Annotated in this window: 63 protein-coding genes, 1 tRNA gene, 3 pseudogenes and 1 riboswitch (1 of these 68 running past the window's edge); of the genes and pseudogenes, 19 read left to right on the top strand and 48 right to left on the bottom strand. The window is 46.7% G+C overall.

Going from position 1 to position 57,671, the window contains the following annotated elements:
- The 9 genes and pseudogenes from H583_RS0111935 to H583_RS0111895 all read right to left on the bottom strand — a co-directional run.
- Positions 1-27: the 5' end (the start) of a putative metallopeptidase gene (locus tag H583_RS0111935; protein ID WP_028560668.1), read on the bottom strand. The gene continues 537 nt to the left of window position 1, outside the view; 27 of the gene's 564 nt are visible here — the first part of the coding sequence; it begins with the start codon at positions 25-27; its stop codon lies beyond the left edge, outside the window.
- A gap of 40 nt (positions 28-67) precedes the next feature.
- Positions 68-577: a hypothetical protein gene (locus tag H583_RS0111930; protein ID WP_028560667.1), complete on the bottom strand. Its 510-nt coding sequence runs from the start codon at positions 575-577 to the stop codon at positions 68-70.
- Between the two features lie 237 nt (positions 578-814).
- Positions 815-896: transfer RNA gene (locus tag H583_RS36630), tRNA-OTHER, on the bottom strand.
- A gap of 119 nt (positions 897-1,015) precedes the next feature.
- A complete protein-coding gene (locus tag H583_RS0111925; RefSeq protein ID WP_028560666.1) occupies positions 1,016-1,621 on the bottom strand; it encodes a sigma factor-like helix-turn-helix DNA-binding protein in 606 nt (201 codons plus the stop codon).
- Between the two features lie 4 nt (positions 1,622-1,625).
- Entirely contained in the window at positions 1,626-1,832 is a 207-nt protein-coding gene (locus tag H583_RS0111920) for a hypothetical protein (protein ID WP_028560665.1), read from the bottom strand.
- Positions 1,829-3,200, bottom strand: a pseudogene (locus H583_RS0111915) (SNF2-related protein). The gene H583_RS0111920 and the pseudogene H583_RS0111915 overlap by 4 nt, the downstream one beginning before the upstream one ends.
- Positions 3,197-3,478 (bottom strand): VRR-NUC domain-containing protein, encoded by a 282-nt coding sequence (locus H583_RS0111905; RefSeq protein WP_028560663.1) that lies wholly within the window; start codon positions 3,476-3,478, stop codon positions 3,197-3,199. Before H583_RS0111905 ends, H583_RS0111915 begins: the two are co-directional and overlap by 4 nt.
- A complete protein-coding gene (locus H583_RS0111900) occupies positions 3,471-3,707 on the bottom strand; it encodes a hypothetical protein (RefSeq protein ID WP_028560662.1) in 237 nt (78 codons plus the stop codon). Before H583_RS0111900 ends, H583_RS0111905 begins: the two co-directional genes overlap by 8 nt.
- 283 nt (positions 3,708-3,990) lie before the next feature.
- Positions 3,991-6,345 carry a virulence-associated E family protein gene (locus H583_RS0111895; RefSeq protein WP_028560661.1) on the bottom strand — a complete coding sequence of 785 codons (2,355 nt, stop codon included), beginning with the start codon at positions 6,343-6,345 and terminating at the stop codon, positions 3,991-3,993.
- Positions 6,346-6,492: 147 nt separating this feature from the next.
- On the opposite strand from H583_RS0111895, the gene H583_RS32700 reads away from it, so the two are divergent.
- On the top strand, positions 6,493-7,326 hold the full coding sequence (locus H583_RS32700) for a hypothetical protein (RefSeq protein ID WP_051236354.1): 834 nt from the start codon (positions 6,493-6,495) through the stop codon (positions 7,324-7,326).
- A gap of 325 nt (positions 7,327-7,651) precedes the next feature.
- On the opposite strand, the gene H583_RS37330 is transcribed toward H583_RS32700, so the two are convergent.
- The 11 genes and pseudogenes from H583_RS37330 to H583_RS0111820 all read right to left on the bottom strand — a co-directional run bounded on the left by H583_RS37330 (position 7,652) and on the right by H583_RS0111820 (position 15,609).
- Positions 7,652-8,455, bottom strand: a complete 804-nt coding sequence (locus H583_RS37330) for a hypothetical protein (RefSeq protein ID WP_028560660.1) — start codon at positions 8,453-8,455, stop codon at positions 7,652-7,654.
- A gap of 15 nt (positions 8,456-8,470) precedes the next feature.
- Positions 8,471-10,426 carry a DNA polymerase gene (locus H583_RS0111875; RefSeq protein WP_028560659.1) on the bottom strand — a complete coding sequence of 652 codons (1,956 nt, stop codon included), beginning with the start codon at positions 10,424-10,426 and terminating at the stop codon, positions 8,471-8,473.
- A gap of 179 nt (positions 10,427-10,605) precedes the next feature.
- A pseudogene (locus H583_RS32695) lies at positions 10,606-11,136 on the bottom strand (DUF2815 family protein); the annotation flags it as partial.
- A 15-nt stretch (positions 11,137-11,151) separates the two neighbouring features.
- Complete coding sequence (locus H583_RS37575; RefSeq protein ID WP_245585901.1) at positions 11,152-11,433, bottom strand: hypothetical protein; 282 nt, start codon at positions 11,431-11,433, stop codon at positions 11,152-11,154.
- The gene (locus H583_RS0111855) at positions 11,430-12,623 is read right to left on the bottom strand and encodes a DUF2800 domain-containing protein (protein ID WP_028560658.1); all 1,194 of its coding nucleotides are present in this window, start codon (positions 12,621-12,623) and stop codon (positions 11,430-11,432) included. Before H583_RS0111855 ends, H583_RS37575 begins: the two co-directional genes overlap by 4 nt.
- Positions 12,620-13,066, bottom strand: a complete 447-nt coding sequence (locus tag H583_RS0111850) for a hypothetical protein (protein ID WP_028560657.1) — start codon at positions 13,064-13,066, stop codon at positions 12,620-12,622. The genes H583_RS0111855 and H583_RS0111850 overlap by 4 nt, the downstream gene beginning before the upstream one ends.
- Positions 13,038-13,211: a hypothetical protein gene (locus H583_RS36615; protein WP_154665872.1), complete on the bottom strand. Its 174-nt coding sequence runs from the start codon at positions 13,209-13,211 to the stop codon at positions 13,038-13,040. The genes H583_RS0111850 and H583_RS36615 overlap by 29 nt, the downstream gene beginning before the upstream one ends.
- 12 nt (positions 13,212-13,223) lie before the next feature.
- Complete coding sequence (locus tag H583_RS0111840; RefSeq protein WP_036709357.1) at positions 13,224-14,114, bottom strand: hypothetical protein; 891 nt, start codon at positions 14,112-14,114, stop codon at positions 13,224-13,226.
- Positions 14,115-14,315: 201 nt separating this feature from the next.
- Positions 14,316-14,585, bottom strand: a complete 270-nt coding sequence (locus tag H583_RS0111830) for a hypothetical protein (protein WP_028560655.1) — start codon at positions 14,583-14,585, stop codon at positions 14,316-14,318.
- 29 nt (positions 14,586-14,614) lie between these two features.
- The gene (locus tag H583_RS35305) at positions 14,615-15,415 is read right to left on the bottom strand and encodes a BRO-N domain-containing protein (protein ID WP_051236352.1); all 801 of its coding nucleotides are present in this window, start codon (positions 15,413-15,415) and stop codon (positions 14,615-14,617) included.
- Positions 15,412-15,609 carry a helix-turn-helix domain-containing protein gene (locus H583_RS0111820; RefSeq protein WP_028560654.1) on the bottom strand — a complete coding sequence of 66 codons (198 nt, stop codon included), beginning with the start codon at positions 15,607-15,609 and terminating at the stop codon, positions 15,412-15,414. The genes H583_RS35305 and H583_RS0111820 overlap by 4 nt, the downstream gene beginning before the upstream one ends.
- 872 nt (positions 15,610-16,481) lie before the next feature.
- Here H583_RS0111820 and H583_RS36100 point away from each other — a divergent pair.
- From H583_RS36100 to H583_RS0111785, 6 genes and pseudogenes are all read left to right on the top strand, one after another.
- Positions 16,482-16,586: pseudogene (locus tag H583_RS36100) on the top strand (helix-turn-helix domain-containing protein); the annotation flags it as partial.
- Between the two features lies 1 nt (position 16,587).
- Positions 16,588-17,052: an ImmA/IrrE family metallo-endopeptidase gene (locus H583_RS0111805; RefSeq protein WP_028560653.1), complete on the top strand. Its 465-nt coding sequence runs from the start codon at positions 16,588-16,590 to the stop codon at positions 17,050-17,052.
- A gap of 97 nt (positions 17,053-17,149) precedes the next feature.
- Positions 17,150-18,322: a tyrosine-type recombinase/integrase gene (locus tag H583_RS0111800; protein ID WP_051236348.1), complete on the top strand. Its 1,173-nt coding sequence runs from the start codon at positions 17,150-17,152 to the stop codon at positions 18,320-18,322.
- A gap of 99 nt (positions 18,323-18,421) precedes the next feature.
- Complete coding sequence (locus H583_RS0111795; protein ID WP_028560651.1) at positions 18,422-18,856, top strand: DUF2621 domain-containing protein; 435 nt, start codon at positions 18,422-18,424, stop codon at positions 18,854-18,856.
- 230 nt (positions 18,857-19,086) lie between these two features.
- Positions 19,087-19,560 (top strand): hypothetical protein, encoded by a 474-nt coding sequence (locus H583_RS35295; RefSeq protein WP_051236346.1) that lies wholly within the window; start codon positions 19,087-19,089, stop codon positions 19,558-19,560.
- 18 nt (positions 19,561-19,578) lie between these two features.
- The gene (locus tag H583_RS0111785) at positions 19,579-20,481 is read left to right on the top strand and encodes a TIGR01777 family oxidoreductase (protein WP_028560650.1); all 903 of its coding nucleotides are present in this window, start codon (positions 19,579-19,581) and stop codon (positions 20,479-20,481) included.
- Positions 20,482-20,653: 172 nt separating this feature from the next.
- Here the strand turns inward: H583_RS0111785 and H583_RS0111780 are convergent, their stop codons facing one another.
- The 12 genes from H583_RS0111780 to H583_RS0111725 form a co-directional block, all read right to left on the bottom strand.
- Entirely contained in the window at positions 20,654-22,420 is a 1,767-nt protein-coding gene (locus H583_RS0111780; protein ID WP_028560649.1) for a DUF6382 domain-containing protein, read from the bottom strand.
- Positions 22,421-22,434: 14 nt separating this feature from the next.
- Entirely contained in the window at positions 22,435-22,938 is a 504-nt protein-coding gene (locus H583_RS0111775; protein WP_028560648.1) for an A24 family peptidase, read from the bottom strand.
- Positions 22,939-22,955: 17 nt separating this feature from the next.
- A complete protein-coding gene (locus H583_RS0111770) occupies positions 22,956-23,894 on the bottom strand; it encodes a TadE/TadG family type IV pilus assembly protein (RefSeq protein ID WP_081667156.1) in 939 nt (312 codons plus the stop codon).
- Complete coding sequence (locus H583_RS0111765; protein WP_028560646.1) at positions 23,857-26,049, bottom strand: hypothetical protein; 2,193 nt, start codon at positions 26,047-26,049, stop codon at positions 23,857-23,859. Before H583_RS0111765 ends, H583_RS0111770 begins: the two co-directional genes overlap by 38 nt.
- A 3-nt stretch (positions 26,050-26,052) precedes the next feature.
- Positions 26,053-26,688: a pilus assembly protein gene (locus tag H583_RS32675; protein ID WP_154665871.1), complete on the bottom strand. Its 636-nt coding sequence runs from the start codon at positions 26,686-26,688 to the stop codon at positions 26,053-26,055.
- A gap of 54 nt (positions 26,689-26,742) precedes the next feature.
- Positions 26,743-26,940: a Flp1 family type IVb pilin gene (locus tag H583_RS0111755; RefSeq protein ID WP_154665870.1), complete on the bottom strand. Its 198-nt coding sequence runs from the start codon at positions 26,938-26,940 to the stop codon at positions 26,743-26,745.
- An 80-nt stretch (positions 26,941-27,020) separates the two neighbouring features.
- On the bottom strand, positions 27,021-27,896 hold the full coding sequence (locus tag H583_RS0111750) for a type II secretion system F family protein (protein ID WP_036709352.1): 876 nt from the start codon (positions 27,894-27,896) through the stop codon (positions 27,021-27,023).
- 10 nt (positions 27,897-27,906) lie between these two features.
- Positions 27,907-28,689, bottom strand: a complete 783-nt coding sequence (locus H583_RS0111745; RefSeq protein ID WP_081667169.1) for a type II secretion system F family protein — start codon at positions 28,687-28,689, stop codon at positions 27,907-27,909.
- A 5-nt stretch (positions 28,690-28,694) separates the two neighbouring features.
- Entirely contained in the window at positions 28,695-29,936 is a 1,242-nt protein-coding gene (locus tag H583_RS0111740; protein WP_028560642.1) for a TadA family conjugal transfer-associated ATPase, read from the bottom strand.
- Positions 29,884-31,062, bottom strand: a complete 1,179-nt coding sequence (locus H583_RS0111735) for a P-loop NTPase family protein (protein WP_028560641.1) — start codon at positions 31,060-31,062, stop codon at positions 29,884-29,886. Before H583_RS0111735 ends, H583_RS0111740 begins: the two co-directional genes overlap by 53 nt.
- A 161-nt stretch (positions 31,063-31,223) precedes the next feature.
- Positions 31,224-31,628, bottom strand: coding sequence for a nucleoside-diphosphate kinase (gene ndk / locus H583_RS0111730; protein WP_028560640.1), 405 nt, complete (start codon positions 31,626-31,628; stop codon positions 31,224-31,226).
- Positions 31,629-32,050: 422 nt separating this feature from the next.
- Positions 32,051-33,835, bottom strand: coding sequence for a M3 family oligoendopeptidase (locus tag H583_RS0111725; RefSeq protein ID WP_028560639.1), 1,785 nt, complete (start codon positions 33,833-33,835; stop codon positions 32,051-32,053).
- A 163-nt stretch (positions 33,836-33,998) separates the two neighbouring features.
- Between H583_RS0111725 and H583_RS0111720 the strand changes: the two genes are divergently transcribed.
- Together H583_RS0111720 and H583_RS0111715 are read left to right on the top strand one after the other, a co-directional pair.
- The gene (locus H583_RS0111720; protein ID WP_028560638.1) at positions 33,999-34,187 is read left to right on the top strand and encodes a YycC family protein; all 189 of its coding nucleotides are present in this window, start codon (positions 33,999-34,001) and stop codon (positions 34,185-34,187) included.
- Positions 34,184-34,420: a hypothetical protein gene (locus H583_RS0111715; protein WP_028560637.1), complete on the top strand. Its 237-nt coding sequence runs from the start codon at positions 34,184-34,186 to the stop codon at positions 34,418-34,420. Before H583_RS0111720 ends, H583_RS0111715 begins: the two co-directional genes overlap by 4 nt.
- 9 nt (positions 34,421-34,429) lie before the next feature.
- Here H583_RS0111715 and H583_RS0111710 read toward each other — a convergent pair whose 3' ends face one another.
- Positions 34,430-35,143 (bottom strand): DUF2225 domain-containing protein, encoded by a 714-nt coding sequence (locus tag H583_RS0111710; protein ID WP_425414515.1) that lies wholly within the window; start codon positions 35,141-35,143, stop codon positions 34,430-34,432.
- A gap of 1 nt (position 35,144) precedes the next feature.
- The gene (locus H583_RS0111705) at positions 35,145-35,537 is read right to left on the bottom strand and encodes a globin domain-containing protein (RefSeq protein WP_028560635.1); all 393 of its coding nucleotides are present in this window, start codon (positions 35,535-35,537) and stop codon (positions 35,145-35,147) included.
- Between the two features lie 675 nt (positions 35,538-36,212).
- Between H583_RS0111705 and ylbJ the strand changes: the two genes are divergently transcribed.
- From ylbJ to queF, 6 genes are all read left to right on the top strand, one after another.
- Positions 36,213-37,283, top strand: a complete 1,071-nt coding sequence (gene ylbJ / locus H583_RS0111700; protein ID WP_028560634.1) for a sporulation integral membrane protein YlbJ — start codon at positions 36,213-36,215, stop codon at positions 37,281-37,283.
- Between the two features lie 74 nt (positions 37,284-37,357).
- Positions 37,358-38,182 carry an NAD kinase gene (locus H583_RS0111695; RefSeq protein WP_028560633.1) on the top strand — a complete coding sequence of 275 codons (825 nt, stop codon included), beginning with the start codon at positions 37,358-37,360 and terminating at the stop codon, positions 38,180-38,182.
- Positions 38,183-38,309: 127 nt separating this feature from the next.
- Positions 38,310-38,354: riboswitch (PreQ1 riboswitch) on the top strand.
- 63 nt (positions 38,355-38,417) lie between these two features.
- On the top strand, positions 38,418-39,080 hold the full coding sequence (queC, locus tag H583_RS0111690; protein WP_425414517.1) for a 7-cyano-7-deazaguanine synthase QueC: 663 nt from the start codon (positions 38,418-38,420) through the stop codon (positions 39,078-39,080).
- The gene (locus H583_RS0111685; RefSeq protein WP_028560631.1) at positions 39,077-39,517 is read left to right on the top strand and encodes a 6-carboxytetrahydropterin synthase; all 441 of its coding nucleotides are present in this window, start codon (positions 39,077-39,079) and stop codon (positions 39,515-39,517) included. Before queC ends, H583_RS0111685 begins: the two co-directional genes overlap by 4 nt.
- A 1-nt stretch (position 39,518) precedes the next feature.
- On the top strand, positions 39,519-40,262 hold the full coding sequence (gene queE / locus H583_RS0111680; RefSeq protein ID WP_028560630.1) for a 7-carboxy-7-deazaguanine synthase QueE: 744 nt from the start codon (positions 39,519-39,521) through the stop codon (positions 40,260-40,262).
- 59 nt (positions 40,263-40,321) lie between these two features.
- Positions 40,322-40,819 carry a preQ(1) synthase gene (queF, locus tag H583_RS0111675; protein WP_028560629.1) on the top strand — a complete coding sequence of 166 codons (498 nt, stop codon included), beginning with the start codon at positions 40,322-40,324 and terminating at the stop codon, positions 40,817-40,819.
- Positions 40,820-40,877: 58 nt separating this feature from the next.
- Here queF and H583_RS36095 read toward each other — a convergent pair whose 3' ends face one another.
- Together H583_RS36095 and lipA are read right to left on the bottom strand one after the other, a co-directional pair.
- Complete coding sequence (locus H583_RS36095; RefSeq protein WP_081667154.1) at positions 40,878-41,594, bottom strand: YutD family protein; 717 nt, start codon at positions 41,592-41,594, stop codon at positions 40,878-40,880.
- A gap of 16 nt (positions 41,595-41,610) precedes the next feature.
- A complete protein-coding gene (gene lipA, locus H583_RS0111665) occupies positions 41,611-42,507 on the bottom strand; it encodes a lipoyl synthase (protein WP_028560628.1) in 897 nt (298 codons plus the stop codon).
- A gap of 237 nt (positions 42,508-42,744) precedes the next feature.
- Here lipA and H583_RS0111660 point away from each other — a divergent pair, with 237 nt between their 5' ends.
- Positions 42,745-43,773 carry a M23 family metallopeptidase gene (locus tag H583_RS0111660; RefSeq protein WP_028560627.1) on the top strand — a complete coding sequence of 343 codons (1,029 nt, stop codon included), beginning with the start codon at positions 42,745-42,747 and terminating at the stop codon, positions 43,771-43,773.
- An 88-nt stretch (positions 43,774-43,861) separates the two neighbouring features.
- On the opposite strand, the gene H583_RS0111655 is transcribed toward H583_RS0111660, so the two are convergent.
- From H583_RS0111655 to H583_RS0111645, 3 genes are all read right to left on the bottom strand, one after another.
- Complete coding sequence (locus tag H583_RS0111655) at positions 43,862-44,743, bottom strand: IS3 family transposase (RefSeq protein ID WP_028560626.1); 882 nt, start codon at positions 44,741-44,743, stop codon at positions 43,862-43,864.
- A gap of 8 nt (positions 44,744-44,751) precedes the next feature.
- Entirely contained in the window at positions 44,752-45,048 is a 297-nt protein-coding gene (locus tag H583_RS0111650; RefSeq protein WP_028560625.1) for a transposase, read from the bottom strand.
- A 175-nt stretch (positions 45,049-45,223) separates the two neighbouring features.
- Positions 45,224-45,883, bottom strand: coding sequence for a DUF5986 family protein (locus H583_RS0111645; RefSeq protein WP_036709347.1), 660 nt, complete (start codon positions 45,881-45,883; stop codon positions 45,224-45,226).
- A 181-nt stretch (positions 45,884-46,064) separates the two neighbouring features.
- Between H583_RS0111645 and hmpA the strand changes: the two genes are divergently transcribed.
- Positions 46,065-47,291, top strand: a complete 1,227-nt coding sequence (hmpA, locus tag H583_RS0111640) for an NO-inducible flavohemoprotein (RefSeq protein ID WP_028560623.1) — start codon at positions 46,065-46,067, stop codon at positions 47,289-47,291.
- A gap of 28 nt (positions 47,292-47,319) precedes the next feature.
- Here hmpA and H583_RS0111635 read toward each other — a convergent pair whose 3' ends face one another.
- From H583_RS0111635 to H583_RS0111600, 8 genes are all read right to left on the bottom strand, one after another.
- Positions 47,320-47,829: a Crp/Fnr family transcriptional regulator gene (locus H583_RS0111635; RefSeq protein WP_028560622.1), complete on the bottom strand. Its 510-nt coding sequence runs from the start codon at positions 47,827-47,829 to the stop codon at positions 47,320-47,322.
- Between the two features lie 693 nt (positions 47,830-48,522).
- Complete coding sequence (locus H583_RS0111625) at positions 48,523-49,329, bottom strand: hypothetical protein (RefSeq protein WP_028560620.1); 807 nt, start codon at positions 49,327-49,329, stop codon at positions 48,523-48,525.
- A 5-nt stretch (positions 49,330-49,334) separates the two neighbouring features.
- The gene (locus H583_RS0111620) at positions 49,335-49,994 is read right to left on the bottom strand and encodes a hypothetical protein (RefSeq protein WP_028560619.1); all 660 of its coding nucleotides are present in this window, start codon (positions 49,992-49,994) and stop codon (positions 49,335-49,337) included.
- Positions 49,995-50,036: 42 nt separating this feature from the next.
- Positions 50,037-50,339 (bottom strand): GIY-YIG nuclease family protein, encoded by a 303-nt coding sequence (locus H583_RS38135; RefSeq protein WP_161631198.1) that lies wholly within the window; start codon positions 50,337-50,339, stop codon positions 50,037-50,039.
- A gap of 59 nt (positions 50,340-50,398) precedes the next feature.
- Complete coding sequence (locus H583_RS0111615; protein WP_028560618.1) at positions 50,399-50,887, bottom strand: hypothetical protein; 489 nt, start codon at positions 50,885-50,887, stop codon at positions 50,399-50,401.
- Positions 50,888-50,979: 92 nt separating this feature from the next.
- Positions 50,980-52,329 (bottom strand): hypothetical protein, encoded by a 1,350-nt coding sequence (locus tag H583_RS0111610; RefSeq protein WP_028560617.1) that lies wholly within the window; start codon positions 52,327-52,329, stop codon positions 50,980-50,982.
- Positions 52,330-52,506: 177 nt separating this feature from the next.
- Complete coding sequence (locus H583_RS0111605; protein WP_028560616.1) at positions 52,507-54,909, bottom strand: DciA family protein; 2,403 nt, start codon at positions 54,907-54,909, stop codon at positions 52,507-52,509.
- A 279-nt stretch (positions 54,910-55,188) separates the two neighbouring features.
- Positions 55,189-55,404, bottom strand: coding sequence for a hypothetical protein (locus tag H583_RS0111600; RefSeq protein ID WP_028560615.1), 216 nt, complete (start codon positions 55,402-55,404; stop codon positions 55,189-55,191).
- Positions 55,405-55,574: 170 nt separating this feature from the next.
- On the opposite strand from H583_RS0111600, the gene H583_RS0111590 reads away from it, so the two are divergent.
- Positions 55,575-56,695 (top strand): IS3 family transposase gene (locus H583_RS0111590; protein WP_154665868.1). Its coding sequence is split into 2 segments (ribosomal slippage): positions 55,575-55,824 and positions 55,824-56,695, totalling 1,122 coding nucleotides; the frame shifts between segments, so codons are not numbered across the junction.
- Positions 56,696-56,946: 251 nt separating this feature from the next.
- Positions 56,947-57,171: a hypothetical protein gene (locus H583_RS32665; RefSeq protein WP_051236342.1), complete on the top strand. Its 225-nt coding sequence runs from the start codon at positions 56,947-56,949 to the stop codon at positions 57,169-57,171.
- A gap of 11 nt (positions 57,172-57,182) precedes the next feature.
- Here H583_RS32665 and H583_RS0111580 read toward each other — a convergent pair.
- Positions 57,183-57,671, bottom strand: a 489-nt coding sequence (locus tag H583_RS0111580; RefSeq protein ID WP_028560612.1) for an IS3 family transposase, incomplete at its 5' end; no start/stop codon positions are given.

The raw sequence follows: 57,671 nt of genomic DNA, 5'->3' as shown, positions 1-57,671 counted from the left end.
GCAAGTATGACATAGCTTGTTTTTCATGACGCCTTGGCTCCTTTCGAGGAAATAGAAAAAGCACCGGTTAGGGTGCTTTTGTATTATTTAAAATTGAGTTGTATAACACAGTCAGCTCTTCTTTTCGTTTATCAACTAATTCTGAACAATTCTTAATTCGTTTTTTAATGCCACTGTCTTCACTTTCACAATTATAATAACCATTACGTACTTCTGTTATTATTTCTTTTTCTAATTTAATCACTTCTTTAAAAATCTCACTGTGTGAATTCATTGCTAGAAGATATATCTTTCGTGCCCTATCCCTGATACTATTCTCAACTATTCTTCGCTTCTCGTGTTGGTCGGGTGCTAGGTTCCCTAATTCCGAAAATTCGTTAATAAAGTCTGACAATAACGTACTCATTTCTGACAGATTGACAATCTGGATCTGAGAGGTATCTAGAAATCTATCCCACTTTTGCTTATCTATTGTCCATTTCACGCCGAATAAGGTTAACGCTCCGCCAACCACACCACCGGTAGCTCCGATAACTCCGGCGGCTACAGTCTCATTCCATAAAGCTATCGTTATCAAGTAAATTACTGCCACTCCAAAAAACCAGGCTACTGTCAACAAAAGTAATATTATCGAATTTTCGGGTTTAATTTTAATGTTTTCTAACTTAATAATACCTACTAATTTAATTTTAAGACGTTCTAATTTAATTCTATTCTCCCCCCACTTACTCCTTTATCATATTATCGGCTGTAATCCAATAAAAGTAAATACCGCCTCCGAAGAAGCGGTAAAGGAAAAAGGTCATGAAATTAATACCAGTGCCAGGAATCGAACCTGTACCTAAGAGTCATGTTATTGCGGCCGCCTCTTCGCTCTACCGTTAAGCTACACCGGTGAAGTACGGCGACCGACCTCCGTACAGCCGAAGCCATAGCCAGTCGCCGTTGATTAAATTTACTTCGATGTTACAAGATTATCACGATTAAACTGTGTATTGGTGCCACTTATGGGACATTAATAGGACACGTTTTCAAATTCACTGAGTGCTTTCTCCAACCAGCGATTATATGTCCTTCGAGTAATGTGCATTCTGGCAGCCACACTTTCCACCGGCAACTGCTCAACATATCTCAGTCTCAACAGCTCTGCATACTCAGGTTTGCAGTTCTCAAGAACCGTATCTATTTGCTTTACTTCACCCTGTAGATCCTGTAAAGCAGCCATCCGGTTCAATACTCCGGTAACACCTTCAACAGATCCTTGACGGGCTTCTATGACTTTCTGAATTTTCTTACGAAGCTCCTGCAGCAACTCATCCTCCTCCGGATCAATGCCCAATTCTGGAACAGCAGCAAGCTGCGCCCTTGTGCCCGATGGGTATTCTGTCAAATGGGTGTGTGCTGCTGTCTCCAGCTTCTGTTCCCGTTTTGACAGGTACATATAGCTCGGACGCCCTCTCAATTTGCGATGTAATTCCTGTAGGTGATCATCTTCGTTCAGCCGACTGATCGTAATCCCGGCACCGACACTGTAGGAAGACAACACTTTGATACGGGCCAGGGATTGCCTATACTCACTCAATTGATCGATAACTCGATGCTTAATTCGCTGCTTTATCATCGTCTCAGCTCCCCCATGTTGTATTAAGCAATTCACTCACTTTGATCTGACGCTGCTTGCCGTTCTGCAGCATCCGGACAAATCCGTTCGAATCTGTGGTCAACGGCTTCGCTTCACCGTTCTTGCTATTCCGCCGACTGTACACCTGACCCTCACGGCTGATGTAATAGCCATAATAACCGGGAATCGGTTTAGGTTTATCGATGCTCATGCGTTCACCCTCTCAATTCGTGCTTTGACGGCTTGCATCAGCGCTTCCTGGCTATCCGCCTTCCGCTCCAGTGCCATTACCGCCTCTTCATCCATGGTGCCTTCCGCTACCAGCCGCAGGATGACAATGTTGTGCCGGACACCCTGCCGGTACACGCGGGCATTAGCCTGCTGGTCCTCCTCCAGGCTCCAGATCTGGTCGAACCAGACAACCGTCCGGCAGCTCGACTCCTGCAGGTTCAGACCATGGCCGGCAGACTTCGGATGTAACAGAAGCAGCGGAATCTCGTCATTGTTCCAGGCTCGTATGTCCTCGACCCCATCTTTGCCTTTTCGAAGAATCCGGGCTTGCGGGAACCGCTCTTGGATCCTGCTTAAGCTGTGCTTGAAGTTGTAGAACACCATAACCGGCTTACCGTTGGCTGCTTCGATGATGTCCTCCAGCGCATCCAGTTTGGCATCATGGATCAACTTCACACCTCTCTCCTCGTCGTATACGGCCCCGGATGCCATCTGCAGCAGCTTATTACTCAGAACTGCTGCTGTTTGGGCAACCACATCCGCATCCGAATATTCCAGCAACAGCTCTTTCTCCAGCTTCTTGTACAGCTCAGCTGCTTTGCCTGTCATTCGGACCGTCACTGTTCTGTCAATCCGTTCGGGAAGCTCCAGCCAGTCCTCAGCCTTCATGCTCACAGCGATATCGGATATGGCCTCGTAAATCCGTTTCTCTGACTCCTCTTTCTGCTTGAACTCCGTATATACGCCCCGACTGTATGAATTAAAATACCGGTCACGGAAGCCCGTGATTGTCTTACCTAGTCGATCACCCTGGTCCAGCAGGTAAACTGGCGCCCACAGATCCATCAGACTGTTCGGGGCTGGTGTACCGGTTAATCCGATCAGGCGCTTTATCATCGGCCGGACACGCCGCAGGGCCTTGAATCGCTTGGACTGATGGTTCTTGAAGCTGCTGACCTCGTCGATCACAACCGTATCGAACGGCCACTTGCTGCCATACTCACCGACAAGCCACTCCACATTCTCCCGGTTGATTACCCAGATGTCAGCATCGGCCTTTAGAGCCTTTCGACGGGTATCGACGCTCCCCAGAACTTTGCTGATTCGCAGGTGCTGCAGGTGATCCCACTTGCTGACCTCGCGGGCCCAAGTGTCGTCAGCTACCCGCAGCGGGGCGATAACTAATACCCGGCCAGCCTCAAAGTAGTCGTTCAGCAGCTTGTCAACGGCGGTCAGCGTTGATACAGTTTTGCTAACCTAAGCCCATCTCCAAGAACAGGCCAATGTATGGCGTGTCCAGAATCCTTTGTGTTGCATACTCCTGATACTGGTGTGGGATGAACTTCATTTTGGCATCACCTCCTGAATGAAGCGCTCAATGTCGGCCTCTGAATCTATTTTGTAATGCGTATGCCCCATGCTTGTCAGGGTCTTCGCCCACTTACGCTGCAGGGGGTCCAACGGTTTGCCTGGTGCCTTCATCTCGACATACACTGTTCGGCCACCTGGCAAAATGGCAATTCGATCAGGAACGCCTCGATTACCCGGACTGACCCATTTCGGCATTTTCCCGCCGATCCGCTCCACGGCCAGACGCACCTTTCGTTCCAAAGCTGATTCACGCATACGCTTCATCCTCGGTGACTGGGACTTCCCATAGCCATGTCTTTCCAGTGTTGATAGTCCTCACTTGCAATTCCTTTCTTGCGGCTTTGAGGTCAAAGCGGCTAACGCCTAAGCGCTCAAAATGCGTCTTAACATCGTCGTATGGTTTTGGGCCATCAGCAAGATAACAGGCCAAGATAGACGCTGTGTATTTAACACGATCTTCTTTGGATAATTTTGGTTCGCTCAAGATAAGCCCTCCTTGTGAACAGCTGTAACACTCTTCATGTGTGTGTGTGTGTAATGTGTGTTTAACCTATGTGCAACCTATGCGTATATAGGTTAATTATTATCATTATTAATTATGGTAAATTTACTGATATTACTGATACACCGCCTGAAATCCCTTACCCAGCAAGGCTTTGGGGTGTATCAGTAATTCTATTTTCACTGATACGTTACTGAGATTACTGATCAGAATTTGTATCAGTAATTCGTTTACTGATACATCACTGATACGGGTTACTGATACACTAATCCATCCGTTCGAACACGGTCTGCAAGCCGTAATCCGGTATGCGAAGCCTACCCTTCCGCTCAGCCCATCCGGGTATTTTCCGCATAATGTCACATATCTCCTTGGCTTCCCATGCCTTCATGTCACCTTTCCGTTTACCCAGACATTCCACCCATATCTGGGCTGCACAGACACGGTTGCGAATCTGGCCTGTGGGGCGGTCCAGATCATCGACTTCCTCAGACTCCAGCCACTCCTGAATAAGTCCCTCGCGGGGATCTGCTTCCATATGTGCTGCCTGTTGCTTCTCAGCCTCTAAGCGGGCCTCGTGATCCAGCTCCAAGGTTTCCCCCGCCTTGAACCAGCTCAAAACCTCCGCCCAGATCTGGCAAACCTCTGCCTCGGTTAAATGGTCCCAATGGCTCAGCTCTGCTTGCTCTGGACGAACCTCTACGGGCCAAAAGCGGCGGTTCCCGGTCATGTCCCGAAGAAATCCCCGGGTGTTCGTGGTTCCAAAAAATATACATTTGCGCGGAAACTCCGACACCTGCCGATCATAGGCCACCCGGTACCGGTCCTCTGTCTTGGACAAGAACGCCTTGACCTCCTCAACCTCTGTCTTCTTCATAGCCGACAGCTCTCCGATCTCGAAGATCCAGCCACTCTGCAGATGCTCACCGGCTTCCTTATTCTCGAACGTCCTTAAGCTATCGCTGAACCATTCCCGCCCCAGCTTCGCCAGCAAAGAACTCTTGCCGGCTCCCTGCGGGCCCACCAGCACCAGCATCTGGTCAAACTTGCAGCCAGGCCGATAAAGCCGTGCCACGGCAGCCAGCAGCATCTTGCGAGTCACCTGCCGGACGTAATGGGTATCCGCCGCCCCCAGATAAACGGTGAACAGGCTCTCTGCACGCGGTACGCCATCCCAGACAGCACTCTCCAAATAGCTCTTAATAGGATGAAAGCTGTTCTTGTGGACCACCTCAGTAAAAGCGTTCTGGATGGTCTTTCCTCCATTAATACTGTGTGCTTTGGAAAACCAATGCTGCAGCCGCTTATCGTCAGCACCCAGCCAAGGCTCATATGATCGTCCTGGCCTCTCCTGCTCCCGCCATGGCAGCGGACGCCGGGTGACTTCTGAATTTCCGAACGCGTCGAAAGCAAGAATGCCTTTCCAGACCCCATTTGATAGGATTAATTCAATGTTCCCCGCTGTCGGCAGTGGAAGACTGGTCTTATGGTGAAGCTCCAACTGATCCTCCCAGTTTTCATCACAGGTATCAGGTTCCTCCACATCTTCGTCAAACGCATCAGCCATTTCAGCATAATCCGCCTGGCGTTCTGACATAGCGAGGCGCTTAACCTGCGGCTGCCTGATCGCCCAGTGCTCCATGGCCATGTGACTCGGCTTTTTGGCGTCAGGGGTAAACTCCTTGACCCTCTCGTCCAGATGCCCGAACTTATGCACCCGAACCAGATCGAACAAATTGTACGTCCGGCCGTCAGCTACCGGGTCGCTGTCTTGGTGCGAGAAGACAAGCTCTTGATCCGGGTAGATCTCCAGCCCGTTCGCGCTGCTCCCGAGTGCGTAGGTGTACCGGTTTGGCATCGTACCGATTGAATAGACATCGCTCAGAAAGGTATCAATGCCTTCCTCGATCGAATATGCTCGGCAGAATAGCCCGATCGTCCCCAGCTTCTCGCGCGGATCCTGCGCCTTCGTTGCCGCCGCCCGGAGAACCTTAACCTCGTCTGGATGCCGGGGCCAAGCGGATACGTCTTGCCAATCCGCATAAGTGTCTAACAGCTCGTCAACATGGAGTGGGCCACCCTCTCCAAGCTCAAGCACCGGATCCGCGTCCTTGCTGCAGGAAGGGAAATACATCAACCGATGAACATGAAACGTCGTCTTATCGAAGAAGTGCATGCCGACCTGCTCGGATAGCTTCCGGGAGACAGCCGCATATTCATCCGGCGACATCGTCCGATCAGCCGGAACAATTAAACGGTACTTTGGCTTGTGTGGCCGGTGACTGTGCGTGGAATAGATCGCATAAGCCGTACCGCCCAGCACCAGCTCACAGGTGAATAAAAAATCATCGTCAGCAAAGTCAGCGTCAAGGGTAATCAGGCTGCGCGTATCAAGATTTTCTTTCTTGCGCCTTCCGCCCCGGATAAGCCCGCCAACATATGCGGGCCCGTCCTTCGCTTTCCCCTTATCAGGGATACTCATTTTGTCGTATTGCGCCATCGTCTCTGGCGTACGCCGGACCTTCCGGAGCCGGTCTACGAATTCATCCCAGCTCAGGTATTCCGGCTTCCAGTTCGTATCGGCGCGATGCTTGCCGAAACTAATGTCCAGCTCTTCCATAGATGTCACCTCTAATTCAAATCTATAGCCTGCAAATTCGTCAGTCACTCTTACAGGAACTCTTAGAGTCACAAAATATAGTTCCTGTATACTATGCATTAATAAATCTGGTATAATGTTCCTAAAAATTCTAATAGGAGGATTCATGTGTCCGAAGAAAAAAACGAATTAAGTGTCGGTTTAGTTATGCCTATAGCACCTATTGATGACTGCAGTGCGGACCACTGGCTTGAAGTTAAAAGCATCATTACTGAATCTGTATCATCGCTCTCTGACTATAAATGCTCTACAAAAATAGTTAGTGAAGGCGATAGTGTCGGTCTTATTCATAAACGAATAGTAGAAGGACTCTATACCTCTGACATTGTTATTTGCGATGTTAGCTGTAAGAACCCTAACGTCATGTTCGAGCTGGGTATGCGCTTGGCTTTTGATAAACCAACAGTAATAATTAAAGATGATCGGACAACTTACTCGTTTGATACTGGTGTAATTGAACATTTAGAATATCCGAGAGATTTAAGGTTTGCAAAAATAGTAGAATTCAAAAAACATCTAGCACATAAAGTAAAAGCCACTTATGAAAACTCTGTACATCACCCTGATAAGTATTCATTTTTAAAAAGTTTTGGTGAGTTTAAGGTGGCACATCTTGAACAAACAGAAGTCGCACCATTTGACATCCTATTCGAAAAAATGAACGAGTTACAAATGGATGTTTCAGTACTAAAACGAAGAACTCTCAAAGATAAAAATACCAATTATTTAAATAGATTAACCGGAGATGTTGTAGATGTTGTTAATGAAGGTGTTCGTAGATTCATAAGCAATATCGATTCTCCAGCAGATTTTGATAAAAAATTAATAGTTCCTTTCGTTCAGGATTATTTAAATTTTCATTTTCCTAATATTGACGTTTCGAAACAAACATTAGAAACACTTATAAGAAACAGTTTAGTAGATACAAATTTCACCTTATAATTCTTTTTAATTGCCATTAGCTCAGTTGATGAAACCACTGAGCTAATAAATACACTCAGGGTTAGAAATGTACCTTAGCTTGTATATCCCCTGCAGCTAACTTAATATTTCAACGAATACCACGGACTACGACAGCCAACCGCACTGCCTTTTCATTCCGAAAAACCCTTTACAAGTGGCTTGCGGCAATTTCCGTCCCCATAATCCAGTCATACCAAAACGTAATTTAATCCCAATAAATCGTGCAATGGCATTAATGAAAGCAGAATCATCCTGCGTGAAATGCGGAACGTAAGGGAATATACATGCACCTTGAGTTTATTTTTCATCCCTGCACCGCCTCCCCGTCATTTGCAGCTCCAAGAATGCCGTAACCGGCAATATCCCGATATGGCGACTCATCGAATGCATCCTTACGATTGGCCAGACGCATCAGTTTATCGAAAATACGCACAATGCTGAGTGCATCCCCGTACTGCTCAGGCTGGATGCCATCCGGGTATAACAGCTGGAGGAACTGACCCGTCTTGGCGAAGGAGTCGCCATAGGCTGCATTCTTCTTCTTCCCGACAAGCTGCCCGATCTGGATTCCAATTTCCTCAAAGCGGGTATCAACGAGTTTTGAAGGATCTGTTGCTTTGAACTGTAACTCTTCTAATTCTCTCCGGTACATTTCCGCAGTCTGCTTCCATGAAGCTGCATCTTCCTTGGCTTCGTCCAATCGACGCAGTAAATCAATCCTTTCTGCCAGCTGAATATCAGTCTCCGACAATTTCAGAGGAGGAAGCATAGCTGCTCCAATCTCTAATTCTTCTTGATAAGAATCCTTAATCCCCCACTTTTTCAACCAATACCCCAAACCGGCAAGACTAACATTCTGCGCCTGGGCAATTTCTTCGCGAGACTTCCCTGCCATACGTTCCTTCAAATATTCTTCTTTACTTAATGTAAACTGTGCCACGCCCTTATCCCCTCTCGACGGTTTTATTGTTTTCCCGAAGTGTGCTTCCAGCTCATCCGGAGACATCGTATATGTTGTGACAGACCCTGAACCGGATGACCGCAGCTCCCGCTCCGGATCCCGAACAGGTACAATCCTTCCAAGACCCGTTCCTGAAATAATTGACATAGCCAAACCCTCCCCTTAATCCTTCTGATAGAATTCACACTCAAAGCCGGCTGCCTTGAGCGGTAACCCCGGCGCCCAGTCAATCGGGCGGCTCATTATTTCCGTTACTTCCTCAACCGAACCGGTACCGCTCGGCACATCCAGAACAACCTCATCGTGAACGTGCAGCGGAATCCGATACCCCGCATCATCCAGCCGCAGCAGGCTCTCAGCCAGACAGTCCCGGGCAATGGCTTGAACAAGGTTCTCTACAAGCGTCCCTCCCCATGTGCGCTGAGCTGACCACTTGCCACGATCATCCTGCGCGAAGAAGATCAAACCATCCTTGTTGAATTTGGTATCCGGCTTAATCGCTGCCTGCGGGTAGGCCAGACTATGCCCGCTTGGCAGATCCGCAAAGAGTGTCCCGCCTGCATACCGGTACTGAACTCCATGCGCCAGCTTGACCGTGCCTTTCGTGCGTACTGCCTCCATGGCTGCTTCTTCGGCCCGATACCACAGCTTTCGTATATTCGGATTGGCGTTTCTCCATTGCCTAACGAGTGGATCATATTGTTCCGGATCAATCTCTTTACTCTTATCCATCTTCTCAAGAGCAGCTTTACCGCCACCAAAGCCACAGGCCAGTGTTGCCACCTTACCTGGTGCGCGGTACCGATAATTGTCATGACCCTTGGCAATGCTCTCAAATGGGACGTTGAACATACGAGCTGCTGTCGCTTCATAAATTTTGCCGTGGCTCTGAAACACATCCAGCACCCACATTTCATCAGCCAGCCAGGCAATGACACGCGCCTCGATGGCTGCAAAGTCCGAAACTATGAAGCGTGAACCCTCAGATGGCAGCAGCGCTGTGCGCACCAGTTGCGACAAGACGAACGGCGGGGATCCGTAAAGCATCTCCAGCAGGTCGAAGTCTCCTGAACGCAACACTTCCCGGGCAAGCTCCAGATCATCAATGTGGTTCTGCGGTAGGTTGTGCATCTGAACGATACGTCCTGCCCAGCGCCATGTCCGGTTTGCACCGCAGAATTGTAAGATCCCTCTTACTCGATCATCTGAGCAAATCGTCCGGAGCATGGCATCGTATTTACTGTTGCTGGTCTTGCCCATCTCCTGCCGCAGCTCCAACATGCGTTTGCTCTCTGCATCTGGTGCAGCGTCAAGTAGAACAGGCATAAACTCTTTCCCCAATCCGTCTGGTGTCTCCAGCCCTCTGTCAGCCAGCCAAGCCTTAAGCTGTGGCAGGCTATTTGGGTTATCCAGCCCCGTCAGTTCTTTGGCGGCAGATGTCAACCGTCCAGAATACTGCGCTGCACAATCTATGGCTGCACGGATGAGAACCGGATCCAATCGAACCCCACTGTCATTAATCTTCTGATCCAGCGCCCAGAGCTGCCATTCCCTATACGGCACCGGGTAGCGTTCCAGCCTCTCCCGAATCGCCCGCTCGACCACAACATCCTGCCGACAATATCCCACGTAATCGGCCCATTTGTCCGTGTCATGGTGCGGATAGTTCCGGGTACGCTGTCCGTTGACCTTGGTCGGCTTACAGGGCACGCTGAAATACTTGATCAGGTTCTTACCCTTCGTATCCTTCTGAGCATCCAGCTTCAACACCTCAGCCACACCGCCCAGAGATCCGGGCAGGCCAAGCGCCAACGCATGAACGGCCGTACAACGCCACTGTGAAGGAATGCATTCGATGCCGAAGTGTTTGGAAATACAAGTTCGCTCAAAGTTCGCGTTGAATGCTGTCTTGGTCACGAACGGATCCGTCAAATCTATGCGTACTTGCTCCGGCAGATCCTCAAAGGCAGTCAGGTCAATGACCGTAACTGGTTCATCATCGTAGGCATAAGCGAACAGCAATATCTCAAAATCAGGTGCTTCGACATATCGATACACACCCGATTTAATCAGGTCCACACTGCTATAGGTTTCAATATCAATCTGTAAAACGGCCAATAAGCCACCTCCTAACAATCGGCGCATGACGTATCTCGCAGGTCATACTCCGAACAAAAATCATCCTCATCAACCACTGTTCCGATTCCTCAGCTTTAAAAGATTGAAACTTGATCTTCAAGAAAAGCCCTCCTTTCTGGAACAAGAAAGGGGACCCCTTGCAGAATCCCCTCACATGCTTAATTCAAGAAATCGTCCTCGCCATCCCCGAGATCGTCTGTATCGAAATCCTCATCAGCAAAGTCAGTGTTCACGCTGCTTCGACCGCCGCCAAGAGGTTCACCGTCCTGGACTTTGACGATATTATTCAAACCCACTGCAATACCCTTATTGCCTTTGGTGTCGAACAAGTAGAAGTTAACAGAAACCTTGGCATAGCAGCCGGAATAGACCTCTGTCGTGTCCGTAATATCAGCGAACTTGGTCTTGCCGCCCTCCTTGCCGATCGGCTTCGCGATCCCTGGCTTGTTCTTACTTTTGGCGTTAAAGAAATAATGCTCAGCATACGCCTCGCCCTTTTCATCCGCCTCTTCGTCACCATCTCGCAGCGGGGTGTGGAAGTCCTTCGGAAGCTTGCCGTTGTACTTCGCTTTTGCCTGCTCCTTCAACAGATCGACCACCGCTTTAATCTTGCGTAGCGTCTCCTTATCCTCTTTGGGAATCAGGATTGCTGTACTAAACCACATATTGCCGTAGTCGTCTGCTTCCGCCTCCCAGACTTTTGCTTAGGACAGGCGTACCTTTCCTGTTACCAGTTTTGTAGATGTATTTTCGTTTGCCATTTGAACATGTCTCCCTTTTTTAACAGGCTTACTACCTGCAGTTTTTTGATTTGATGTTTTGGGGTCTACCCCCAAAGGAATCTTCTTGTATTCAAACCGCCATCTATAGGCGTGTTTACCTATCTTGTCGAATAAAGCTTTACTCGCTTTCCGTTTAGTTGGCTCCGCGATTCCGAAGCACCATTTCTTGGACCAGTTACTCCAGACGCCCCATTGGTCGGTCATCCGAAATCCTCTCCTGCAAAATCTTGCTCAACGCTGTTCAGCTCAGGGCGCTTGTCTATCTCTGGGACAAGTACCGGCTTACCTGGCGGCTTGAAGATCAGATCACCGATCAAGCCTGACAGCTCTTTCTTGCCGATCTGCTTCTCCAGCTCCCCAATCCCCAAAAGTTCGCGAGGCTTAAGGTACTTATCTAATTCAATCGTAGCCGCTTCAAATGTCTTCCGAGCAATGTCCTTGTCAATAATCGCCCGATTGCTGCGCCCTTCGACCAGTTTCCAACCCTGAACGCTGTGCCCGGCCTTTGCCTGTTCGAAGGCATAATCTTCAACGTCCTTGGCCCAAGCCTTGAGCTGTTCAGCGATATGAAGGATGCTGCCGACCTCCTCCAGCGTCATAAGAGCCGGATCCTGAAACTCATGAGAGATGGCTTCCATATTTGCATCTGCACGCGCCCTGCAGGTTGCTTTGACCTTGCACCATTTGCAATGGCTTCCGGACAAATACTCTCCTTCTCCTGCATAGGCCAGAGTAGCTGCAGGCTTAACGGTTGTTTCAGCCCATGCAAGCAGCTCGTCAATGGACATGATATCTGTACTGACGCTATCAAGCCTCGGTTGAACGATGGTCATGTGGATCTCCTGAATGTCATAGAGGAAGCCGTAAGCATGCCATGCTCCCAGCGCATACAGCCGAATCTGAGGATTGTCGATAGCGCTGACGGGAACACCCTTCCCATATTTCAAGTCAATGATCTCCAGCACTCCGTCAGCGATCAGGATAACGTCCCCGGTACCGAAAGCATCTGGGACCCACTCCGTTAAATCCAGCCGTTCCTCCAGCAGCACAATGGCATCAGCCGTCCGGGCTTTGGCAGCCATGAAACGTTCCTCTACAATCTCCACATAGTCAGCAACAGCATCATTCATTTCAAAGCCGTAATACGAATTGCTTTTTTGGAACTGAGAGACTGCCTTATCAAGCCGTAGCCGCTCCTTTGAATTACAAGGTGTAATGCGCCGTCTAAGTATCAATTCGGACAGCTCGTGAGCTGCCGTCCCCTCATTCGCATACTCACTGCGCGTGTCAGGAATATTTTCCGTGAGCCGGGCGCTCGGCGGACAATTAATCCACCGATCTGCCCCGGATGCACTAAGTAAGGCGTGAGCGCGTTCAGCATGCGCCTGAGTCATGCCAGCTTCTCCAGCTCAGCCATGAACTGGACCCGCTTGTTCTCAGGAACCTCAGTAATGTTCTTGCAGCCGAAATTGTCCAGCAGCTCCTTCACCTTGGCCCTATTAGCTGGATCCGCTTTACTGACTTCTTGCGCCTTCGCCCGCAGATCAACAGAAGAAGGGATATCCTCCGGATCCTCGGAAGCATCTTCCTCCTGCAGATCAGGCTCCTCAACTTGTTCCGGTTCTGGCTTCACTTCCGGCTTCACTTCGGGCTCATTCTCTACCTTTGCTGTCTGGCGCTTTTGCTTTGGCTTTTCGGTTACAACAGGTATGCTTTTAGCAGATACATCAGGCGTAGCTGCAGGGGCAACAGTACCCACGAAAGCAGCGGATAATACAGAAAACTCTTGGATTGCTTGTTCGGCGTTCTCACCGGATATATGAATTTGTACTGGCATGATAGCATTCAGCCTCCTCGTTAATTTCGTTGATGCAATATTTACAGACATCCTGCCCGTTCCAGGGCTGGAGAAACTTCGGATGAACCTCCTGACCACACACCCCACATTCGGGTGGCAGCAGATAAATAGCTACTTTGGACATGACAACCTCCTCCTAAGAATAGTTGTCTTCAATATTTGACCAATCTCTTGCAACGGCCTGTAGGGTTTGCTTCGCAGCATCTTCCCGTTTTCTCGCTTCTGCAAGTAACTCCAAATTACAAAGGTCAGTGACCTTGTTCCGAATAAGTGCATCAATTACATCAGGACGCAAAGCATCCAATTCCCAGCACTCATGCCCAAACTCTGCAATGTATCCAGTCGCCCGGCTATCAGTCAACTTGGTGGGATTCGGGGGCGGCCCGTATTCTTCGATTTGATCATAGTTCAAGGCAATCCGTTCAAATTGAACCGACACTCCGAAAAGCTCCAACCGATCCACGATATCGCGGCTCATGTCTCTGCCACTCGGGTCATGGTCACCCAAATGAATGATGTGAATATCCTTTTGTCCAGCAAAGTTTCCAAGTCGTTGAGCTGCTGACCACATTTCAGACTGCGATACATAACCTCTACAAGAGAAATATGGGATATCCAATTCTCCACACACCTGGCCAACAATGCCGATCAAGGCGTCCTTCTCGACCCACACTTCAACATAACTATCCTGATCAGCCCATTTATCAATAGCGTAACTGTAAGCAGCAGAGCTGATGATTGATCCCGGAGAAGACCAGTGACTATTCTTCTTTAGATTTCGGGTCCGATCCTCGATGGCATTCCAATCTATCAGCCCAGACATGCGACCGTCCGAAATGAGATTACCAAGATTTTTATAGGACCGCTCATTATTTGGGATTACGTCTCTTGCAACCAACTGATAGTAAACCTGACGAAGCGTAAGGGAATAACCCATCTCCTGATATTCAGAAATAATGGCATTAACCTGTTCGATTAGCCGAAGGCTGTCCGGGCGAAAATTGATTTGACGATAACAGATTTTCATTGCGTCCCCTCCCAGTCAGTGATATACTGACGGCAACGAATTTTGACTTATGCAGCTTGATCGGCTCCTACCCCGATTGAGCTGTTTTCCATTTCAACGCATTCTGTTCAATTGCAAATTCCAAAATGTCGATGCGCTCCTGAAGCGTTAGTTGCATCCATACCCATCCTGTGACGGACAACTACCTCACCTCCTTTGTAATTACCACTCTTCTATCACAACTAAGATTGCCTCAAACGTGGGTTGAGCTACCCACCAGCGCTTTCTCAACTTGCGTCGCTCGTGGATTCGCACTCTTGGGTCGTGGAGTATTTCTGTCTCCAAAAATTTTGGTGACATAGATGTAAGTTCGCTCAAGCGATTGATGTCAACCAGTAGTAGCTGCTGGCGTATTTGCTTTTGAAGCTCCTGCTGCACAAACTCCCGTATACCGACAGGATCCAACTGTACCTTGATCTCAGCCGGAATCATTTCGTCACCTCTCTTTCCAATGTTTTTGATTAAAGTCCCAATATTCTAAGTAGTTCTGGAAATTTGTCCGGAAAATAATGCGGCGCCGTTTCTCTCGGGCTGTTCGGGCTAATAATGTTCTTACCGTATGATAGCCCAGGGACCGTTATCGATTTGAAGAGCTTTATTCCACCTCTGCTGGATGGGCGCTCCTTTTCTTCAAGGAATCCATGTTGCATTAATAGCTTGTTGAACTCTTTGGCCGGCATCCCGATCCCGTTCTTCTTAAGAAGCTCTGTTGCAGATTCGGAGATAGATTCGTCAGCATACCCAGGAAGCGGGACGGACAGGCCGTGTGTTCGATTAAAATCGCCTAGCAATTTCAGTCTCCCGCTGTCTGGAAGACGTAGTACATTAGCTGCGATCTCTACCATGTAGGCCTCTTTCTTAAAATGAAGCAGTTGAGTCTCGTTTCCTGGTAGAGAGTACTTTCCTGTTTTCTGCACTGAAGGAAGCATGTCTTCATATATCCAATCTTGAAAAGGTAGCGCCTTAGGCTGATTGGATTGACCGAGGACGCGATTTAGCGAAAGATTAGAAATGAACTTCTCTCCGGCATTGTTGAACTTTCGGATATTTTGATTTAAAATATCCGAATTTTTAATTTGGTAAATGTGATTTTCCTTGCAAAACTTCAAAATGTGATTTGTAGCGGAAGCCCCTTTGTATTCCAGAATTGACGCAACATCTTTTGCCCGAATGATGAAATCACCTTTGAACGGAATTGATACATCATCAGTAAAAAGAAGCAAAACTTCATGCTGGCCTTCAAATAGTACCGGACTGATCATTGCACAACCTCACTTTCCATACCAAGCATTTCAGCGATTTGCGGCTTTTGATTTTTGCCAGCACGTGTGCCTTTGAAAATCTCAGATACGTACGTTACCGATACACCAAGTTCATTTGCTACATCTTTCATCTTGATATTTTTTAGAAACATGATCTTCCGCGCTTCTGCTCCGAATTCAGTGTATTGAGCCACTCTTACCCCCCCCCCCTTTTGTAATTGTTTGTAAAAAACACAGCTTAATTGTTGACTTTCAACTGAAAATAATCTATTATCAGTAAAAAGGCACAACAAAATAAACATCGTTGGGGAACGATTTTTTCAATTGGGTGATATACCCTCATCTTTTTGGTGCCATTTTTGCAAACAATTAAGCTGTTGAGATAAATATAACCGATTATTATCGGTTGGTCAACACCTAAACCGATAATAATCTTATTTAAACTTGATTATTATCGGTCATCCAGGAGGGCAATATGAGAATTGTTGAAAATATTAAACATCTCAGTGTGAAAAATGGGACGACTATACCTAAGCTTGAAAAAGAGATGGGGTTTGGTAACGGTACAATTTACAATTGGGCAAAAAGTTCACCATCAATAGATAAAGTACAAAAAGTAGCTGAGCACTTCAAAGAATCAGTCGACGTAGTATTATATGGTTTTGAGCTCACCAGATTCGAGGAGCTGTTTAGAATCATCATGAATAAAAGAACCTGTGAACAATTTGCCAATGACTTAAGCATAGATTTAGATATAGTAGAAACTTACGCTTTTGGCATAACTACTGAACAGCCACCTTTAGATTTAGTTAAGAAACTAGCGAGCAGTAATCCGTATAAGTTAATTGTTGATGACGAGAGTCTATTTGCAGCAGCTGGATACGAATTGGAGGAAATCGACGGTGATTTATTAGAAGACATTCCTTTGGAGCTGCTACATCACTACCAAGAGCAAGGATTGAGTGAAAACGAAATGGTTACAGCTTACACAAAATTCAGGGAAGCTGAATTAATAGATGCACTGACAGAAGCAAGCAATACAGTAGGGAGCTCAAGCTTTGAACCCGAAACCATTGCAGCACATCATGAAGGAGCTGACTGGACAGAAGAGGAACTGGAGGAAATCGAACGATTTAAAGAATTTGTGAGGTCAAAGCGAAAGGGTAGATGATATGGCAACATACGAGGAGCTTCTCGATGAAGCCCATAATCACAACATAGAGGTCTACGAAATGCCAATGCTACCAAGAAACAGAGGTTTGTATTCCGATGGAATTGTGTGGGTAAATAAATTTACACCTTATACAGTTGGGAAAGCCTGCATACTTGCGGAAGAGCTTGGACATTACCATACTTCAACTGGTGACATCCTGGATCAGTCTGATCTCAGACACCGGAAACAGGAACTTCGTGCGCGGCAATGGGCTTATGGCAGACTTATCCCCTTATCTGATATTGTACAGGCCTACAAAGCTAAAGCCCAAGGCCGCCACGAAATAGCCGAATACCTGGGAGTAACCGAGGAGTTCCTTCAACATTCTATTGACCGTTACACAGAAAAACATGGGTTACTTTTGATGGTTGACGACAGTCATGCAATTTGCTTTGATCCATTAGGGGTTATTGAATTATTTTAAAATCTTGCGCTTTCCCGCCGCAAGGCGGTTCATCATACACTAAAACAGAACATACATTCCCTTTTATCGCCTACCCGCGCGCAAAGGACGGATGAAAATGAAAAGAGCGGAAAAGGAAATAGAAAAATACCTTCTAAAAAACGGAGATGTTAGATACAGGTACAGGTACAAGTATTATGATACTCTTGGGAAGCGCCGAGAGAAGAAAGAAAGTAGCTTTGTAACCCAGAAGGATGCCGAAAAAGCTTTGTTGAAAGCAAAAATCGACGTTGCCAACGGCAATCTGAAAAAAGTCGAGAACAGCCAAATGACTGTGGGGCAATGGTTAGATATTTGGTTGAATACAAATGCTCACCTGTGGAAAATATCTACTCAGGTGGTAAGGAAAAGAGCAATAGAGAATCACTTGAAACCTATGCTTGGAAAATACAATTTAAATAAATTGGACAGGCAAACTTATATCAGAGTATTTATTCAGCCTTTGCTGAAAAAATTCAAGCCCAGTACGGTGTTAACCTATCACAATTATTTTAAAATTGCAGTCAACGCCGCTGTAGAGGAAGAAATACTTTCGCGCAACAGGTTTCGAAAAGTTAAGATTGAACAGCGTGCAGCCCGCAAAAATCACCTAACCGCGGACGAGCTGAACATTATGATACAAGCACTCAAAAAATACACCCCCCTCACCAGCTACACGCTGGCCCTCCTGCTCGCCTACACTGGTATGCGGATCGGCGAGGCGTTAGCATTAAAGTGGCGAGATGTAGACTTTAAAAAGGGGAAGATAAGCATCGACTTTACGAGAGATGCTCACGGCGAGAGGCCGCCCAAAACCAAAAACAGTTATCGCACTATCCCAGTTGACAGTCTATTGATAAATCAGATGCTTTCTTATCAAAAGTGGTGTATAGAGACAAAATTCAGGCACGGATTTAAACTGGATAAAAGCGCTGATCATATTTTTCTCGCAAACACAGGCGAGCCAGTATATACCGAAGTCATGAAGGTTGCCTTAAAAAACGCATATAAAAAATTAAAGTCAGAAGGCGTATCCTTCACTCGAATCTCTCCTCACGGTCTGCGTCATACACATGCTACAATATTGATAAATAATGGCGTGTTGCCAAAAACTATTGCAGAACGTTTAGGAACTACTGTAGAGATGATATATAAGACTTATGGCCACTCTTTAAAAGAGATGGAAGATAAAGCAGTGACTGTTTTTTCGAATAGTGTCCAAGCTGCTGGGGCTAAAAGTGGGGCTGATTAAAGATAGGACATGCAAAAGCCATACGCCCCAAGGGCTTTTAAGACTAATATCGAAATAAATCTAGAAATACGATATAATTCATGGTGAGGTGAAGCGATAATGAATTCCGCAACGGACGGGTTTATGTATTTTATTATTTTCTGGGCCGTGGTACTGCTGGGTTTTATGTCGATCGGCGGTTATTTTATGTTCCGGAAATTTCTAAAAGTGCTTCCGAAGCGAGATGGAAAATCCAAGCTCGACTGGCAAAATTACTGGGTGGAGCGCAGCCGTCCATTATGGACAGATGAGTCCAAGAAGTTCCTGGATGTCCTGGCATCCCCGGTACCGCAAGCATTTCGCGATATTGCCAAGCACTCCATAGCAGCCAAGATCGGGCAGCTCGCCGTAGAGAGCGGCTCCTCTGAGGTCACACGGGAGCATTGCATCGAAGGTTACATACTGGCGACTCCGCGCCGTGATTACCGGAGTCTGACAAATTTTCTGGAAAAGAATAATATTGACTACACGCCGTACAAGCACCTGCTTTCCTAGTATGGCAATCTTGTAGCAGACGGCCCCGACAATCGGAATTCAAAAATTTAATAGAAACGATTGTCATCGGGGTTAGGTTTGATGATAAGAACTCAGCCTTCTTGCTTGTCAATTCATGATGACAAAACGGGAAACTGCCGTATAGCTTGTCTTCAAATCTTAATTTAATTGTGATTGATTTGTAACCACCAGGGGTATAGTTACGTTATAGAATACAGGAGGTGGTCGGATTGACCCATACAAAAAGAAAAACCAAGAGAAAAGCTGCAACTCTGCTCGCGCTCGCTATTGCCCTTGCCATGACGACTGCTGCCTGCAGCAACAGCTCCAGCAATACACCAGCGAATCAGGGGACGAACAATACAGAAATACCTGGTACACAGGAGCCGGACACAGCGGTACCGGACAATGATGGCGCTGATAACGGTACAAGCGGCACCGATAACAACCCTGCCAAGCCGGATGACCAGCAAGGCCGGCCTGTTCTGTCCAATGAAGGGACCTATAATGGACTCGCTGACAGCCATACGATAGAGATTGAGACTGCTGACGGAGCTGAATCCTACCAATTTGATGATGACATGATGGAGAAGCTTAACCCTCTTGAAGAAGGGGACAAGGTTAAGTTTGAATATACCGAGAAGTTGATTGAAGGTACCGACAGCAAACAGAAGTGGGTTACAAACATAGAGAAGGTTGAATAATCGAGCAGAGGTGATTGTATGCGCATTGCCGTCACGGGCGGCTCCGGCTTTATCGGCAACGCCCTGGTTCAGCATTTCCTCGAGCGTGGCGATGAAGTATGGATTATTACCCGTTCAACCGGAAGAGTCGAACAAAAGCATCCTAAACTTCATGTCATTTCATGGGAAGACTTGAGCTCCAAACCGGAGAGGCTGGAAGGCATCCATGCAATTATTAATCTGGCCGGTGAATCCATCAACCAGAGATGGACTGAAGACGCCAAAGAACGCATTATTAAGTCCAGGCTTGTTGCTGCAGAACGGATCAGCAAGCTGGTTCGTACTCTGCAGCGCAAGCCTGACGTTGTTATTAATGCATCCGGAATTTCCGCCTACGGAAATTCCGAGACGGCAACCTTTGATGAAGACAGCCCAGTGGTCGTCTCCGATTTCCTCTCTTCGGTTGTTGAGAAATGGGAAATAGCCGCTGACAGTATTGGCGCCAAACGGATGGTGAAGCTGCGTGTCGGTATAGTAATCGGGACTGAGGGCGGGGCATTCCCTAAGATGGCGCTGCCTTACCGGATGTTTGCGGGAGGCAAAATCGGCAGCGGGAAACAATGGCTGTCCTGGATACATGTCGAAGACATTGTCAGACTGATTGCCTTCTGCATCGATCATGATGAAATTCATGGTCCGGTCAATGCCTCTGCTCCAGAGCCGGTTACGAATGATGATTTCGGCCGGGCGATTGCAGGAGCGATGGGCAGACCACACTGGATGCCGGTGCCTGGAGCCATGCTGAAGCTCATATTCGGTGAACTCTCGGTTCTGCTGCTGGAGGGCCAGCGGGTACTTCCGCGGCGGGCGCTCGATGCCGGTTTTAAATTCCGTTTTCCAACCGTCCAGAGCGCCATGAAAGATTTGGTAGGAGCCAAGTAATCCCGTCTGATTACACCATCCATGCAGTGTGTAGCGGCTCTTTCACACTGTTCCATTCATAAGCGTCTATTAAGTGCAGTATGGAAATCACAGTACTTAATAGACGCTTTTTTGTTTCCCTTTAAGCCATTGCCAGCTGACAACTACTTCACATATTCTGAACACTGCCGGGTCACGCTCCAACAGTAGAATTTGCCCCGCCTTGAGGAACTTGAACTGTTTGCTGAGGGCCTTCCGTGAAAGCATAGACAGGTCCTTGTGCCCCTGCCAGTTGAATCCGGTCCTCCGACTTGATCCTGTACACTTTGTAAGGCACCATTACGTTCCCATTAAGCAGGCTCCCGTTGCGTGATCCCAGATCCTTGGCACTGTATCCCTCTGTGGTCCGCTCTATCTCCAGATGGGCTCTGGACAAACCCTCCCCTGTATCCACATAGCCCTCAGACTCTGCTGCTCTGCCAATGACAAGTTTTCTTCCGGTCAACTCAATCCGGGATACATTTCCCTTGAATTCCCTTTGCAAATACGCTGTTATCGTCTGCCCGGATACCAGGCTTGAGGCCGATCTGCCATCAGGCGCAAGCAATACTGTAGACTCATCTGCAGCAGCTGCATTACCCGGCCCCATACTTGCAGCTCCCATTGAAGCACCGGATTCAGGCTCATGAGCGGTTGAACCGTACCCCTTGCTTTGCTCAGGTTGTGAATGATTGCTTGGGCGGGCTGAGGTAAGATTCCATCTGCCGCTTCTCTCTTCATTGGCAGCAGCTTTATGCGGATATCCAATATCAGGTGACTGCTCTCTGTTCAGAAAAATTTCACTTCTGTCCCTCGTACCCGAAACTCTGGACTCTTCTTTCCAGTTACGAATAATTTCAGGGTCCCGCCCGTTCATAAGATTTTCGTCAAACTGCCCTTCATGTCTGCTCTTCTTTCCAGCTGCGTAGCAAAACAGTGCAGCACTCCCTGCAATCAGCAGTGAAATGCCGATGCTGGTCAGCAGCGTCTGCTCGTTTGGATCATCCAGATATAAAAAACGCCATACGACTGCAACAGCAAATAATGCCAGCAAAATAATGATAATCGTTGTGCGCGGCTTCTTGCCGTACGTATCTTCCCCGCTAATATCCGCTTCCCAATCCGCTCCCCTGAGATACATCCCGGTCTCAGTATTTTCGGGTGCCGGTTTATTCCCGGCGGATGAGAAGTCCTTCTGAGAAGGGTTTACAAATGGTGCATGAACAGAATCTGAAGCCGGACCACCAAATGAGCCATGGGGCTGCGCTCCAGAGGATAGGCAGGACATGCTTGATGAAAGATTCTGCATAGAAGCTGGCAAACTATCAGGTTTCAGATCATCACCGTAATAAGGTGCAGATACCATCTCCAGAAGAAGTTTCTGCAAACTGTTCCATGTGCCTGTTTCCTTATCCAGTACTTGAAGTATCCGCTGCAGAGCCGGCCCGTCCACAGGATTGATGCGGGCAGCCCAGCGGACGGCCAGATTCATCAGATCTTCATAAGGTGCTGCATGTGCGGCTCCATCTGTCACAGGCACATAGACAAGACCAACCTCCTGCCAGGAGCTTCCTGTAAAAATATAGTCTTCATGGAACATAACAGCCTCGGGCCGAAGCATATAAGGCTTGCAATTGTCCAGCGCTTCCAGTACTGCCAGCAGCAGAATACAATAGTCGGACATGGTGAACGTCTGAAGCTGAAGACGGTGTTTCAGCATCCGTTTGCCTGCCAGCTTGTAATGAAAACTGATGATTCCGTCGATTTCCTGCCACTCTACTGGTAAAAAGCCTGGTATTTCCTCTGCCTGCAGCATCTTCAGCTCCAGCTCATCCAGACTATCACGTGTAAGCCCGTCCGGGTCAGCCAAAACCATCTCATGCCCTCTGTGCATGGTAAAGTCGATTTGATACGCTCGCACTTGAACCCTCTCCTTTAACTGAAATACCACACGGCCGCAGCACCAGGGGCTACGGCCAGCATAAAGGGAAACTTCAGTCCCTGCTTCCATGCCTGATTCAGCCCGGCGGACATCTCGTTTATACGAAGCAGCGGAGGCAACAAGACATTAATTACTCTCATAAAAAAGGGCCGATGTACAATTAACAGTACGATGCCGATCAGCCCGGCAAAAAGGATGGAATGGACCATAATTTGCAGCACAGGCAGCGGACCCACCCAGGCTCCGAGCGCGCCAAACAACTTCACATCCCCAGCCCCGATTCCTCTCATGATATACAGAAAAAGCATCGGGACGAGACCAGCCGCAGTACCGGCCAAAGTCGTGCCGAGACCCGGCAAACCGCCGGAGATGCCATAATAAAGCCAGGCACACACTGCGGCTGTGGCTGTCAGCACATTAGGTATTCTCATAGACTTAACATCAAACCACAGTGCCATTACAAGCAATACTCCTGCCGCTCCGCCCGCAAACAGCATAAATCTCCCTCCTTCTGCTACCTTGACTTGCGCACTTCAAAATGGCGTCCTGCGCTTGTCCCGTCTTCCCCTTTTATAACGAACTCCCAGGTTCCCGGCGTCGTATTCCCGGAAACATGCCATTCCCAGCCTATAACCCCGTTCTCATCCGCCTTTGCTTCTCCCAAATTTCTGGCCCTGCTTGCCCCGCTTTTATAGTCCACGGAGAGAGTCAGGCTCCTTCCTGGCTGAGTCAACACCGTAATGCGCGCTTTCCTGCCTGGCAGCACAGGGGTCGGTGTAATCGAAACAATTTGAATGGTGCCGGAATCCGGCTCCCCCATCCTGCCTGAGTTGGAAGGTGCCGAATCTTGAATCCATACCCGTTCAGCAGCATGCTCCTGAAGCACCAACGGCTTATTGGTAAACGGGAGGCGAATCGGCATTTCATATTGCGCCGTAATGGATAAGTAAGGATTAGCCCCGTTTTTTAAATCAGGCAATGAAACCTTGCTTATCATTAAATTGTCCGGCTCCAGCAGGCTTTCTTCAGCAAACTGCCGGAGCACAGGCTGAAAAGCATAGCTGGCAATCCAGTTTTGTATCGAGTCCCAGTTCCCATCCAAAGCAGAGGTCATTAAAGAACCGGCCGGTTCCGGGAGCCATTGTGAAAGCTGTTCGGCTGCGGCGGATATGCCTGCTGTCTGAGCAAGTTTGGAGGGAGCTTGCTGCTCTGTTTTATCCCTGAAAGACTGAACTGCAAGGGAAGCAGGATAGATATATGATGCCGCCTGTCTGACCGTTTGTGACACTGCATCTTGCAGTGCCATCTGAACGGCTGAAATATGGATAAAGGTAATGACCACAACTAGCATGAACAAAAACAATGGTGTAACTAACGCCGCTTCGAGGGCAATTGAGCCTTCATTCTGCTTTGCTTTACAAGTAAGACCAGGCCATCGTTTTTGTCGTTTCATATCGCTTACCTACAACCTTTCCGTTAAAAAGTCCCGCATTAGCAAGCTGCTTCATAATGCCCGGCAAGAACCACAGGTTGACCGATCCTGTAACTTCGCTTGAAACCCCTGTCGGCATATACATCAGCCTATACCCTGTCTTTTGCTCAATTAATGCAATCATGCGGCCCAGTTTGGCTTCCCTTGAACCGTGTACCAGCATAAACAACCGCAAGTAATCCTCATAACGTATAACAACTGCAGCATATTTGGACAAGGGGGTACTGCCATCCTTCACGAGCACAATCATATCCTCCAGTGCCTTCTCCAGGCCGTAGACAACTGCCGCCGCCAGAACAAGCAAAGGATGTCCCATGGACTTGCATTCAATCAGCCCTTCCATCGTGCGGATTGCCAGCCGCACAGCAAATATCTCAGAGTATGCTGAAGCAAGATTATAGGTTGGATGATGAAACCCGTACACCATGTACTCCATCTCCTGGCTTGATACTTCCAGCATTGTGCCCCCGCCGCTGCCCTCGCTGTTACTGGCATTCTTGTCAAATATGCTTCTCAGACGCTCAGGCTCAAAAAATTCAAAACGGGCCTTTCCGTACTCGCCAAGATATAAGGCCTCCATAACTTTTTCTAATGAATCTGCCATGCCCGCAAACATTGACCCCAAAGAAGTCATGGACTTGTCAGCTTGTTCGGATGGATCGTCCCCGTACTCAGGCTCGCCGGACAGCTGGTTCGCTGCTCCATTGAGTCTCATATTTTCCTCAAAACGCTGACGAAGCTGTTTAAACTGCTCACTGGCATCGTTCGTACCAGGGAGAGCGTTGACTTTCTTCAGAAGCCCGCGTGCCTCGCTCCATTTGGACTCGGCCTTCTTCTCGTGTTCCTTTCTCTCCTTGTCCGCCTTAACTGTACGATTCAACTCTTGCTCCCTTGCATTGAAGACAGATGCAGGGCTCATGTACTTCTGTTTATATATAGCGAAGGTCTGCCTAAGACTCCACACATCATTTGAAAGCGAAAGCGATGAATCCTGGGAAGCCATTGCTCCCCTAACTTTCTGCACGAAATCATTGATCTGGTTTTGAATCGCATCATAGTCCTGGACCTGCTTCTCAGTTTCTTCTTGATAATTATCAAACCAGCCGCTATCGATAACATAATCATTCAGATTGGCGCGAATATCCTTTAAATCGTCTGATTTCAACGGTACTCCTGATGTACCCTGCCCATTTTGGCTGCTCCCCGCACCTTCCTGTATGTAGAGCGCCTCATACCCGCTGCCGGCAGCGGATTGGCCGGATTTGTTCACAATGTCCCGAATTTGTTCATTCAGACTGGCGGCTTCATTCACTGCCTGCTTTGCCTTTTCGCTGTTCGCAAGGTGTGCTTCAGCCTGCTTGCGGCTTGAAATCTGAAGCTCGTTCAGCGTCGTATTTGCTGCCTTCTGATAGCTATTAATGGCTTGGAAGATGTAAAATGCGTGCTGGGCATCCACATACGGCAAGCTCTGCAGCATGGAAACGTAAGATGGATATCCGTTTGCAATCGCGGATATGCCTTCTTGTCCACTCTCTATCAAATTTGATATTGGAGATGATCTTACGGACTGGGCCGAAGAACGTTGAAGTGCAAAAGCCTGATCCAGCTTCCGTTCTCTTTCGTCGTAGAGCTTGCGTATGCCCTCCAGCACATTTACAGTTGCAGCGGCTTCTTTCAGCCCTTCTGCCAGAGGCTTGAAGCGGTTAATGAGCTCAATTGTAAAATCAACCGGCGCCTTATACTTCATCTCCTCAAGCACCTGCCGTTCAAAGACAGAATGCGTACCCAGCAGCTGTGCGGTATTGATATGTGCCGCTTCTCTCCTGATATCCAGCCACCGGACTGCAGCACCTTCTCCGCCGGTGAATCGTTCATCCACCACCTGATTAAAAATGTGCTCCGCATCCGTACCGCCCCTGCCGAACAGGCCATATTTTTCGTACAGCGTCTCGTCATAGGCCGACAGCACCGAGCGAACCCCTGCCCTGGCTGACATCTCAAGCTGGAGATTCATGGCAGCAATTCGGGCATAGTCAATAAACAAGGCATTGAACAAAAATACGAAGGACGTAATGATAATAAAATAGACCGATACGCTCCCCTTGTCTCCACACACAGCTTATCCTCCTCCCTGCCTGGAAGAGTGTCTGGAAATGATGGCGGCTGCTTCATCCCGATCCTTGCTGCCGTTTTTGAACTTGTCCACATAGTAGCGCACAAGGTCTACACTTCGAATAAGCTCCAACGGGTCTGTTATTGCGCTGCTGGCTCTGCCATACGGTCTTGAATTCTCCATTAGCCACTCTAGCGGAGTAATCCGTACGGGATGTAAAAGCAGTACAGCGGCCTCTTTCCCCCATAAGCTGCGATCCAGTTCCACTTTACCTTTATAGCCTCCCGGCACCCAAGCTGCTGCACCCCCAAGCTTGTGCTGTACAAGCGAGCCAGAGCTTCCCGCTCCGGTTGCTGCGGGCAAAGAGATGGTTCCGCCCCTTTGCCCGCCTGCGCCCTGGAGCCCGAATAGCGTTTCAAGCATTTCATCGTCCTTGACTCTCCAGTACAAGCTGTCATATTTACCTGGAGGAGCGAGTCCTGTTGCCGGACTGCGGTAGCTGTTATCCCACACAAAGGCGGTCCGCTCTGCAGCCTTGGATGCTGTGTAATATACAATCACATTTTGATACATATAAATGCTTACAAATAAGGACGTAACAGTAATGACCAGGATTAGCGGAAAAACCATCGACGATTCCACAGTAAAGCTCCCGTTCTCCGCTTGCAGTAACTGGCGCAGCCGTTTCATTTATGTTTAATTGAAGATCGTCTTTGCCGTAGTATCCGCGGTTCCCATTAAGCTCTTGACCAGCCTCAAAATCTGATCTTTGAACAGAAGAGCCACAAGTATCAGTACCGCAATAATTAAAATAATTTCCAGTGTCCCCATCCCATCCTCCGACCGCCACAGCTTTCCTCCAAAACCCTTCACCTTTGCCCACATCGATTTCATTTTCGTATTCCTCCTCATTTAAAGTTCATCCTTGTTTTCTAACTCGTTACGCAGCCTTAAAACTCTGTGTTTTCTTCCACTTACGACAAATTCATCATGAATACAGCCGGCGACCCGACAAGAACCATTAACACCAGAAAAATTACAGCCAGCGGAAATACCAGTTTCGAGGACGCTTCCTCCCCTTTGGTCCGGGTCACCGCCTTGCGCTTGTCCCAAAGTGTATAAGAAAGCTGCTGCAAGGACAGTCTGAAACGCTCTCCCCCCCGCTTATAGTTAAGCAGCAGTGAAGTTGTGAACATCGCAACCTCCTGTACGGCACAGCGTCTGCTGAATGATTCCAGCGCCATATGAAAAGGGACGCCATTATCCAGTTCATTGCACATTCTGGACAGCTCGGCATAGAGCGGGTGATCCTTCCGCTCCGGGCGGTTATCCTGACAACGGTAGATTGCCTTGCCCAGCGTCTCCCCTGCGCCTATAAGCAGCATCAGCTTGCTCAGAATTTCCGGGAGGGCAAGAAGAATATCCTGTTTGCGCCGTTCGATCTTCGTCTGGACCTCTCTGAATCTGGAGACCGGCCAAATAACCGCACTCACAATTCCGATATAAAATACTGCAGGTTCTTCTGCTGCCCATGAAATCAGAGCGCTGCCAAATAGCGCTGCATAGCTTAAGGCAAACATATTCCCGATAAACTGCTTGGTGGATTGAACAGAGTGGCGGGAGCCGTTCAGAATTACCAGCTTCGCATGAAGCGGATTAAGCAGCCCCTGTGCCCGGCTCCAGAGCTTCCACCTCTCCTGTTGTCTCATAAATGGAGCTCTCAGCAGCCGCTGCAATCCCTGCTGCTTTAAAGAGGACACCGGCTCTGTATGCGCCGGCCGGCGCATCAGTGACCAGCAGGCTTCACCTGCCCAGAGCAGCAGTAATATCCATGCAGCTATACCTGCCATATGCCCCTCCTTATAAACGGATATCTGTCAGCTTGTAAATGAACCAGTAGCAGCCAAACAAGGCAATTAGCGAAATCGTCAGCAGTACATATCCCATTCCTTGATACAGGGATGCCATGTAATCTGGGGAGATAACACCCAAAACGGCAAGAAAAACAAAAGGCACAGCCATCATAATCTGGCTCTCGAATTTCTTTCGGGCGATCATAACTTCAATTTCCTGCTGCATATCCAGCTTCTCCCCAATGACCTGCGATGTCTGCCGGATAATCTCTATCAGGTCTCCTCCTGACCGTTTGCCAATGCAGAATACATCAACAAACTGGGTAATCTCCTCCACACAGGCACGTTTACTGAAATCCTGCAGTCCAAGCTCCAGCGGCTCTCCATTCTCCAGGCGCAGCCGGATAATATCGAGTTCCCGAAGCATATCTCCGGGGAGATCGGAATAAATAAAGCGCAAATCCTCAGGAACAGCCAGAAAGGCATTCTCAACCGAGCGGCCTGCTGCCAGAGACGATGTGAGTGATACAAGCGTCTCCTTGAACTGCTGCTTGAGCCGATCCCTTCTTCGGTTGAGCAAATAACGCTGATAAATTCCCGGAGCGCGCAGGCCTGCTGCCGACAATACGAGTGCAGCCAGTATGGAATGGTAAAAGATATAAGCAGCTATAAAGCAGACCAGCATTCCGGTCAATATAGAAGCAGCTTTCTCACCAGGGCTCAAACTCAGCCTGTCGTATACGGGGAGCGCGTCTGAATCGGCTCCCCCCGTACGCTGCTGCGCTTGCATGTACACTAGCCCGATCCCTCCTCGTCCAGTTTGACGCCGGCCATATCAAGCTTACCGGAGTGACGAAGGCGATTTCCTGTTGCCCTCAGTTCTCCAGAGATCTTGCCCTCTGCTTCACCCGTTTCCGAAAATTGAAACAGCGGATTCAAAATGATCTCACCCTCCTGTACGCCGGCTATCTCACAGATTTCCACTACCTTGCGGCTGCCGTCATGCATCCGGGACAGATGAATGATGACATCAATGGCTGCTGCAATCTGCTGCCGGGCAACCGGAAGCGGCAACTCCGCAGCCCCCAGCACCATTGTCTCAAGTCGGCTGAGCATATCTTTGGTGCTATTAGAATGGCCGGTAGATAAGCTCCCATCATGCCCGGTATTCATGGCCGAGAGCATGTCCAGGGCCTCCCCGCCGCGCACCTCGCCTACTATAATGCGGCTGGGGCGCATACGGAGTGAGGCCCGGATCAGCTCCCTGACCCGAATTTCTCCGCGTCCCTCTGTGTTGGCATTGCGCGTCTCCAGGGACACCAGATTTTTCACCCGCGTGATCTGAAGCTCAGCCGAGTCTTCAATCGTTATAATCCGCTCATCCTCAGGAATATATTGGGACAGCGCATTAAGGAAGGTCGTCTTCCCCGATCCGGTACCGCCGCTAATGAAAATGTTGTACCGCGCAGCTACAAGTTTCTCCAGCAGCCCGGACACTTCGGCAGACAATGCGCCCAATGCAACCAAATCCTCCATAAGCAGCGGCTTCTCCGGAAATTTCCGAATGGTTAGCGTCGGCCCTTTCAGTGCAATCGGCGGCAGCACCACATGGACCCGGGAGCCGTCCTTCAGACGGGCATCCACTATCGGGGTGGACTCGTTCACAACCCTGTTCACTCCGGCTACAATGCTCTGGATAATATCCTCCAGACGCTCCCTGTTCTCAAAGGCTGCCGGATACCGTGTCATTCTGCCGCGCTGCTCGATAAAAATTTCGTCATGGGCATTGATCATGATTTCTGTTACAGACGGATCATCGATAAGCGGCTGAAGCACATCCATCCCGCGAAAAGAGTGGAACAGCCTCCGTACGAGCTGCAGCTTGTCCGCTGCTGTCATCATCCGTCCATTCTCCCTGCACCAGTCGAATACTGCCTGCTCGACCATGCCTGTCAGGGCACTGTCCGGGACAGAGCCGCTCAGATCAATGCGTTCCCGGATAAGCCTGCGCAGCCCAAGCACCACCTCCTCTGTCACATGCCTCTCCTCCTTCCGGCCAAATCCAATCTCTGATAATCCGCTGTACAACCCCGCGGTATACAGGTGAAGCCAGCATCTGCATCGGGTCCTTCACTTCTCTCCATTCGGGGACATAAGGAATCGCTGCCATTGCCTGATCGGTACGGTACTGCTCTTGCGGCGCAACTGCCGCCCGTGCCATGCTGTTATATACCTGAATCATCCGGATTTTGCGCGTTGCCTCAACGAAAGCCTCCCCCCATTTATGGGCTCCGAATTGAAGCATAATGTCCATTTTCCGCTGGCTCGTAGCATCACCGCCAGTCAGCCATAATGGTAAATGGCTGCTTCTCAGCAGCTCCATGCCGACTTCATCCAGCCTTCCTCCCATGTCTGCCACGACCAGGTCATACTCCCCGCTGTCCACAATCGCACGAATGGTCAGGGCAACCAAGCCGGAGGTCAGCGCTTGCCTCTCCTCAGGACTCGCAGCTGGAGCAAAATAATCGATCCCCAGCTCCGTACTTCGTCTCGTGCTTGCAGCAAGCTGCTGTCTGACCTGATCAGGCTTCGATTGCAGCACATACAGCAGCATGGAATAATCCTGCTCACTGCCCTCACCGCTCTCTCTCAAATACAGATCGGAAGCATTGTAAGGCTCCAGATTAAAATAGAATACCCGCTTCCCTGCCTCCGAAGCTTCTCTGGCAATATTCAGAGCGAGTGTCGTCTTGCCCATTCCCCCCATCGAGGAGAATAACGACAGCATGATTGCAGATTCTGGTTGCCCCGCCTTGTGTCTGAAGCCTCGAATATGGCTGAGCTGCATGTTCAACTGCTGAATCAGCCTGGGAAGGGACTGAAATTGTACGATTTGCGGCTTGCCGCTGTCTGTAATAAAAGGAACCAGATGAACAACTGGCAGCGCCTCCTGAACCACATCACGGACATGGGCCTCGAATTCCGGCTGCAGCAGAAGCAAATCTGCCGGGTAGCCTCCCCTGACGTATTGTCTCAATGCCTGCGGCTGTGTGCAGGCTGTCATCTGCCACTCTGCTCCTGCAGGTGCTTCACGTATATATTCCGCCAACCTCCTCACATATTCGGGCTCTTTTGCAGCTACTATCAGAGATAACTTCCCCATCTCTTCCCTCCTGAAAATCGGGCCAAACGCAAAAAAACACCGCAAACTACGCTAATGCGTGAGTTTGCGGTGCTTCCGCAGTTCATCCGATTTAAATATTGAGGTAAATTTACCATGTTTTCTTAGTTCAGTCAATAGCTGATTTGTAATCGCACGGGCTGCTATCTGTCGCCAAAGAACAAAGCGATCTCCCTCTGTGCGCTCTCATCCGAATCAGCCCCATGTACAATGTTGCTTGCAACATCCAATGCAAAATCCCCACGTATTGAGCCTGCCAATGCTTCAGAAGGATTGGTCTTTCCAATAATGGAACGGGCATTTTTCACTGCATCCTTGCCTTCCCATATCATCGCGAATACAGGACCGGAGGTAATGAAATCTACCAGCTCGCCAAAAAACGGCTTTTCCCGGTGCTCCCGGTAATGCTGCTCGGCAATTTCCTGAGAAATGGTCATGACCTTGGCCTCGGCCAGCTTAAAGCCTTTATGCTCAAAGCGAGAAACAATCTCACCGATCAGACCGCGGGCTACCCCGTCCGGTTTTACCATTACAAATGTATGATCCATTGTTGCTACCTCCCTGTAGGTACGATTCAATTTGCTTAGGCGGTTCTTCCTCATTCACCTGACAATTTACATGGAGCGGCTTTATGTATTTTGTGCCCAATTTTTCCGGCTGCCAACCCTTTAAGAACATAAACAATTCCGAATGCAGCCACCATTCAGCTTGCATGTTACGGGATGACATTTCATTAAAGCTGAATTGGAACTGTCGTTCGAATTTTAATCCCGGCACAACATATTCTGGAAATAAAGCTACCGTAACATAATTATATCCAGAATACAATATCGCTTCAAATTGGACGGAACAATTATAAAAGAACAACCCGCCTGGCTATTCTCGCCAGGCGGGCTTGCTTGTCATAGCTACTCACACCGCTGCAGGGTGCCTTCTCGTTAGAGCAAATCCATACAGCACAGCTGTTCTGTTACTCTGTAAGATCCAGGAATGTCTGAACATCAGCGATGCAGAGCTTCACCGCTTCGCTCCAGAAGGAGGTGTCATCCAGCTTCACACCGAGATGCTTATAAGCCAGATCCTCGACATTCATCCGTCCGGTGTCGCGCAGCAGGTCGACGTAACGCTGGGCAAATCCTTGCCCTTCCGCCAGTGCACGGGCATAGATGCCGCTGCTGAACAGGAATCCGAAGGTATAAGGGAAGTTGTAGAAAGGCACACCTGTCAAATAGAAATGCAGCTTCGACGCCCAGAATTCCGGATGCTTCCTCCCCAGAATATCACCGAAGGCTTTCGCTTGTGCATCTTCCATCAGCGTACTCAATTCCTCTACAGACAGCATGCCGCTGCGGCGTTTCTCGTAGAAACCCGTCTCAAACACGAAGCGTGCATGGATGTCCATGAAGAACGCCACGGAACGTCCCAGCTTATCTTCCAGCATCGCCAGTTTCTCTTGCGGCTCTGTTGCCATCTGCAGGGCTGAATCCGCAACGATCATCTCAGCGAATGTCGAGGCTGTCTCTGCCACGTTCATCGCGTAGTCCTGCGCAAGCGGGGGCAGATCATCCATCAAATACTGGTGATACGCATGGCCCAGCTCATGCGCAAGTGTCGCAATATTGGAAGCTGTGCCGGAATAGGTCATAAAAATACGGGTCTGCCTGCTTTTAGGGAAGGACGTACAGAATCCGCCCGGACGCTTGCCGCTGCGGTCTTCAACCTCAATCCAACCCTCACGGAACGCTTTTTCAGAGAATTCGGCCAGATCCGGATTGAAGGCGCGGAACCGCTCCACTATGAAAGCTGCTGCTTCATCATAAGGGACGATTTTGGCTGTTGCTCCAAGTGGCGCATCTACATCATGCCAGTCCAGTTTCTCCAGCCCCATCAGTTTTGCTTTACGCTGCAAATACTTTGTAAGCTCCGCCTTGCCGGCTTCAACCGCCGACCACATCGCATTTAATGTAGCCTCGCTCATTCTATTAATCTGGAGCGGCTCTTTGAGGACCGATTCCCATCCGCGCTTGCCATAGAGCTTGAGACGGAAACCTGCAATACGGTTCAACCCTTCACCGCACAGCTCAGCCTGCTCGCCCCACTCGCGCTCCCATTCATCAAAGGCGGCTTCGCGCACCGCCCGGTCACCATCAGACAGGCGGTTATGCATTTGTCCCGCAGACAGCAGTTGTTCGTTACCGTTCTCATCTTGGGCACGGAACTTGGCACGGCCTACAACGGTGTCATACAGATCGCTCCAGCCATGGTAGCCGTCAACAGACAGCTCGCTAATAAGCGCCTCCTGCTCAGGCGGCAGCTTATCCTTGGCGAGTTCCCGGCGTTCATTCAAATTAAAGGCGACCGGCTTAATCTCTTCCTGGCTCAGCCATGCTTCCCACTCTGCATCAGGCGTTTCCCTGAGCTGCTCATCAAAACGTGTCAGAACACCCTGGAAGCTTGCCGAAATCGTCTTCAGACGGTCATTCAGAAGGCTTGCTTTCGTATCCTTCATATCCTGGGCCTGCAGACAGGACACAAATGACCCTGATTCCTGTAGACGCAACATAATGGACTGTACCAGATCCGTCCAGGACGTCAGCCGCTCCTGCAGCGATTGCGCACTCTCTTTGTCGGCAAGCGATGCGCCCAACTTATTAATATCCTGCTCCAGTCCGGCCAACTCGGCGGCAAACGTCTGCGAATTAGAGCCGCCTTCATAGATGGAATCCAGATTCCATGTCAGTGACAGATTCTTCAACTCGATGATCTCCTCTCATTGCAGCTTATGCCGCATGCAAATTTAATTCTGACTGCGTGCTATGTATAAAAGCTGTAACTCACTGCGAAATGAATTTGCGCTAAGACGTCAGACAGTGTATAACAATACTATACCATAGTACGGAGCCCAAGGAGGAATACCCATGTCCAAGCCGCTGCAAATCTCACCTGATACCGCCATCAAGCTGTCGGAACAGCTTAACGTACCCATTGAGCATCTGATGCATATGCCACGGCATATTTTATTGCAGAAGCTCGCGGAGCTGGCAGCCAAGGAAGCCGGTGGGACCGGCACAGATACAGACAGCAAAAAAGAGGACCCAAAATCATGATCCCCTTCGAAAATTGTATTCCCTATGATCGTGTCATGAACGATATTTATGTGCCGCAGTGCCCGTATTGCAAACAGGAAAATGTGCTGCTGCCGCTTCGCCCGGACGAGCTTCCGGACATTCAGGGCGGCAAAAAACGGCTCGTCATTTTCCCATGCTGCCATGCCAGGGTTACCGTAATTGAGACGGATTCGGACTATCTGCTTACGACAAAGAAGGTTCCCCGATTCTAAACGGGCTATTTACTGCATCGCTTCAGGCAGTTCCATCTGACTGGCGAGCATTTCTTCCCGCAGAACCTGCCACTGCTCCCGCGAGCGGTGGATCATGGCGCTGTCGGTAATCTTTTTATTATGAATAACTCTGGAAAACCATTTCACAGCTTCATAGGGTTCATTCACCCTGCGATGCAGCTCGCCGATTAGATACATGAGCTTGGCATTGTTAATGGAGCTGCCCTCCACCTCATAGACACGTATGTAAGCATCAAGCGCGAACCTCAAAAAACGCTTCTCCTGCTCATACGCCCCCATGTACCGGTACAGCCAGGCAATATGCTGAAGCAAGCCGGCGATAATTCTCTCCTTCTCACCGACAGACTGCGCGCACAATAGCGCCAGCTTATAGCATTCCATTGCCTGGCTTAACGTCCGCTGTCCATCATAATCTCTCGGCTTCCAGTTCAAGCCCAGCTTGGCCAGATAACTGCTCTTTTGTCCTTCTGTCAAGGACGAAGCCGAGTTCTCGGTAGACGCAAAACCGCAGTACGGACATACCCTCACAACATAGTAGTCCGGGTTATTGTCATTATTATAATAGGAGCAAAAATCACTATCCATATGGGTCGCCTTTTTGAAGCTTGATCTCATGCGCGCTGTTGTAAAAGGTGTCTCGCAACAGGAGCAACGCACGTGGGTGGTGTATAACGGATCCAAGGCTTCCATTGATGTGATCATACTACTCCTCCTCGTTACCTGTATTTACAAAGTGGTAGGCTGGTCCGGATAAACGCTGCAATACAAAATGGCTTAAATCCGGGTCTATGTCCAGTTCCTCAAGCGCTCCTGCCATACAGCTCAGCCATGCATCCGCATGGTCTCTCGTAATCGGAAACGGCATATGCCGTGCCCGCATCATAGGGTGTCCGTATTCATCGGAATAAAGCTGAGGACCGCCAAAAAACTGGCTCAAAAACATATACTGCTTTTCTATTACAGGATCGATATCTTCGGGAAACAAAGGCCCTATCAAAGGATGAACCTTTACTTTCGGATAAAATGTCTCAACTAACCGGCGGATTGCCTGATCTCCGCCAAGAGCTTCATAAATTGTTGAATCAGGTCTTAGCATGATTTATCACCAAATCCAATTCCTTTTTATTTATTATAGCACTAATTTCCTAAACGAGCATTAGGAGTAAACGACAATTGTCCTAATTCATCCGACTTTTTTTCAATCAGAACAACATCTTTCGAATCAGTATCTGCGACGTAAGACTGAAATCCGGGCCATTTGCTTTACAATCCTCTCAAATCAAACGCCAAGCAAAAAAAGGATGTTGCCTCTAAACCGCAGCAGGCAGAGCATCCTTTTTTCCGATCAGTGCACATCTATAGTTAGTAGCTTCCCCAATCTTCATCAGATTCCATTAGGGATTGACGGATTACAAATACAAACAAGCAAACGAGGATGCCAGCTATTAGGCTCATCATCATCACTCCTACACTCGGTATAGTTCAATTGTAGCATACTCAGTTACAAAAGCACATCTATTTTTTGAAAACGTTTTCTTTATAAAATATTAGCGCCGCCCGGGCAATATGCAAGGAATCATCCTACTCTCCAATACCCGCTACACTCCCTTCCCAAACAAATGGACCGTGATTAATAAGACTGTTGGCGGCGCCGAACGGGCAGGTATGGGCTTTGAAAATATTATGCTTTTCTGCGATGCCTGGAGATATTTGTCCACTTCCTCTCATATAGTAAATTACATGTCCACTTTATGATCAGGGGGCCAAACAGATGCTTCGCTATCTCATTCATCCGGTTGTACTTGTCGCTTCAACGGCTCTTGTTTTGGCAATGCTGCTTGCTATATTCCCGGAATCCTCCCTCACCGCGGCCATACGGGGGATTTCGATCTGGTGGGAGGTACTGTTTCCCGCCCTGTTCCCTTTTTTTGTGATATCTGAGGTGTTGCTTGGATTTGGCATTGTCCACTTCTTCGGCACGCTGCTTGATCCGATGATGAGACCTGTATTTCGTGTTCCCGGAATCGGCGGATTTGTCATGACGATGGGTTTTGTTGCCGGGTATCCGGTTGGCGCCCGTCTGTCTGCCCAGCTTTATGACCAAAAACTGATTAACCGGACAGAGGGCGAGCGGCTGGTTGCACTGACAACAAGCTCGGACCCGATTTTCCTCATTGGCGCTGTAGCAGTCGGCTTTTTTCATAATGTTGCACTTGTCCCGGTTCTTGCCGTAGCCCACTACGGGGGAAGCCTCCTGATCGGCCTGCTCATGCGCTTTTATGACCGGAACGCTCCTTCTACACCTGTTAATACGAGAAAAAAAGAAGAGGCGCCCAATAACAGACTCGCTACCGCCTTTCTCTCGATGCACAAGGCACGGTTGGAGGATGGCAGGCCAACGGGCAAACTGCTTAGTGATGCCATCGCAGCCGCGCTGCGCCTGATGATGGTCGTAGGCGGACTTGTCGTATTCTTCTCTGTTGTGATGGAAGTCATGACAAGTGCAGGCGCAATCTCTGTCATAACATCGCTGGTGGATGCCGTATTCCAGCTATTCGGATTACCGGCTGTGCTTAGTCCGGCGATCGTGAACGGTCTGTTCGAAGTGACACTTGGCGTCAAGGCTGCCGGATCGGCTGGCGGGGCTATGCTCCTTCATCAAACTGCAGCCGCGGCGTGGGTGCTGTCCTGGGGCGGGCTGTCCGTACATGCTCAGGTTGTCAGTTTGCTTAGCCGTACCGGGATGCGTTATAAACCGTTCATTATCGCGCGTTTTGCCCATGGCATTATTGCCATGCTGATGGTTTATTTGCTGTGGGGCTGGCTCGGCCCGGGCATATAACATTGTGTTCCAAAGCGATTTCCGATATCATCATAACTATAGAATGAATGATGTAACGGAAGGAGCTATTTAGCTTGAAATATGCATTACTTGACCGGGGCGACAGCCACTCCCAGCAGCTGGCCAAGCGCTTCCACGAGCTGGCGGCAGAGAAGGGATTTGTACTGGACCCAAAATCTCCGGAAATTGTCATCTCTATCGGCGGGGATGGAACATTGCTCCACGCCTTTCACACCTTCATGGACCAGCTGTATGATGTTGCCTTCGTCGGGATTCATACTGGACATTTGGGCTTTTATGCCGATTGGCGGGCCAATGAGCTGGACGAGCTGGTGGAGATGATGGCGACTGCTGAGCCCAAGCGGATTCTGTACCCGCTCGCTCAGATCGACCTGGAAACTTCGGAAGGCCCGGCAAGCTATCTCGCACTTAACGAGTTTACGCTCAAGGGCGTGGACGGTACGCTTGTAGCCCAGATTAATATAAATGATGAAATGTTCGAGATGTTCCGGGGGGATGGAATCGTCATCTCCACGCCTACCGGCTCCACTGCATATAATAAAAGTGTAGGGGGCGCGGTCATTCACCCGTCGATCCCATCCCTGCAGATTGCCGAAATTGCATCGATTAATAACCGGGTTTACCGGACGCTCGGCTCTTCGGTTATTTTGCCGCAGCACCATCACTGCGATATTATTTCCAAGAAGGAGCAGCGCCTGGTCCTGAACATCGACCACCTTAATATTCAGCGGGACGATATCCGCTCGATCCGCTGCAAAGTATCAACGGACCAGATTTGCTTTGCCAGATACAGGCCGTTTCCGTTCTGGGACCGGGTCAGGGAAGCCTTCCTCGGCTATGAGGTCAACCCGAACGGGCTGTCAGCAGATCAGCAATAGATTTTTTTCGCTATCCGTTTTACAAAAAATGGTGTAGTGCATAAACAGATATTTTTATGTTATAGTTACGTGTAATTCCATAAAAATCCGCAAGTCATGCTGGTTCATCTAGAACGCAGGCTGGAGTGCGGGAGAGGTTCTTTAGCTACCCTCTATAAAAAACTAAGGAAGAGAACGGTATCCTTGGGATGCCGTTTTTTTCTGTCAAAAAGGAGAAATGAATCAAGTGAAGAAGTTGAATGAAAAAGCGGTTGTTGTATTTAGCGGCGGACAAGACAGCACAACCTGCCTGTTCTGGGCGCTGGAACGCTACCGCGAGGTGGAGGCTGTTACCTTCAATTATGGCCAACGCCACAAGCTGGAGCTGGACTGCGCTGCTGATATTGCAGCAGAACTTAAGGTTCGCCACCACGTACTCGATATGTCACTCCTCAGCCAACTAACCGCAAACGCGCTCACGCGCACAGACATACCCGTCGAAGCTAAAGAAGGCAGCCTGCCCTCGACATTCGTAGACGGGCGGAATCTGCTGTTCCTTTCATTTGCAGCGGTATTGGCCAAACAAACCGGTGCCCGCCGCATTATTACCGGCGTCTGCGAAACCGATTTTAGCGGATACCCGGATTGCAGGGATGTATTTATCAAATCGCTAAATGTGACGCTGAATCTCGCCATGGATTATTCCTTTGTCATTGAAACACCGCTAATGTGGCTGGACAAGGCTGCTACATGGGCACTGGCCGACGAGCTTGGCGCCTTCGAGTTTGTGCAAAGCCGTACACTTACCTGCTACAACGGCATAATTGCAGACGGCTGTGGACAATGTCCGGCTTGCCAGCTTCGCAGCAACGGACTGAATGTTTATCTGCGCTCCAGACCGGAGGAAATAAGCCTATGATACAGCAAATTTATCCGGCAGCATCCCACCCGTACAGCTTCGAATTAAACAAGGATTTTCATTTTGCGGCCGCACATTACATTCCTGCGGAAGAAGCAGGCAAATGCGCTCAAGTGCACGGCCATACCTATTTTGCGAATGTGACGGTTGCCGGGGACAGGCTGGATGAAGCCGGATTTCTGGTCAACTTCTCCATAATAAAAAAGCTGATTCATGAACGCTTTGACCATACATTGCTTAATGATGATCCGCTCTTTCATGATGAGGTCCAAGAGCAGTTTACCAGCTCGGAAATCGTAGCGCGCACGATCGCCGATCTTATACAAGCCCATCTCGATACGTTAACGCATCAACCGGTGTGCGTTCAGGTGTTTTTACGGGAGACACCTACAAGCTATGTCATTTACCGGCCAAAGGCTGCTGTGAGCGATGAATAGCATGGAGACGAAAAAAAACACGCGCCGCATTCCTGTGTTGGAAATTTTCGGGCCTACAGTTCAGGGAGAGGGCAGAGTCATCGGCCGCAAAACGATGTTCGTCCGTACAGCAGGCTGTGACTATTCCTGTGCCTGGTGCGATTCTGCGTTTACATGGGACGGCTCGGCAAAAGAGGATGTCCGGCTGCTCTCACCAACCGAGATTCTAACAGAGCTTGGACAGACCGGGTTGGACCGCTGTGGACATGTTACCCTGTCGGGCGGGAATCCGGCACTAATAAAGGAACTTGCAGCATTAATTGACCTGCTGCATGACCGGCAGATACAGGTTGCGCTCGAGACACAAGGCAGCCGGTGGCAGGATTGGTTTTTGCGCATTGATCAGCTGACCTTGTCCCCGAAGCCCCCAAGCTCAGGTATGGCAACGGATTGGGAAGCTCTGGATCAAATCATTTTACGTCTTGCGCAACATCAGCATCCCGATGTCAGCCTGAAGGTTGTTGTATTTGATGAGAAAGATTTGTCCTATGCCATTCATGTCCATCAGCGTTATCCGCAACTGCCCTTCTATTTGCAGGCTGGAAATGATGCGTTGACCGAACAGGATACCAGCAAGCTGCTGCTGCGGCAAATTGCACGCTACGAATGGCTGATTAATCAGGTGATGGATTCACCGGCACTCAAGCAGGTATCTGTATTGCCTCAGCTTCATACGTGGCTTTGGGGCAACAAGCGGGGCGTGTGAGAAATTCATAAAACTAATCATTAACGGGTTGAAAGGAACATAATCAAATGACAAATTCAATCAGCGGCAGAGAAAAAGAAGATTTGTCCGGCATTACACTGCTGGGCAATCAGGGGACGGTCTATCCTTCCGAATATTCCCCTGGCATTTTGGAAAGTTTTGAGAACAAGCACCCCAACCGGGATTATTTTGTAAAGTTTAACTGTCCGGAATTTACGAGCCTGTGCCCGATGACGGGACAGCCTGATTTTGCAGCCATTTATATCTCCTATATTCCGGATCAGCGTATGGTAGAGAGCAAATCTCTTAAACTGTATATGTTCAGCTTCCGCAACCACGGCGACTTCCATGAGGATTGCATCAACATCATGATGAACGATCTGATAGACCTCATGTCGCCCCGTTATATCGAAGTATGGGGAAAATTCACCCCTAGAGGCGGCATCTCGATTGATCCTTACTGCAACTGGGGACAGCCTGGAACAAAATATGAGACGATGGCCGAGCATCGGCTCATGAATCATGATCTGTATCCTGAGAATATTAATAATCGATAATATCATTTACGCTGTAAATGTTTTTCATGGTTAAATGCAATAAAAAACCGGCGCCCTCTTACGAAGGTTCGCCGGTTTTTACTGCTTCCTTGGCAGCGGCAGATTCCTGCTGTGCTTTGGATCTGTCTTTGTATTTGGGTCTGGCATGATCTCTAGGAGCATGTCTGGGCTCCCGGCGCTGTTCTTTTCCGGACTCTTTGTCCCCTGGAGCAGCCTTGCCTGCAGCTCCCTTCGGCTCTTTCGTCCGGAACTCACGCGGATGGGCTTCTCTAGTTTCTTTAGCTTCTTTTGGTGCAGCAGCCGCTGCCTGAACTTTGGCAGTTGCTGCAGGCACTTCCTCAATAACGGATTCTATCCTCACTTCGCCAGAAGACTCTGCTGACTCCTGTTGCAAAGCAATATCATCCGGCTCATGCTGCTCGTCACTCAGGCCGTCCTTCGGCTCCCTGCCGGCTTCCTTCGCCGACTGCTTGTCCTTGGTGTCGTCTAACAGCTTTTTGGGAGCCGCCAGCTTTTGCAGCATGAAATAGGCACAGCCAAAATTGCAATATTCATTAATATAGTCCGTAATGGAAGAATAGACAGAGTCCTTATTCGCCTTCGGATGACCGTCCTTGAAAAACCCTTTTAACCTTAACTGGCTATAGCCCCAATCACCGACAATGTAATCATACCGTTCCAAAACTTCACTGTACCGGTCACGGAAAGCTTCGGGATTCCAAGCGTTCTTATGTTCATATAACAATTCATATGATCTGCCGCCAACTTGAATCAAAGCCTTTCCACCCTTCTTATTTCATTACCGCCTCAGCCTTCGCGGCGGACTGCACCTGCTCATGGGCATGGTAGGAGCTGCGAACAAGCGGAGCCGACTCTACGTGGCTGAACCCGCGTGCAAGCCCTTCCTGCTTCAGCTTGGCAAACTCGTCCGGATGCACATAGCGTTCCACTTGAAGATGGCTTTTGGTCGGCTGTAAGTATTGTCCGAGCGTCAAAATATTGCAGCCTACTGAACGCAAGTCATCCATAGTCTGCAAAATTTCATCCCACTCCTCACCCAGACCCAGCATAATGCTGGATTTAGTCGGAATATCCGGGTTCATCTCCTTCGCTCTGCGCAGCAGCTCAAGGGTACGATCGTATTTGGCACGCGCTCTTACCCGGTCAGACAGACGTCTGACTGTTTCGATATTGTGGTTCAGAATGTCCGGCTTGGCATCCATTACAAGCTGCAATGCGTCGCGGTTGCCGAGGAAATCCGGAATCAGGACCTCAACACTGCACAGAGGCAGACGGGCACGAATCGCATGGATTGTCCCTACAAAGATTGAAGCTCCTCCATCCGACAAGTCATCCCGTGCTACAGAAGTTACAACACAATGCCGCAGTCCCATCTGCTCGGCCGCTTCGGCTACGCGATCCGGCTCCTGCAAATCAAGCTCTGTAGGCATTCCCGTTTTGACCGCACAAAAACGGCAAGCCCGGGTACAAAGATCCCCCAATATCATAAAGGTTGCCGTCCGGTTAGCCCAGCATTCATAAATGTTGGGGCAACGCGCCTCCTCACATACGCTGTGCAGCGTCTTGGAGCGCATCATATCCTTAATTTCGGCATAGTTGCCGTCGGTGGTCAATTTTATTCGAAGCCAATCAGGCTTAGCCAATGGTTCTTTACGTTTTGTCTTCATGAAGGCATACCTGCTTTCCTGAACAAGCGCAAAAAGGCGCCCTAAAGTTTTTATTCCTTGACCTATTATAACATGAATCGGATAAAATCCAATCCGTTGCAAATGATAACTAACAGCAAGGAGGTGAATCGTCTGAAAATACCCAATCTGAGCCCCATCATCACCCGTTGGCAGCCGAAATGTCTGACTTTTTCGCGCCTGATCAGATGGCGCAATACGCCCTGGCGGTTTTCCTTCATGCAGAAAGCCGGCAAATCTGTTGTTGCCGTGATCAGCTTATCTCTGATGCTGGGTATCTGCGCTTCGCCAATTCACGCCGCGCCGCCCGCTGAAAAGAAGCTGTCCAAGGAGGAAATTTTCAAGCAGCGAAAAGAACTGCTGAATACCTGGAGTTCTTTAACCGGTATTCCGTGGTTTCATTTGGCTGCTATTGATCAATATGAGCGGACGCTCAACAAAGCGCATCCCAAGAAAAGAACCGCAACCAGCGAGCTGCTTGGCATTTTTGTTCCTAAGGAAAGCTGGTCAGGTCCTTTGAATCCGGATCAGGAAGACAGCCTCCCTGCTTCGATTCTTCTTTTTAACGGCATTGGACTGGATGGAAACGGGGACGGCCAGGCACAGCGGGATAATGAGCAGGACGTCCTTCAAGCGATTACGCAGCATTACACGAAATATGGTCCTGGCCCTCAAAATTTCGCCAAAGGCATTTGGGACTACTATCACAACAGCCGTGCTGTGCAGCGTGTACTGCAGTTTTCCAAGCTGTATGAGCATTTTGGCCGGCTTGATTTGTTCGAGCATGCCTTCCCGCTCCCGACAACCAGCGTTTACTCTTACCAAAGCACCTGGGGGACCAAACGCGGCTGGGGCGGCCGGAGAATTCATGAGGGCACCGATATCTTTGCCGGTTACGGCGTTCCTGTTCGCAGCACCTCCTACGGCGTTGTTGAAATTAAAGGATGGAACCGTTACGGCGGATGGCGGATAGGCATTCGGGATTTAGATAATGTGTACCATTACTACGCCCACTTGTCCGGCTTTGAGAAGAATATCAAGGTCGGAGATATTGTAACGCCCGGGCAGGTTGTAGGCTGGGTAGGAAGCTCAGGATACGGCAAGCCGGGAACCCAAGGGAAATTCCCGCCTCATCTCCACTACGGCATCTACCGGGACCGCGGGTTAATGGAGTGGGCGTTTGACCCGTATCCGCTGCTGCGCAACTGGGAACAGTCAGAGGTTAAGCGGCTGAAGCAAAAGAAATAAGAGCATGATCAACTTGTTTGCATGAAAAAGAAGCCCTCCAAATTCTGAAGTGACCCCTGTCAAGTAGACAGCAAATAAAAAGCAATATTTAAGCAGCCTGAGTTCGGTATTCATAAGGACTCAGGTTGTTTAGTTTCGTTTGGAAACGTGCATGGTTGTAAAAGTGGATGTATTGCTCAGCAGCATGCCTCACCTGCTTGGCAGAGTGAAAGGAGTGGAGGTAGAAACACTCGGTTTTAAAATGACTGAAGAAGTTCTCCATGCACGCATTGTCCCAGCAGTTTGCCTTTCTGGACATACTGGCCTTTATACCGTATCGCTTAAGCAGGGCACTGTATTGCCGGCTAGTGTATTGAAATCCTTGGTCGCTATGCAAAAGGACACCCTGGGTATCCCGCTGTTTTCTCGCCTTTTTGACCGTATCAAACACCAGCTTTAAATCATTCTTCGAGCTGATCTGGTACGCTACGATCTCATGGTTAAAAAGATCTTTAATAGCAGACAAATACAGCCTTTGTCCATTAAAGATCAGGTAGGTAATATCCGTAACCCACTTTTGGTTTGGCTGGTCTGCTGTAAAGTCTCTGTTCAGGTGGTTGTCAGAGATGACGTAAGCCTCTTTCTTACCGTAGTAAGCTCTTTTCCTCCGAATGACTGCTTGAAGTCCCAGCTTGCTCATAAGTCGCTGTACACGCTTATGGTTTATGTGAATGGCATAGGTGCGCTTCAGCCAAACCTTCACTCTGCGGTATCCGTAAATGCCTTTGAGCTTCTCATAGCATTCGACGATTTTAAGCTTCAAGGCTTCGTCTTCGCTTTGCTTAGGTGAAACGAACGTTTGTCGGTACATCCATTTGTAAAAACCACTTCTAGATACCCCAGCCAGGTTGCATAGCAGGGTAAGGCTGTAATTCTTTTGGAGCAGTTCTTTAATCACCTCAAACTTTTTGCTGCTCGAAACAGCGTCCATTCCTCCCTTCACATCTGTAAGAGCTTTTTTAGCATTTCATTTTCCGCCTCGAGTCGCTTGATCTTGGCCTCTGAATCTTCGGGACGTATTCGCGGTCTGCCCATTCCTGGACCTTTCGCTTTCCCCCGTTTTTCTTCAAGACCCTTTAAGCCCTCCGCCTTAAAATGCTTTACCCATCGGCGAACTAAGGACTCATTAATCCCCATTTCACGTGCTACACTTTTATATCCCAACCCCTTTTTGAGATAGAGGTCAACGGTCTTTTTCTTAAACTTTTCATCGTAGGTTTTTCTCATTTCGCCCATAAAGAAATCCCCTCCATAGTAGACAGATTAATTGGCTTCTTTTTTTTGTCTACTATAAGGGGATCATATCATTATCTGGAGAGCTTCTTTTTGTTTGTGTGAATTACGGATTCATCCACTTCTGTTCCTCAGAAAGCTTGGCTGTATGGCCCGCTTCTTCTTATTAAATTTCTGATTAGGGCTGGACCATGGACCGATGCTCTTCAGAATCAATATGAGGAACAATGAGATAACTCCAGTCTTCTTCAAATATCGGCCGCCCCTTCAAATCTGAGCCTGGAATTCTAACCTGCACGGAAATCACATGATTGCCCATTACCTCATAGGTAATAATGTACACCCTGTCGACATCAAGCTCCCCAAGTACTTCCTTAACCTTTTGTTGAATCAGAGCCTCTTTACTGGAGCGGATATCATTGTGCTCGATATCAAAAAAAGCAAGCTGTCCAATCACCTCGAAGGGTGCCCTTCTTTGGTGGCGGTTCATATAGGCGTAGGCATTCAAATAATGAATGGTCTGCGGATACAGTGTTTCTCTGGCCTCCACCTGCTCCCTGTAGGTTCCCTCACGTATAAGCACATAGAGCTGCCTTGTGTCTCTGGCATACAGACGAATATGCTCATAACCGTTTTCCGCATAGACATCGACGTGGTAGTCTTCTCTAAACTGCTCATAGACCACCTGATTCACCTCGTCGGAATTGCCATTGCGATATTTATTTTTTGTAATTCCTTGATCCTGCTTGCGTTTGTCATAATTCAGGCGTGTACCCGCCAAAATCGCGTCGACGAATTTTACCTTCTCCTCATCATTATGAAACGTAGTCAGCGTCAATGGAATCAACCCCTTCATTTCCTTATCTTGGTTGAAATTGTACTACCGGTTCCAGGCTTTGTCCAGATGGAAATGATTCACAAATCGTTGCGAAATCGTGTGATTGTAATCACACAGGACATAGCTTGTCTTTTCATATACTTATTATATTCCTATAGTAGATGAAAGCGGGGCGTTAATTATGCTTAATGAAAAAACAATCGCCATCATTCAATCGACCGTGCCTGTTCTGGAGCAGCATGGACTCGATATTACGAAACGGTTCTATAAACTGTTATTCTCCAATCATCCTGAGCTGCTGAATTTGTTCAACCATGCGAATCAGAACCAGGGCAGGCAGCAAACCGCTCTTGCTAATGCCATCTACGCTGCAGCCAAACATATCGATAAGCTGGAATCCATATTGCTAGTTGTCAAACAGATTGCCCATAAACACCGCAGTCTTGGTGTTCGTGCCGAGCATTATCCGATTGTCGGCCAAAATCTTCTTCAGGCAATTCAGGAGGTGCTGGGCGATGCTGCAACAGATGAAATCCTGCAAGCGTGGGGAGACGCATATGGAGTGATTGCCAGTGTCTTTATCGGAGTCGAGGCTGAAATGTATCAGGATACGCACCAAAAGGAAGGCGGTTGGACAGACTTTAGAGCGTTCCGGGTGGATCGGAAGGAAAAAGAAAGCGATGTGATAACATCCTTTTACCTCGCACCTCGGGACGGTGAAGCAATAGCCGCCTTTGATCCAGGGCAGTATGTGAGCGTGAAGGTGGAAATACCGGGAGAAGCGCATACCCATATCCGCCAATACAGCTTGTCGGACGCACCGGGCAAGCCTTATTACAGAATTTCGGTGAAGCGTGAGGATGCAGCTGCGGGCAAAGTTGCCGGGAAAGTATCGATGTATTTGCATGAACAGGTCAAACCGGGAGATATTCTATGGCTGTCTGCTCCTGCCGGAGACTTTATACTGGACCAGGAGGATAAGCGCCCGGTTGTATTTATTAGCGGCGGTGTCGGATTAACGCCTCTGGTCAGCATGATTGAAACGCTCGCGGGTTCAAATCCTGACCGGGAAGCCATCTTCATTCATGCCGCTGAGAACGGCGCTACCCATGCCTTGAAACAGCAAATCGAAGAGCTTGCCCGAGGTTCTGCGCAAATTTCTGCTCATTGGTGCTATAGAGCGCCATCCACAGAAGATAGAGAGCTGAATGCTTTTGATAAGGAAGGCTATATTGACCTGCCTTGGCTTAAGGAGATCATTCCTGCCAAAGATGCAAGTTTCTATTTCTGTGGGCCGGTACCGTTTATGAAGGCTGTTAACGGCTGCTTGAAGGAATGGGGGATTCCTGCAGCCGATATCCATTATGAATATTTCGGGCCTGCGGATAATCTGGAGCATGCAGAATAAAAATGAGAGCTCTGCTTTGGTATTATGATTAAGATGATTCGCCAGCCTGGCTTCTCAGCAGCCGGTTTACGGTTTCCCGTCGTATGCCGATAAATTGTCCAATCTCATCCTGGGTCAGAACATCTGTTAATGTAACAGGAGAGATATAGGTATGGAACCAGGCTTGAAGCTTATGAAGTCTGTCAATTGGCGAGATTGTCGTGAGTTGATCCATGCGCTGCTGCATCATGCGTAATTTGTCCTGCAGCTTGAGCGCAACTTCACGGTATTGTTCCGGATTTTGCTCCAGCTCCTGATACCAGGCCGTTTCCGGCAGAAGATCAACCTCACAGGTCACCAGTGCAATAGCTGTACCGTAATACGGATTAGGACTGATAAGTGAATGATGCGGGATGATCTCGTCCGGCAAAATCAGATTGACCAGGATTTGCGACCCGTCGGGGTGAAGCCTAATGATTTTCAGCATACCGCTTCTCAAGTGAAACAGCGGTCCCGTTTCTCCTTGTCTGAATAAGGTTTCTCCTTTGTGCAGTATCATTTGGAACCTCCATAAAGATGAAGAAGCGAAAATCGGCTGGTTCCGGTTTTCGCTTCTTTAATTACAAACCCGGTTTATAACTCTCTGTGCTTCGAAAATAAAGTCGTGTCTCTCCCCCTACCCTTACCAATTCGCCGCTAGCCCTTGCCACTCCTGCATTTTCTCCGTTATTCCTCCGCTTGCCTAAGCAAATAAAGTCGTATGAAGAAATAGGAAGAAAATAAAGGGATTTGGGACAAGGGATGGCTTGGGAAATAAAAATAAAGTCATAAGAGCAGGGGAAGGACAGGCGATAAAAATAGGGAATAGGGCGAAAAAATGGAATGAAAGATGAAGGGCATTATGGAGTTGAGATCCCGCATGTCCTCCATCGTTATTCCAGTATAAATCCCGCTTCCAGCTTGATGTTACAGGCTTTTCTCTGCTTTGAATCTGTAATGAATCCTGCTTTACTCCGCCGATCTTTGAACCCGTTCCATCTTCCCTTCCTCCTCCTTTTCCTCTGCTCTATTCAGGAAATAATGATGGAAGCTGTATCAGGGATACGAGTTTATTTGCAGCGAGATGAGTTTATTTACAGAATTACGTGTTTATTTGCGAAGGATATAGTAGAGATTGGGATCAATTGATAAGGAATTAAAAAAACGACTATCATTTTCAACTTTGTAGCGTTTATTATCAATCTAACAAATATCACTGGCTATTCTCAGATTCCTTCCCTTTCTGAATCAAGCTATATATGACTCGAAGTGCATTCTGATTGTGATTGTGTATCCACTCCTCACGCTTTATTCCATTTGACTTAATCATTTTCTTAACGTATTTTTTTGCACATGAATGTGTTTCTCTGAATCCATTATATTCTATGCCTTCAGGCACTTTTCCTAAGACGTAAAATGGTTTTTCTTTAAATTTGTAAATTCTTTCATTTTCAATTTGTTTGATACTGACATCTACGACGGAGTCATTAACTTCCAGCCAAGCATGCAATCCAATTTTTCCAGCTTGCCCGCATTCCAAGAAAGTATCCAAATCGTTAACAGTCACATCGTAGTAGCCTTGGCAGTAAATAATATTATCATTTTCAATCTCACTGTATGTTCGCAATAAAAAATAAAGAACGATTGATAAGTATATGCACAGTCCACCGTTATTTTGATGCCAATACAGTTCCTGTTTTGTATTTTCGTCAATATATAGTACATTTTCTTTATCAGCATTGGCATATAAATATTGGATGTAAAATAGTAAGATAGAAATCTGATTTTCGTGCGATTCAAAGAACTCTTTTCCATCAAAGGAAATGACATCATCAATTTTATAATCAAATCCAACAAACCATGTCTTTTTAAACTCTTCAAGTATTTCAATAATGCCGTCATCTTTTTCAATTTCCTGCTCATTTGAATTTTCTTGACTTAAATGAGAATATTCTGGATTCGGAACAAGACGATACAGATTGAATCCCTCCTCGAAATTATGAATGAAACTGTTGAGCAATGTTATTATTGCCTTCCAATTATAGGGTTATACTTAGCACGAACCTGGTTTTCGATCACTGCAACAAGTTTATACATTACATCGTCGCTAAGCTCTTCAAGTGGTGAATAGGAAACCCTAAATTGGATACCCTGTTGCTGAAGTAATTCTCTATGAGACAATTTCATTCCGTAAGTCATGGACGATTTGCCTTCAATATGTTCATAAACTCTATTTTGAACATTCATGCTCTTTCCAACATACAACGGTACCCAATCATCTCTAAACTTATTTTGTTCCTCAGTAACAAAATGTTGTAGTGCTCTGCTCTTATAAAAAGCGGGGCTTTTTTCTACTCCACTCCACAACTTCTTGATTTCCTCACACCACTTTTCTACCAACAAACTTGATTCTACATCTTCAACACCTTTACGCCAATTGTTGAAATATGCTGAAAAGTTGGCCTCGAACAAATACACTCCTACCTCCTCTCTAAATACAGAAAAGAAATCTTTTGAAGTTGCAAAATTGGGATTTTCATCTTTAAATAAATCTGTTATGTCAATTTCTTTACTGCGTCTTCTTGTTCTCAAATCTTTTAGTGTCCTGTTTGTTAGAAATTCGAGTAGTTTTTCAATTGTATTGCGTACGGTTTTTATTTCGTTTCTCAATTCAAAATAGTTCATTATAGCCCTCATTATAAATTGATATCTTTCTATTATAGTTAACTAAATACAATTTAATCCAAATGCTCGTGTCCCGAGCTTCTGCTTATATTTTTGCTCGTATGTGACTACCTCTGATCTCGTCAACGATTTCGGCAATGCCCGTAAAATGGAATACTGGAATTTTTTATATCGAGATGGCTCTGATTGTAATAATGATACCAGTTTTGCATTTCCTCCATGAAACGATGTAGAATAATTCTTCCACCGTCCCAGGATTCCATCCTTTCCTGATGCTGAACCTACGTACTGATTCCCGTTCGTGAAATCAGTAATCAGATACACTCCTGCAACAGAAGAAAGCATGTTATGCCATATCCGATTGGAATCAGGATTGTTCATGACGGTATGTAGTTCATCGAAGGTTAACAGCACATCGTCAAACCTGGGAAATCTTTTACATACCCTACAGGGAGAATCTCAACTACTGTCTTGGAATCCTCTTTCGCTAACCATTGATACCAGCTTCTTGTTCCTGATCTCCATTCAATTACTAAACGATCAAAATCGTCCAAGAGACTAGTCTTTATTAATTCATATTGAATAAGTGGTTGATTCAATATCTCCATATATGGATAATCAATAGGTACTTGACTGGCCTTCTCTTCAAAATTTGATTTTCCATTTACTTTATATGCCCCAATATATATGGCTTTTGTTCTTTCATGTCCCAAAAAAGAAAGGATGTATTCACAATTGCCAAACACATCGTTACTTTGAAGGGTCTGATAGAAATCGAGCATCTTGAGCTTATATAAGTTCTGGGTATCATAATTTTGGTCTTGATGTCGAACCAACTTAATCTTTTTTGAGAGATCAAATCCCCTCATAGCAACCAACTCGGATAGGTTCATAACTAGTTCTCCTTCAACAGTTTCTCACACGAACCACATAAAAGAATAGGCACAATTCGAAACCTCAATATGAATTGGCATTTGAAAGAACATTAGTTTCTCAGCCATCTGTAAACTCTAAATGCATTTTCAACTATAGAGCCGATTGCAATCCAACTAGGCAGTAATGAAAAAACGATCCATTTTATTATTACATTATCAAGTATTGAAGTATGGGCAGATAATAGAACTATAAAAACTGTAAAAGAAAAAATCACCGCACCAACTAAATTGTATCTTCGATTCCATGTAGATTGTGAGTAATTTCTTATCAATGAAACAACTGTATAAATAAGCCACAGAAAAGTTAGTCCTATCGCTATTAATCCTTCTGTAACCTTCTTATCGCCGTTAACTGAATCAACCAATTTATGCCACAGAAGTTCAACATAAGTCTTAACAAATTGATCGATATTATGGATGTTTTGAAAATACCACGACATAAGCAGTGAAAAAATAATTCCAACGCCAATAGCCCTAATGTAGTGCCATTTCCCTCCTATTCTCCAGTCAAATCTGATAATGCTTAGTTCGAGAAGTAATTCTCCCTTCTTCCTACGTAGAAGATTCAACAAGGAATCAATAGAATAACTTTGAAAACACTCGTTCCAATGTTCTACTATTGGTTCAGTAAAATATTGAGAAAGTAATTCAAACAACCTGAAGCCTTTATCAGCAACCGTGGGCATAGTCAAAATAAATCCAAAAACAATTAAGGCGACTGCCACTGCGTCTGGGGTTGACGTTGTGGACAGTATGAGGTTTATTTGATACGCACTAAAAACGATAACTCCCCCAAGTATCATCAGCCATAAAACAAACTGACGATATGTTCTTATTAATTCATTAGCAGTTCCGTAACTATATAAAAACGAAGTTATAACAAACGATGCAGAAAAAGAATACATGATAAGCTTTTCTATTGAATAATCGATAAGCTCATGTCCGCCTTTTGCAAAAATATACATTGCTATTAATATGATAATGCATAAAGACATACAAATGGACAAAAAATAAATGACCCCATAAATGAGTTCTCTTCTAGGTCTTGAAATAACAATTGATGCATACATCACATATAACATACCAGGTAAACTGAAAGACTCATTTCGAAAGTTTAGTAAAACAACTCCTGTAAGACAGACAAATAAAAAAATTGGAGGCATGATAAGAGTAACTCCAGTAAACAATTGCTCTGTTTTTATAAATGATGATAGGACACATAATCCAAGAAATGAACCAATAACTCCAACTACCGATGAAATAATAGCGTTAAATAAAGAATGAACACAAAATCTTATAACGTAATGTAAATTTCTTTGTTGATTAAATCGAAGTAATAGACTATCAAAAAAGACTGCAATTATAATGAAAAAATTCTCAATATATATCCGTACAAACATAATAGCCCACCTCATTTAGGGGAATTTTCAAATAGCATAGTGTTAACCATTATTTTTTATTCATTACTGTAAATTCTTCAAATTAGTTTCATGTTTATTGATTGATGCAAGATTGTTTATTTATCTCATACTAAACAAAAAACAACCCCCAAATACTTTGAGGGCTTTGTGTCTGGATTAATAGTATGAAATGACTAGATGCGTAGTTTGAGGTATTTCTTCTTTTATCTTTGTTAAGATTTGATCTTTCGAAAAATTTATAATTGTCTCCAGTTCACCAGATATTGATACATGCAATTCATTCGAGTTCAGAAGGTCAAGTACCTTTGACTTTTTAGATATTCCTTCTCCCACAACTTTTGACCATATGTCACTCAACCGATCCAAATCAATCGTGGAATAAATCGATACTCCAAAATTCCTTACATCAATTTCGCTAAAAAGCTTGTTGTCTTTTGAAGTATCTTTTTGAAGTATAACGATGAGTTCTTTGGTTGCATTTCTGATTTCCTGTTTTAATTTATCGGCTGTCATTGCTTTATTATAACGAACTCGAACCAATGGAATACCACTCAACTTAAAGATATTATTTTTCATTTCATCTTTCTTTATCGCTGAATTGTTGTCATGGTACACACTGTCCTTCTCAATAGCAAGAACTGGCATATAACTAGAGGTGCTGATGATAACAAAATCTACATGAGCCATGAATAAATAATTCATATATTCACTCGAAATCATATCACGCATTTTGTCTACATCGACAATTGTTTTAAGACTTATATTTGGAAAGACAAAGTGTTGTGGAAATAATTCAAGCAAGACTCTATAAAGTGTAATCTCAGATTCATGGAAGAACATCGGACGGGACATATTTGTTTGATCAACCTGGATGATTTGCCTCTCCAGCTTTGCATCAACATAATCTGCTACCAGTTTTTCAATCACGGGATCAATTATAAATCGTCCATTTTGTTTACTCATCATCCCCATATTAATAAGTTCTGTAAGGTTTTTCTCAACATAAGAGGCCCTCTGTTTTGTAGCAGAAGCAAGTTCTTCAATAGACAACTGGGTATTCATTTTATAAATAGCAAATAATATACTTTTATGGTAACGGTTCGTAGCTTTAAAATAAGTTTCGGTTAACTTTTTGGGCCTTTCTCTTTCTTCTAATAGTTCTTTTTCCGTAATCGCTACATTTTTCTTGGCTGTTTGGTCGTCAGGATCTAATTCAACAGCACGTTTAAACCATTTTAGTGCCTTATCATTATCTTTATCGACATTTGAATAAATAACACCCAGGTTATTACAAACAGCATTGCTTTCTTTACCTGATTCGATGATAGATAGATAAATTCTTTTTGCCGCTTCATAATTCTTCAGCTCACTGAAGGAGTATGCGATATGGAAATAATGATATTCAGGCTTTTTTAGATACCCCTTTTCGAAAAAATCAAGAATCATTCGGTATTCTCGTTTTTTGAACAACGACTCAATAGCATAATTAGAAATAATTCTTTCATCTCTAAGATTTAAAACTAATTCTGAATCCAATTCGAGAAGTTTTTTATGAGCGTTTTTGGTCACATCAATGTTCTTTTCTTCGATGAAGTATACGTTATCCCATATTGTTTTCAAAGGTATGTATCGTCCGCTCGAAGTACACCAATCGAAAAAAATGTTGAACTTTTTATTGAACGCAATTACTTCTGACTTAGTCATTTTTATATTGCCGTGTGCGTCTTCTGGATCCTTGATATGCGCATCAATGAAGAACCGATATAACTCAAATAGCTCGTTAGGTATTACATCAGTACCTACTATTGCTCGAAGCTTCTCAATGTACAAATAAAATCTGCCATGCATTTCGGATGAAAAATACGAAACATTATCATAAATTAATTGTAAACAGTTCAGCACATGCTCAACGAGATTGTGATCATTTGATTTATGAGCTAATAACTTGATAACATTCATATATAATGCTATCTCATCATAGTTGCTCGGTAGATAGTAATCGATCGTATGTGATTTATCCTCATGATTCAGATACTTATGCACGTCTTCTTCATCAAAAAGTGTATATGAGCTTATAGGAAAAATAAATACTTTATCAAGCTTTGTTTTAGGTATTCTATTCCACACTTGGAGCAAAGAATCATGCAATTCACCATTCGCTTCGTATTGAGCAATGGTTTCTATGACAATACAAAACATTTCATTTTCGTTTAACTCATCTACAGGATCTTCTACCTCTACAGCCCATTTGATATAGTGAGCAATGTGTTCTTTGAATACAGTAGCCGCGGCGGCGTAATGCTTTCCTTCCACTAAGGCTCTTTTTAATTGAAAAATGACATCATAACCCCAATAATAATTCTGTTCTTTTACCTCTGGATTGTTTAAAATATTGTACAAATTCCTTAAGATAAATTCCTTAATCGGAAATAAATTAGCTTTTGAATAAAACCCCTCAAGATATGCACTGTAATCGCCTTCGTATTCCTCTTTCTTAACAGGTTTTAACAAAAGGATAAGATCTTGCGGGTAATTTGCTTTCAATTCGGCAACTTTCAAAGAAATACCCCCTTCTACTCCCTCCGATTACTAAAATTTATTGGGGAGACTGTCTGCGTTTGTAGGATTCCGTTCATTTCGCGAACAGGTTAGGTTATATAAAACAGATAACAGTTCTTATTGAGAAATTTCATTCTTCTATGTTCCAATCAAAATCATCACTAAACTCAATTCACCATATTATAACATTTAATATTTTCAACTTGTCCATAATCTGTCGAAAATTTCCGAAAAGACACCTTTTCACCATAAAATTGATTTATTTATAAAAGGAAGCATTTAGCTTGCTTTCCCTATTTCGACTTTCACGAATTGATTCAGCTCTGGAACAAAGAAGTAACCCTCGCTCCGCAGTTCTTCCTTCATATCCTCATTCAATATGAAAATATCCGCCGCTATGTCCACTAACGATTCAAATCGCCCTAATAATAACTGATCGTTTAGATATTTAATTCGCTTGGAAGTCAGAAACTGATAAAATTGATACCCGTACACAATCTAGCACCTCCTTGCTCCTTTGATTTCTACTATTCATTTTATGACCTTGACCCTTTATATCTTCCCTTCTCCTTATCTAAAAATGATTGGATCGGCTACACTAAGTTGGACAGAAAAAATAAGGGCTTGTAGAATAAACTTATCATGCTAAGGAGCGGATCTCTACAATGCCTAAAAAACAACGACGCACGTTTACAACGGAATTCAAAAAGCAGATGGTACAGCTCTATGAAAATGGGAAGACCAGAGCAACGATTGTGGAGGAATATGACCTCACAGCTTCTGCTTTAGACCGCTGGATCAGCCAAGCTCAGACAACGGGCTCCTTCAAGGAGAAGGACAATCGCTCGTTAGAAGAAGAGGAATTGATCGCTTTGCGAAAAGAGAACCAGTGCCTGAAAATGGAAGTGGATATACTAAAGCAAGCGGCGCTGATCATGGGACGAAAGTAGCTATCATCCAGAATAATCGTGATAAATACTCGGTATCAGCAATGTGTGACGTCCTGCAAATCGCAAGAAGTACATTTTATTACGATGCTCAAGAACGAACCACTGAAGATGATGTCACTGAATCTATTGTGGATATCTTCCTCCAGAACCGAAAAGCCTACGGCACACGCAAGCTCAAAGTGAAACTCCACGAGCACGGATTCATCGTCTCCAGACGCCGTATTGGCCGCATCATGAAAGAGCAAGGGCTCGTTTCCACTTACACGGTGGCCCAATACAAGCCTCAGAAATCGTCCTGTAACGAAGCGACGACGACCAATGTTCTGAAGAGAGAGTTTGATCAAACGGAAGCTAAACGCTTCGTCGTCAGTGATTTGACGTACGTAAAAGTCCAGAACCGATGGCATTATATCTGTGTGCTGGTGGATCTGTTTAATCGAGAAATCATTGGCCAAAGTGCAGGTCCGAACAAGGACGCTGCTTTAATTATTCGTGCCTTCGCGACTGTTAAGGGTGATCTACACCAAATTCAATGGTTTCATACCGACCGCGGTAGCGAGTTCAAAAATCAAAAGATAGACGAGCTCTTGAAGACGTTTGAAATCGCTCGATCGCTAAGTATGAAAGGCTGTCCGTACGACAACGCTGTGGCCGAAGCCACCTACAAGATCATGAAAACAGAGTTTGTGAACCAGATGTCCTTCCAGAGTCTCCGTCATCTAGAATTGGAATTATATGATTACGTCAACTGGTTCAACAAACATCGTATCCATGGAACCTTAGGCTATATGACGCCTGATCAGTATCGGCAAGAAGCCCTTAAAAAAGTTGTCTGATTTACTGTTGACAATCCAGATTAGGATCAACAACAGCCTTATCGCCAAAGTATTTCTTAGCATAAACACGAAGGCTATTACTTGGAAAAATTCAGACATTGGAACATTAGTGAGTTTCTAAATTGTTAAAAGAAAAAGACCAAGGAGTTATTTGAACTGTAACCCGAAAGATAGACACTAAAAAAAAGTGTCTGTCTTTCGGGTTTTTGTGTTTTAATAAAAAATACTACAATGAATGAGGGAACTATATCATGTCAAAACGTCTTTTCACATCAACGCAATTGAGAATGCTGGAATCAAATCCTAATGTTGTTCATGTAACTGAAAAAGCAATAACTTACCATCCTGCGTTCAAAGTACAAGCTGTTCAGTCATACAAAGAGGGTTATCAACCCATGCAGATATTTCTCGAAGCTGGATTTGACATCGCCATTATCGGAGCAGAATGTACCTCTGTCAATAGAGTAGACATATAGAACCGAGAGAATTAGGCCGCCTTTCTGTACCTACGTTCGCATTCATTAGGTGTGAGATACCCGATGGTCGAATGAATCCGTTTGGCATTGTAAAAGCAGAGAATGTATTCAAATATGCGTTTACGTGCTTGTTCGCGTGTCTTGAACCTCTCCAAATGAATCAGTTCCTTTTTAAGAATGCTGTGGAACGATTCGATGCAAGCATTATCATAACAGTTACCTTTGCGGCTCATACTAGCGATCATCTTGTATGTGCTTAGTCGAGCTTGGTAGTCATGAGAAGCATACTGGCTGCCCCGGTCGGAGTGATGTAGCACGCTGTTAGACGGTCGCTGCTGGTGATACGCCCGATCAAGCGCTTGAAGGGCTAATTCTTTATTCATCCGGTCACTCATTTGAAAGCCGACAATTTTGCGGCTATATAAATCCATCACACTCGCCAAATACAGCCAACCTTCATCCGTCGCAATATAGGTGATATCGGCCACCCAAGCTTGATT

The sequence above is a fragment of the Paenibacillus pinihumi DSM 23905 = JCM 16419 genome, assembly GCF_000422505.1.
Taxonomy (GTDB): Bacteria; Bacillota; Bacilli; order Paenibacillales; family Paenibacillaceae; genus Paenibacillus_D; species Paenibacillus_D pinihumi.
The sequence above is the reverse complement of the archived record's forward strand: the minus strand, read 5'-3'. Positions and strand labels throughout refer to the sequence as shown.

Coding starts and splice junctions, on each gene's coding strand:
- H583_RS37330 (WP_028560660.1), bottom strand. CDS start 8,455: ATGTCAATTATTTCAGGAACGGGTCTTGGAAGGATTGTACCTGTTCGG.
- H583_RS38135 (WP_161631198.1), bottom strand. CDS start 50,339: ATGCTTTCTTCTGTTGCAGGAGTGTATCTGATTACTGATTTCACGAAC.
- H583_RS0111610 (WP_028560617.1), bottom strand. CDS start 52,329: ATGTTTGTACGGATATATATTGAGAATTTTTTCATTATAATTGCAGTC.
- H583_RS0111635 (WP_028560622.1), bottom strand. CDS start 47,829: ATGATACTGCACAAAGGAGAAACCTTATTCAGACAAGGAGAAACGGGA.
- H583_RS0111830 (WP_028560655.1), bottom strand. CDS start 14,585: ATGATTCCGGCTGAGATCAAGGTACAGTTGGATCCTGTCGGTATACGG.
- H583_RS0111705 (WP_028560635.1), bottom strand. CDS start 35,537: ATGCTAAGACCTGATTCAACAATTTATGAAGCTCTTGGCGGAGATCAG.
- hmpA (WP_028560623.1), top strand. CDS start 46,065: ATGCTTAATGAAAAAACAATCGCCATCATTCAATCGACCGTGCCTGTT.
- H583_RS0111615 (WP_028560618.1), bottom strand. CDS start 50,887: ATGAACCTATCCGAGTTGGTTGCTATGAGGGGATTTGATCTCTCAAAA.
- H583_RS0111800 (WP_051236348.1), top strand. CDS start 17,150: ATGAAAAGAGCGGAAAAGGAAATAGAAAAATACCTTCTAAAAAACGGA.
- ylbJ (WP_028560634.1), top strand. CDS start 36,213: ATGCTTCGCTATCTCATTCATCCGGTTGTACTTGTCGCTTCAACGGCT.
- H583_RS0111655 (WP_028560626.1), bottom strand. CDS start 44,743: ATGGACGCTGTTTCGAGCAGCAAAAAGTTTGAGGTGATTAAAGAACTG.
- H583_RS0111905 (WP_028560663.1), bottom strand. CDS start 3,478: ATGCGTGAATCAGCTTTGGAACGAAAGGTGCGTCTGGCCGTGGAGCGG.
- H583_RS0111755 (WP_154665870.1), bottom strand. CDS start 26,940: ATGAAATCGATGTGGGCAAAGGTGAAGGGTTTTGGAGGAAAGCTGTGG.
- H583_RS0111855 (WP_028560658.1), bottom strand. CDS start 12,623: ATGACTCAGGCGCATGCTGAACGCGCTCACGCCTTACTTAGTGCATCC.
- H583_RS0111850 (WP_028560657.1), bottom strand. CDS start 13,066: ATGCCAGTACAAATTCATATATCCGGTGAGAACGCCGAACAAGCAATC.
- H583_RS0111620 (WP_028560619.1), bottom strand. CDS start 49,994: ATGAACTATTTTGAATTGAGAAACGAAATAAAAACCGTACGCAATACA.
- H583_RS0111685 (WP_028560631.1), top strand. CDS start 39,077: ATGATACAGCAAATTTATCCGGCAGCATCCCACCCGTACAGCTTCGAA.
- H583_RS35305 (WP_051236352.1), bottom strand. CDS start 15,415: ATGATCAGTCCGGTACTATTTGAAGGCCAGCATGAAGTTTTGCTTCTT.
- H583_RS0111805 (WP_028560653.1), top strand. CDS start 16,588: ATGGCAACATACGAGGAGCTTCTCGATGAAGCCCATAATCACAACATA.
- H583_RS36615 (WP_154665872.1), bottom strand. CDS start 13,211: ATGTCCAAAGTAGCTATTTATCTGCTGCCACCCGAATGTGGGGTGTGT.
- H583_RS32665 (WP_051236342.1), top strand. CDS start 56,947: ATGTCAAAACGTCTTTTCACATCAACGCAATTGAGAATGCTGGAATCA.
- H583_RS0111920 (WP_028560665.1), bottom strand. CDS start 1,832: ATGAGCATCGATAAACCTAAACCGATTCCCGGTTATTATGGCTATTAC.
- H583_RS0111715 (WP_028560637.1), top strand. CDS start 34,184: ATGATCCCCTTCGAAAATTGTATTCCCTATGATCGTGTCATGAACGAT.
- ndk (WP_028560640.1), bottom strand. CDS start 31,628: ATGGATCATACATTTGTAATGGTAAAACCGGACGGGGTAGCCCGCGGT.
- H583_RS0111710 (WP_425414515.1), bottom strand. CDS start 35,143: ATGATCACATCAATGGAAGCCTTGGATCCGTTATACACCACCCACGTG.
- H583_RS37575 (WP_245585901.1), bottom strand. CDS start 11,433: ATGACCGACCAATGGGGCGTCTGGAGTAACTGGTCCAAGAAATGGTGC.
- H583_RS0111925 (WP_028560666.1), bottom strand. CDS start 1,621: ATGATAAAGCAGCGAATTAAGCATCGAGTTATCGATCAATTGAGTGAG.
- H583_RS0111750 (WP_036709352.1), bottom strand. CDS start 27,896: ATGGCAGGTATAGCTGCATGGATATTACTGCTGCTCTGGGCAGGTGAA.
- queE (WP_028560630.1), top strand. CDS start 39,519: ATGGAGACGAAAAAAAACACGCGCCGCATTCCTGTGTTGGAAATTTTC.
- H583_RS0111840 (WP_036709357.1), bottom strand. CDS start 14,114: ATGAAAATCTGTTATCGTCAAATCAATTTTCGCCCGGACAGCCTTCGG.
- H583_RS0111895 (WP_028560661.1), bottom strand. CDS start 6,345: ATGGAAGAGCTGGACATTAGTTTCGGCAAGCATCGCGCCGATACGAAC.
- H583_RS0111735 (WP_028560641.1), bottom strand. CDS start 31,062: ATGGGGAAGTTATCTCTGATAGTAGCTGCAAAAGAGCCCGAATATGTG.
- H583_RS0111775 (WP_028560648.1), bottom strand. CDS start 22,938: ATGCTGTTTGCGGGCGGAGCGGCAGGAGTATTGCTTGTAATGGCACTG.
- H583_RS0111770 (WP_081667156.1), bottom strand. CDS start 23,894: ATGAAACGACAAAAACGATGGCCTGGTCTTACTTGTAAAGCAAAGCAG.
- H583_RS0111660 (WP_028560627.1), top strand. CDS start 42,745: ATGCAGAAAGCCGGCAAATCTGTTGTTGCCGTGATCAGCTTATCTCTG.
- H583_RS0111650 (WP_028560625.1), bottom strand. CDS start 45,048: ATGGGCGAAATGAGAAAAACCTACGATGAAAAGTTTAAGAAAAAGACC.
- H583_RS0111795 (WP_028560651.1), top strand. CDS start 18,422: ATGAATTCCGCAACGGACGGGTTTATGTATTTTATTATTTTCTGGGCC.
- H583_RS0111720 (WP_028560638.1), top strand. CDS start 33,999: ATGTCCAAGCCGCTGCAAATCTCACCTGATACCGCCATCAAGCTGTCG.
- H583_RS0111745 (WP_081667169.1), bottom strand. CDS start 28,689: ATGCAAGCGCAGCAGCGTACGGGGGGAGCCGATTCAGACGCGCTCCCC.
- H583_RS0111785 (WP_028560650.1), top strand. CDS start 19,579: ATGCGCATTGCCGTCACGGGCGGCTCCGGCTTTATCGGCAACGCCCTG.
- lipA (WP_028560628.1), bottom strand. CDS start 42,507: ATGAAGACAAAACGTAAAGAACCATTGGCTAAGCCTGATTGGCTTCGA.